Raw genomic sequence first — 43,424 nt, 5'->3', positions numbered from 1 at the left:
CGCGCGGGTAGGTCCTCGTTTCTTTCCGCTGGGCCGTTTCTTCCCCATCCAAGCCTCCTCGCGTGTGCACACGGCACCGTCCGGCGCCGCCCCCAGACAGCACGCCGCGACGAGGCGGACCCGAGCCAGCACCCCGACGTGCCAGTTGCCGGCAGGCCGCGCTGGAGGACACGACCGGCCAACCGGTGTCGGACAACCTATGCCCGGCGATCACCCGCCGCAAGCAGGGTCGGTAACGATTCATCTTTGCCTGCAGTATTCCGCCGAAAAGATGGGAAAAAATCGTAAATTCCGGCAATGCTGGCAGTGGATTCACTGTCTGGCGTGCTGGGAGGCAGATCGTGGAGCATCTCGAAACAGTCTGCGGGTCACTACATGGGGTGGATCCAGTCGGCGAACTCCGCGTCCGGGCGCGGGGGTGCTTCTCGAAGGGGAATGACTACGGCGGGCGGCATCGGCCATTCCTTGGGCGATGTCTCGCGATGCACCACGGTGCACGGTCGAGTCCCGCGTGCTGAAACCTTGCGCATGCGCTGGTCCTCGCTGTCGGAGTCCAACGGGTGGCCGGGGCGCGACCGTCATCCTTTGTCATTCTCGACACGGTCTCTGTCAGGGCGGGACGGGACTCTTCGCGGTCGTGCACTTGCTCTGGCTGCAAACCGGGTGACCGCCCGGGCTGGTCCGGAAGCGAAAACCTTTTATGTGCAAGTGTCGGAGATCGACGCAAGCTTTACCCGCGGGTACCCCAAGCGGGCGATTAAGCTGCGGCAGGTTTGCCGATGCAGATCAGGTGCGGTAAGAACCTCTTGGTCCGAAGAAGTGTTGTCAGTCACACTAATGCGTGTTCCGACCTTCTGTGCGCAGGGTCGCATGTTGCGGCGCGTGCGAGAGGTCGTAAAAGCTATCTTGTTGTCCGACAGTAATTCCCGGAGGGTCAGCGCGGTTACGCATCCTTGGCGAACCACGGCGTGCGAACGTGCGCGCCAACGTTGTCGGCGGCGAGTGGCCCGCCTCGATGGAATCGCTTGAATAGTCTCGAAAAAGGGGTGATGTGCATGCCTGGAAGGCATGTCTGGAAACCGATCCGCGCGGCCGGAAGCTTCTTCGGCGCACGTCGATGCCGGTCTTCCGGTTCTGGGGGAGTTCTGCGTCTCGCCGCGATCGCCGCTTCGGTCTTGGCGGCCTCGTCGGCCTTGGCTGCGCCGGGTGCGAGTGCTGAGCCGGGTTCTCCCGGAGTGCCCGGTAATCCCAAGGTTCTGTATCAGGAGGGATTTCAGAACGGTGCCGGAATCACGGAGCTGACAGATTACGCCTCGGATGCAGCTGCCAAGTACACGGCCGACTCGTACTGGTTGAACAACCACCGGTGCAACGGCTTTATTCTCGCGGGCAACACCCCGCGGCCCGACCTTTCCCAGTACTGCAACAACATTGCCTCCAACTTCGACCATGTGCGTCAGAAAGCCTATGCGCTGGGGCTGCTCAACAATCCCCAGAACCCGGACTCTAACCGGGCGGTGTCCAGCAAATCCTCGGGAGCGGCCGACAACAACGCCCCCCCAGGAACCGGACGGAACGATCGTCCCGGCGAATCAGATCCAGTTCGCCACGCAGGGGCAGTTGACCCTGCCGGCGGCCAACCGGTTCGTCACCCTTTCCGTTGACGCCGCAGCAACCTCCTGCGATGAGGCCCATCCCCTGCTTCGGTTCTACCTGCGGAACAACGCGGGCACTGAGACGTCCTTGTCCAATACCGCGATCGATCCCTGCAGCGATCCGAGAAGCGTGACCACCGCGGTCGAGGGCACGCAAGTGTCCTACGGCCGGTTCCCGGCTGATGGCTCACTGCTGCTGGAAGGTAACCAACTCGGCGTCGTCATGCGCAACGAACAGCCTGCGAGCCACGGCAATGACGGCGCTTTCGACAACATCCGGGTACTGGACGTTACCCCGCAGTTGGACAAAAGCTTCAGCCCGCCGCAGGTCCACGCGGGTGGAACCTCGACCTTGACCTTCACCGTCACCAACACGAGCGAAAAAGCCGAGAAGAAGGGCTGGTCTTTCACCGACACCCTCCCTGCTGGGTTGGCTGTGGCCGCCCCCGCAAACACCAGCACCACGTGCCCCGGTGGCAAGGTCACGGCCGGCGCTGGTGCTACTTCTGTTGGAGTGACTGGCAACCTCGACGCGGGCATGGCTACCTGCACCGCCACCGTCGACGTCACTTCCCCTAAAGCCAGCAGCTTCGAAAACGGCCCGAAGAACATCGACTGCACCGGCTGCAACCCGCCGGCCACGTCGACCGTGATATTCGATGACACCCACTACAAGGTCACGAAAACCTCGTCGGCACAGGCCGCCAAACCAGGGGATACCGTCACCTACCGCATCGCGATCACCAATACCGGCACTACGGACTACACCACCGACCAGCCAGCCGGCTTCACCGACGATCTCACCTCCGTGCTGGACGACGCCACCTACAACAAGGACGCGAAAGCCAGCCTCGGCCTCGCCCCCACCTATCAGGCCCCCACTCTGTCGTGGTCAGGCCCGCTCAAAGCCGGAGCTACCATGACTGTCAGCTACTCCGCTACAGTCAACAATCCCGATAAAGGCGACAGGAAGTTGACCAATGCGGTGGTCACCCTCCCCAACAGCGGCGGCAATTGCGCACCACGCTCCGTCGACCCCGCATGCAACGCTGTTACCAACGTTGTTTTGTCGGCTCCACCGAACGGGCCGACACCGCCTCCTGGGCCGAAACCTCCGGTGCAGCCCCTGGGTCACATCAACACCGGTCTCGCCGACCCCTCTGCCACGGCAGACATCCTGGGCAAGGGGCGCACCTGGGTCGCTCTGGGCGGTATCGGTTTGCTAGCCCTGGGAACCGGAGCGGCGTTCACGCTCTGGTATCGCCGCAAGTTCCGCAAGGACGGATGATCGCTCACCGCTGATTGCTTCCGGACGCGGTGCCGAGTTCCAATGAGGCAAGGCACCGCGTCCGGTCGGAGGGAAACCGATGTCTCAGTGCTCACGACCCCTGCTGACCGCTGTCGCCGTTCGTCATTTTACGCGGTGGATCGGGCTGGCGATCGTTACAGCCATGATCGTCGGCGGTGCGATACTCCTTGGCTCGGGAACCGGGGACATCCCGCCACAAGCAGCACCGGACATCAGCGCTGTCGTTCCGCACTCTGGCATGCCCTCGACGGGTACCGCTGCAGCGCCCGAGACGGTTTCCCGCAGCGGCCGTTACTCCAGCATCACTGGTGCCGCCAGCGCGCGGCTGACCATCCGCGCGCTGGATGTCGACGCGCCTCTGGTCCCGGTGGCAGCGACTGGCAACAGTCTTGACATTCCCCGAGATGTTCACACCGTCGGTTGGTACATCGGCACGACGCGGGCCAGCGACCACCCGACCGCGCCAGCCCCAGGGCAGCCTGGCGTCGCAGTGCTCGCCGGCCACGTTAACTGGGCCGGACAAGGCCCAGGTGCCTTTCACGACCTCCGTGCGCTGCGCCCTGGCGACGTGATCGACATCCGCGGTGCCAACAAAACCACCACTCACTGGACAGTCAGTGAAGCACCGCTCGACCTCCGCAAGAACCAGTTACCTTCGAATCTCTTCAGCAACGTCGGGCCGCCGCGCATCGCGCTGGTCACCTGTGGCGGACCCTATGATTCCCGCACCGGCAACTACCGCGACAACGTCATCGTCTGGGGACAGCTCGCATCTTGACTGGATTCCATCCCTCGATCGGTGTCTCCGGCGCTGAAGATCAGGCACCGCACGTGCTGTACTACACGCAGGTTGTCGGCGCTCCGTCTGCGACGATGCTTCGCCGCCGCCCTGCTGCCCGACGCTGCCGCAGCGATCGCTGAACTGCGCTTATTCGGGCTGCGCACCGTCATTCTCGCCGGGGACAACACTGCGGACGTGGCTAGCCTCGACGTGATGATCGCGGAGTCCTGCCTGTCGACAAAGCTGCGGTACTGGCTCGCTTGAGCAGGGAGGCGAGGACAGCCGCGATAGTCGGCGACGACGTCGACCACGACCCGGTACCGATATCGGGATGGTGCCGGTGTCGGTACCGACGTCGCGGCAGACGCGGTGATTTAGCTCACCCTGAATTTGCGTAGGCAAAAAACACCATCAACCATGTCGTTTGGAAGTGTGGTTCAGTTCCTGCGTTTCCCTGGATTTTTTCGTGCCAGGTGGGATGCGATCATCGGTGCTCTCGCGTTCCCTGTCGGTGAAAGGACGGCTTCGGCTGATGACGAAGAAAAACCGCAATCCGGTGACCACTCGGAAAGGCCTGTCCGCCAATGTCTGGACCACCATTGCGGTCGTGACGTCCGCGGTGGCGGTCACCGGCGGGGTGCTGGTTGTCAACCGGCACGACGACTTGTCCGGGCCGCGGCCGGGAACGATCGGCGCGAACGTGCTGAACCCGTCCGGCAGCAACGCTCTTACCGCCGCGCCCGCTGCTGTGGTGACTGTTGTCGAGTTCATCGACTACCAGTGCCCGGTGTGTGAGGCGTACTACCAGAACGTGACCAAGAGCGTCGAACGCGACTACGCCGGGAAAATCACCTTCGTCGCCCGGAATTTCCCGTTGCCGATGCACCCGCTCGCGGTGCCCGCGGCCAAGGCCGCCGAAGCCGCGGGGATGCAGGGCAAGTACCGCGGGATGTTCGACAAACTCTACGGGGATTACCCGACGTGGGCGCTGACCGCGGACGGGCAGAACGTCAGCGAGGACGCGGGTCGAGCGCAGGCCCGGTTCGACACCTATGCCAAAGAGCTCGGCCTTGATCTGGTCCGGTTCCACGCCGACGCCGAGTCGCCGATGGTGGGGAACCGCATCGACCGGGACAAAGCCGACGGCAGCGAGGCCGGGGTGACCGGAACTCCGACTATCTTCGTCAACGGCACCAGGTTCGAGCCCTCGGGGAACACCTATGCCGCGCTCGCAAAGCAACTGCGCGGGCTGCTCGACCAGGCGCTCGCGCAGTGAACCGGTCGGCTCACTGCGGGCTGGCGTGGCTCTGCCTGATCGGCGGGGCGTTGGGCCTGGCCGCTTCGGTCACGCTCACGCTGGAGAAGATCGCCCGGCTGGCCGATCCGTCCTATGTGCCGAGCTGTTCGATCAATCCGGTGCTGTCGTGCGGTTCGGTGATGGACAGCGCGCAGGCGGCGGTGTTCGGGTTCCCGAATCCGGTGTTCGGGGTCGCCGCGTACCCGGTGGTCGTCATGTTCGGAGCGGCTCTGCTGACCGGCTACGACCCGCCGCGGTGGGTGTGGGCTGGCATGCAGTTCGCCACGGTGCTCGGGCAGAGCCTCTACAGCATCCACGCGCTGTGCCCGTACTGCATGGTCGTGTGGGTCGTGACGATCGCGCTGTTCTGGTACACGACGCTGCACAATCTGGCCGAAACCAGGCTCGGGGCCGTACTCCACAGGGTGCACAGCGGCCTGCTCGCGTTGTGGTACGTGGCGATCGCGGTGCTGATTCTCCTGGAGTTCTGGGATTACTGGTCGACCTTGTTCTGACCCGTGCGCCGGGGGTGCCGCGGCGGGACCAACTTTCCTGTTCTCGCCGCTGAGGCGGGAAACCTGGGTGGTCCCGGACGCTCGGCTTCCCTGGCAGATGACCGACGCGGATAAGACGATGGGAGAAGAGCCGTGCTTGCATGACCTGTGCTGTCGTGGTCGTTCACCGCGGTGTTCACGCTGAGCGGAGACGTATTCGCTGTACCGGTTCGCGAGCCTGGTATCGGGCTCAGGGCGGGCCGGCTGCAGGGCGGCCGAACTGGCGCATCTGCAGGCTCGCGGTGATGGCCGCACTGATAGCGGGCTCGGCTGGCGCGGTGACCTTCGTGCTGCTGACCGGGGCGGTCGGCTGGTGGCTGGTCTGAGCGGCCCGCTCCGGCCGGCCGCCGGGCATCGCGGCGACATGGCCTGCCACGTGCTGATGAGCCTCGGGATAGGCGGGATGCTGCCGGCCATGCTCTGAGGTTCGTCCCCTGTTCCGTTAGCTTGTCTTTTAGGTGGTGCGACGGGTTTTGGCACCTTTCCTGTGGTGTGCCGGACGAGTGTATGCCTTGCCGGTCGTCAGGACTCATCCCACCTCAAAGCGTCGCGTAGCAACGTGATTGAGCGCTTCTCGTGGTCGCCCCGGACCCGGCCGGGTGGGTTTCGTTGCGGCCGCTCGACGAACGGCCTTCGCGTGGATGTTGCGGAATCCGTGCCGGCTTGTTCACCCCCCCCCGGAGGGTAAGCTGCTCGGCCGCCAACCGGATGACCGTGCCTTCGATGACGGGCAGCGACTCGGTGTGGTCAAACCACGCGGCCCGGCTGGTCAGCCGGGGATGCAGCCGATTTCACGCCTGTGCGGTCGCGTTGCCGTAGAGCCGGGTGTCGGTGCTGGTCACCACGTGCTCGGTGTCCCAGCTGGCCGGGTCGCCGAATGCGAACTCGCCGCCGTGTTTGGGCGGGCGGCCTCCGGCGGGGCTCGCCCGCGCGAACTCCTCGGGGGAGGGCGCCGGTCGGCGCAGAACCCGGTTCGAACGCAACCGTCCAAGAATCTGCACCGCCAGATCGGCGAGCAGATGGGCGATGCGCGGCGCGTCGTAGTCGGCGTCCGGAACCACCAAGACCTCCGGGTCGCCCGTGCACCACTGACCAGTGGCGATCAACCGCTTCACCCAGCTATGCAGTGGTGACCGCAGCGACATCGGCACCCGGTGGCAGCCGCATCGCGTCCAGCAGTGCCGTCCACGAGGTCCGCCTAGTCTCCAGAGTCGCGACGAATCGAGTACGGTCAACCTGGATTCATGCGGTGTTCGTCCTCCTTGCCACGCCGAGTCATGTCCAGGTTATTCGCACCCATCAGCCAGCCCTCGAGTTGACTTTCTCGCTGCTGCGAAAGGACGATCAACTACAGGCTGAACACAACATCAACCGGCGTGCACTTCACCGGCCAACCCCTTAAAAAGACAAGCTTAGTCATCGCTGGCCACCGCCAGCGCCAGCGCCCCGGTGTCGCGATCGATGAGGACCAGTTCATGGAACCCGCTGAAGCCCACCACTGACCCGTACTCGTGGTAGGCGTTCTCGTCAAGGTCAGCCAGGCGGTAGAGGCTCGTGGCACTGTGCAGGCGCGGGTAGAGTTCACGTTCCATCTGCGCCTGGACTGCGGCGGGCAGCCGATCGTATTGCTCGGCCCAGGTCCGCAGGACTTGCTCCTCGACGGTGGGATCGGCTGGAGTGAACGAGTCGAGGGTGATCAGATCGAGTCTGTAGCGGGCGTGCACCAGAGCGGTCAGGTTGTCCCCGCCGCCGGCGTAGTCGTCGCGGTAACGGCCGTGTCGCAACAGCAGCCTCAGCACCGTCCGGTCATCGACAGGAATTGGCGGCAACGCGAACAGCTTGATGCTGACCCATCGATAACTCCGGTCTTGGAAGTTGATGAACACTTCGCCCGCGCAGGCGAGCAGTTCCTCCGCAGACAGCGCGTCCGCAGCCTCCTCGGTGGGCGGCTGGCTCATGACGTGCTGGTCTCCGTGCTGGATCGGGGCAGATGATGACGCCCTCAGAGATGGGCCAAGCGCACTCGCTGAAATACCCCAGCTGAGGAGTGCAGTATAGCTGGTGTCAACGGCGGGGCGGGATCACTCCGTCGGGTGCGGCGATGAGCATCTGCGGCCGGGCCGCTTCGGGGGTGCCGAGGATCCGGAGCCGCGCCGACTACGGACGACGGATCTGTCCGGGCTGCTGACGTACCTCGATGCACTTCGGGATTGAGGCGTGATCCCGCAGATCTTCACTCGCGTTCCCCTATTCTTCGCTTGGTGACGACAAGCCGGGACGCGGTCGGTGCCGACGGGAACGAGCTCAGCTCTGGCGAGCAGTACCGGTGTGATCGCGAGATCGTCCGTCGCAGCGCGTGTTCGATTTGCATTACCCATGCCGGGCATGGCGCTTGGTTTGAAAGACGGTGTCGGATCACGCTGGCGACCGCGCGGCGACGCCACGTTCCGAACCAACGGCCGGCCAGGGTCCTTCCCGCTCACCGTCCGAACGGACTGCACGTGCTGAGTGAAGTCGAGCAACTCCGGCCGCATTTTCCGGGCCGCCTGCCGACCTTGCAGCACCATTGCCCGCGCCGACTATGCCCGGTCGTTCATAACCGGCGGTCGGCACGCCGGCTCTTCCAAGCTCAACGATGAGTCCCACGCCGCCCTGATCTCGAAGCTGCTGACCTGCTTGATCGCTGGGTCACGTCAGAGTGCCCACGGTCAGCCTTAAACCGGTGGACAAGCGACCCGTGCCGGGACTGCCGCAGTGCAACCAGCGGATCTTTGTGCTACCCAGCGTGCACCGGCGATGCCTCCGTTAGGAGGCACTGCTTTTCTGATACTCGCTGCGACCGCCTGTAAATGCATGCGAGTCGCGACCCGCGCAGGAATTGGCTGCGAGAAGAGAGAATCGCTCGATTATGCCAGGAACAGTGCCGGCCGCGGCGCTCGCCGGACTGGCGCGCGCCGCGCGGCTGCGGGTCCGCGATCCCGCAACCTGCCAGCGGATAGGCCGGATCACGTTCGCGCCGGAACAGGAAGAACCGGTGGTCGCGTTCGGGCCGGAGTCGCCCCGGCACCGGCGTTCGCGGTGAGAGGTGCTCTTCCCCGGAAAGGGGCCTGCGCGCCGATGCCGTACAGAATGCTGGCCAGACGGATGTTTCTGATTCTGCACGACTCGTTCATGGGCAAGCCGGAAGTAAACCCGGAACTGTTGCGCAGCGGGGTGTCGGTGGCCGCTCGCCGATCTGGTCTTCGCCCGCCGCCTCGTGGTCGAACACGGCCGCGTGCTTGCATTCGTGGTTCACCGCGCGAGCCCGGGAGCCGCTGGCTCCTGCGCTGCAATCCTGATCGGTTTCCCGCGGCCGATCGGAGGCGGTCGACCGCCCTCGGCTGTGGATCGAGCGAATATTGCGGATCGCGGGCGAGCCAGAGGCCGGAACAGTTGCTTTCGCTGCGATCCTCTGTGCTCTCGGCATCGAACGGGCGCTCGGGAGCGAGAACGGGCAGGGGGAGCCATCGCGGTTCCGTTGCGTTGGCCGAGCAGTCTGTGCCCGACGAGCTGCGCTGCCTCGTGGCCGGGGTCGAAGCTGCGGGCGGCTCTTTGCTCAAGGTTCGTCGCTGACCGAGCCTTTCGGAAGGCCTGCTGCTGTCACTGCGCGGTCAGAACGTCAGCGGGTGCGGTGTCGGACAAGGCCGCTGCCGCCGGCGCTTCATGCTCGCGGGTCCGCCTGGGCGAGATCGGCGAGTTTGCCCAGGCGGACCCGCGAGCCGCAATAGCGGAGCCGACGGTGCAAGTCCGCAGTGCTTGCGTGGGAGCTGGGAGCTTCAAACGATGCGAGCGGCGTCGCGATCTTGGTGCGCCGGTACACCATGCCGTGCAGGCTTTCTGGCAGAGCGCCGGGAACGTGTGTGGTGTCGGCTGAACCCGGGAGCCCGATGTCGACAGCGACGAAACCGGGCGCGCAGTGTTCCGGAGCTGCGGCGGCGAGCGGCCTTCCGGTAGCGCAGGACCTGGATGGGCCCGATCGCGACGCCTGACCTGAGATTGGTGCGGTACTTCATCGCAGTGGCAGAAACCGGTTCGCTGGCCGGAGGTGCGCGCTCCGGAACACGAACTCGGCGTCAAGCTGCTCCTAGACGGGAGAGATGCTCTCTTGCTGACGGGTGCCAGCCGACACTCTCGATCTCGGACGCTACCCGCTTCGCCAGGAACAGAGGCCCGGCAGTCGCTCGGGTTCGGCGACGTCCGCAAGATCCGGATGACCTCGGTCGCGTCAACGCGATGGTTCGCGGTGTGCTGGCTCCGTCCATCGCCGAGCACGGAGCGGCGCATCTGGTCGTCGACGCGGTGAAATGCTAACCGGTGCTGTTGTCCGACCGAATCGTGGGGCTCCGGTTCCGACCTCCAACAGCTCGACGGTGTCGCCTCCGAGTTGCTGGAAGTCGCAGATCTTGGCCGAAATCGGGATCGGCGCGTTGGTCGGACCTGATCATGCCCACACGACACATGACGACATCGAAGTCGCGGAGCCGGCCCGGCACCGGCTGATCTTGACGGAACGCGCCAAGGTCGTTCGTCTCGCGTTCGACGAAGCTGTGGCCGCGGGAGGATCGGGATGAAGTCGTTCTCGATGGCGCTGGGCCTGGCGGCGTACGGTCACGGTGCGGCGGTCGTGGCCGATGCGCCCGAGTCTGGCTTGCGAAGCCTTGAGCTTCATGAGGCGCGGCTCGCGCTGTATGCCGGTTGGGATTTTCCACTACGCTGCGAAGGTCATTTGCCTGCTGCGCGGCAGACCTTTACGAGCGGCTGCAGGCGTTGCCCGATGTCCGCCAGGTCGGCGATTCGTCAGAAGGTCCGTCGCCGAATCCGTAGCAACGGAGGCAAGCTGTGCTGAACCAGGAGGTGCGCGGCCGCGCCATGTGAGCAGGTGCCTTCGTTGCCCGGCGGGGCCTCTAGTCGCTTGAAGTGTAGGTACTGTCGGAAGTTCGGCATTGGTGTTCAAGGGATTCAGACAAGAGCATCGCCGGGGCGAGACTGCCGTCCGGCCGGTTCGCGGTTGCCGGGCGGGATCGAGACGGCGTTGAACGAATTCGGGCCCGGAGTCTTCTTCTGAGGTCAGCCCGAATCAGCGCGCCGACCTGGTTCGCGCATGGTGTCAGGATCGGGTCTGGGACGCCAGACCCGATCAGGAGAAGGGACCGTGGACGGGGACTGGTATGCGGCCAACGCCGGGCCGAGCGGGGCCCTGCCTGCGCGTAGGCCGTGCATGTCCCGACCCCGGCTGGATCCGGCGGCTAGTCCAGCAACGCGCATACCAGAAGGGTGATTACTGCGACCCGGAAGGTACCGGTATGCCGCGGCCGCGCAAGAACCTGCAGGACCGCGTTGATCATCAGGAGGTTGAGGATCACCCGCCGGTCGACAGTGAGCTGCGCGGTCGCGCAGGCGAGCAGCAAGACACCAACGAAATACGCCGACCCTGCCCCGGAACCGCCGGCGCACGCGGACGCAGCGAGGTCGCGTGCGGTCGACGGCATCGTCCTGTTCCTCGGGCTGCTGGTTACTGGGCATTCCTCTTCGGCTGCGAGTTCCTCTGGACCGCTCATGACCTGTGATCTCCAGTGCTTCAGGAGTCAGCCGACGGGCGGACGCTGAGCCGTCGTGCGGACAAGTGCCCGCTTCGTGCTTCACGGTGACCGGGTATCCGGATTTGCGGGTCGTCTCGACGCGGAGACCTTGCACCGTTGCGGATCCGGAGCAAGTACATTCGACCCGCTACGTCGCTCGGCCCTGGGGTTGACGGGCTGAACGAGCGAATCGCCATATCGAAGACGATGTCGTCGGGAATGACGTTGGACGCCGTGCCTGCATGCAACGCCTCGACGACCACCACGACCGGTTCGAAGCCGGGCACCCTGTCTCCGATTACGTGCGCGGTGCCGTCGAAGCCTTCTTCGCCTGGCTGGGACATGAACACGACGTCGCCTGTGAGGTCGGCATGCCAGGCACCGAGGGAAGAGGCCGGCCGTGTGCGAACCGTGTCCGCGGGCGCGCATGACGCCGTCTTTGCCGGAGGCGAAAGCAAGTCTGGTGCGTTCAGAGATCGGAAGCATGTCCATGCCGCCGGGCAACAGGACGACTGGGCCGGGTGCGCAGCTGCGGTCACCGAGCCGAGCGTCGTTCCCCGGGCGGTCTCCAACGTCAGGTCGCCCACCGCGTTCAGCACCGTGCCTTGGGCGCGAGTGATGCGCGGCCCGGCCTTCGGGAAACGGCGCAGGTCGCGGCGGATCCCGGCCTGGTCGCCCTGCGTCGCCGACGCGTTTGCGCGAAAACTCATCTGCCGCACTCCTGTTGGTCGGGCCTCAAGGAAAAAAGCAATGCTCACCTGAGCTTTCCTGCTGGCACCTGCAAGTAGCCGAAATTGCTGGAATCAGGCCAAGTCATGCCGGAAAATCGAGTAATCCGCTGATGCGGTAATTTTCCCTCGGCCGTTCGGGGAATTGTTCCGCCGGTTCTGGCACGAAGGGGGCTCGCCTCTCAGCCCTTCTGGTGAAGGGCTGAGAGGTCTGACCGCATGCGGCGGCGATGCGGTCAGAAGCGGCTCTTGGACGTATCTGCTCCCGAGGGAGGTGCAGATACGTCCGGCGACGTCGCAGTTGAGCGGTTGCCTTCACGAGGGGAACGCCAGCGGCACGTACTTCACTGGCCGTCCCTCACCGTCGAGCAGATGGCCCATCAGCTTGACCGGACGCAGCGTGATCGCCCTGTCGGCGACCGAGAGCCAGGGTTGTGCGGTGGCGAGGACGTTCTCCAGGGTGACGAGCTGATACTCCGACGACAGCCATACCACGAGGAGAAGGTTGGCAATGCCGTTCACTGCCGCGCACATCCGGGTCTCTGGCAGTGCGGTGAGCGCTCGGCCTGCATCGTCGATCCGGCCGGGTGGTACTTGTATCCACAATATCGCGGTCACCGGTGCCGGGGACAGGGAGCGGGCGATCTCGCAGCGCAAGACAAGTTCTCCGGAATCGAGGAGAGCTGTCAGCCTGCGCCGGACCGTGGTCTCGCCGACGTTGAGCTGCGCCGCGAGTGTGGACGCGGCGGCCCTCCCGTCCGCGCCGAGTGCGTGCAGAAGAGCCCGGTCCAGCGGGTCGAACCTGACCGGTGCGGAGAATTGAGGGGTGGGTGGTCCAGGTGCCCCGCTTCGCCCGCTCCGGACCCGCCAGGTGCTGCCGTCGGACAGGATGCGCGGCGAGACGAGTGTCCGGATCGCGGTCACGCTGGACAGCGCCGCGACCCGGTGCTCGAGGTAGGTTTCCAGGCCGTGCGAAGTTGACGCGAGCACGTGCACAAGCAAATCGCACCTCCCTGCGGTGTGGTCGATGCTGGCTACGTTCGGGTCGTCGGCCAGTTCTTGGGCGGTCGCCAGTGCCTTGCCGGGCACGCAGTCGACTTCTATGAAGGCTGGCGTCATCCACTTGCGCACGCCGCCGCCCGGGTAGGCCGCGAACCACGCGTCGCGTCGCTCAGCCAAGCGCTGCCAGCGTCGAGCGGCCGTCACCGCGCTCATCCCGGTGGCCGTGCTAATCGCCGACCACGGAGCGCGCGGGCCCGCCTGCAAGGCGTCAACGAGTTTCAGGTCGTTCTCTGTAAGCATCCGGAGGATTCCTCGATATTCCGGTCTTGAATCGGCCGATATTCGCTATTGTTGCGGCGGTGGATCCGGGGGTTTCGGTCGCCGGTTCGGCCTGATTTATCTCGCGTGCCGATCGGACCGCGAGGATTTGTTTCTTTCGGCGAGGTTGTCGTCCGGTTCCGGCAGTGTAGCTGTTCAAAACATCTTTGTCGTCGCTTATTCGTGACTGCGAGGCTTCGGTTAGCGCCGGCTCGAACCCGCGAATTACCGGGGTGAGTGCGGCGCGGCCGCACCGGGTGCGCGGTTCGTCCGGCCCGGCGTTCCTCGTCGGGTTGAGTGGCAGGCATCTGGCTCTGCTTGATCGTCTCGTCCCGTTCGGGACCGGGTGCCGACGGAACGAGTCTCGGCGGTCCGTTCGGGTGCCGAACCGCATTACGCGACCGAGAGACTCACTGCGTGGTCCCCGGCCGGCGGTCGCGAACGAATCCGCAGGACGGCTGCGCCGCCGGCGGCTTGCGGTTGGTTTCCTCGCCGGAGGCCGTTCCGGCGGCGCGGTCTCCCGAGGCTTCCGGTCGCGGCCGTCCGCTCGCCGCGACCGCTTGCCCTAGTTCGCGCCGCGAACCTGCGATCAGCTGCTCTGCAACCGGTTCGGCACCAGGGACAGCTTGACCGGTTGCGCGGCCCGAAGAGAACCGCTCGCCTGTACGACCTCTCGGTAAGACCCGGGTCGAGCACGACGACGCGTTCGGCCCGGAGCCGGAGTGGCGGGACTGCGCTCGGCTATCGGCCGTCGTCCCACACGGTGTTGCCGCTCGCAGTACGGGCCGGATAGCTCTGGACGGCATCCCAGTGCTCGGCGATCTTGTTGTTCTGATCGAAACGGAAGATGTCGATGGACCCGCTGCCGGTGTTGTCCGGGTTCCGCCCGTAGGTGTGCACCGCGACCAGGTTGCCGTCGACGATCGTCCGGGGGAAGACGCGCTTGGCGTCTCCGGTCAGCCGCTCCGCACCGGCGAACGCAGATACGAACGCCGCGCCGCCGTCGGCCAGGCGAGGGTTGTGCTGTGTGTACTGGTCCGCGACGTAGAGTTCGACGGCAGTTTTCGCGTTGGCCCGGTTGAACGCGAGATCCAGGAATTCCAGGGCAGCCTCGCGGTTCTGCTCACGCGTCTGCGGGGAGGGGCTGGGCCGGGTGCCGACCGGGCCGTCGAACATGGTGTGGCCGTTGGTGGATTTGCCGGGCACCGGCTGAACCGCGTCCCAATGCTCGACGATTTTCCCGGTGCTGTCGACGCGGAAGAGGTCCATGATCGCGATAACCGGGGAGGCCGGATCTCCGCGTTGTTCAGCGTGCACCAGAACGAGGTCTTTCTCGGCGAGAACGCGGTGAACAGTGTACGACACTGCGGGAGCCGAAGAAAAGTAACCGGTGAACGCATCCTTGAATGCCTTCGGCCCGTCGGCGACTCCCGGGTTGTGCTGAACGTATGTTCCACCGAGATACCGGTCAGCAGCGTCTGCGACCTTCTTCTCCACGAAAGCCAACTGGTAGAACGAACGCACCGTCGCCGTGCGGTCTGCTTCGGACACCGCGGACTCTTCCGCCCGCGAGACTTCCGGGGGTACTTGTTGACATGCGGTGAGCGCGAACGCTACGGCCATGAGCAGACCGGCGAGGCGAACCAGTTCGCGACGGGGCAACGGCGAAAAACGGTAAATGCTGCGAGTCACCTGTTCTCCTGAAATAAAGGTGCGAGAGCCGACCGGACAACGGGGAAACCGGTGGGCGAGACGGATATGTCCTCCTGCGGAGGTTACCCTGAAAGGCGGTCAATACATCGATCCCCGCCGCGCTTCGACAGGAGATCGACAGGTTCGCGGCGAGCCGCAGGCGATCTCGCGACGGGTAAGGAAGCGTGGTCGGACCGAAACGGTCTCGGCACCGGTTTCGACCTAGAATCCTAGCTAGGCGGAAATCTCCGCAATGGCTGACTATCTCGCGCATCTGCTGGATTCCGTGGGTGCGGCAGTCGGCCAGGAGTGCGCATTCTCCGGAAAAAGAACGGTCTCGCTGCTAGCCCTCGGGCGGGTGCCGGCTCCGTCCTTGAACCGGTCGATCCGGCCGCCGTCGCGGATGCCGCCCGGACGCGGTCGGAGCAAGAGCACCGGTCCAGAACCCGGACGCTGTCGTCTTGGCCGGGGCGAGGATCATGTCGGCGGTCACGTTCCAACGCAACCGCTTCCGGGGCCGACCCTCAGCGACCTTTCGGCGGTCGCGCTTCCACGGGACCACCCAGACTGCTCTGAATCGGATGCCTATGAATACTCCCGCATATGCGGACGTGCTGTCGCGAGTTCTGCGCCGGTCAGGTTCCCCGTCGTGCTCGTCGGCTGGCGAGCACGCTCACGCGAGGTCATTCGCTTTCGGCTCTCGTCGGGAATTGGGTGGCGAGCAGCGGCACTTGGCCGATGGCGCGTCCTTCTTCGTCGAGCAGCCTGCCCATTAGCTTGACCTGGCGCAGGGTGATCGTCCGGTCGAGAACTGAAAGCCGCGGGAATCGTGCCGCGAGCATGTGTTCCAGCCCGGCGATCTGCTGCTGGGACGTCAGCCAGGCGATGAGCAGGACGTTCGCTTCGCCGCTGACCGCCGCGCACATCCGCGTTTCCGGCAGGGCAGCGAGGGAGCGCGCGGTGGCTTCGAGGCGGTCCGGCGGAATCCGGATCCACAGCATCGCGGTGACGGGAGCGGGGGAGAGCGAACGTGCGATCTCGCAGCGGAGAATCAGCGTTCCCGAGTCGAGAAGCATGGCCAGCCGCCGGCGCACAGTTGTCTCGCCCGTTCCGACTCGGGCGGCGATCTCCGGCGCGGGAGCTCGGCCGTTTTCGCTGAGAACCTGCAGAAGTGCGTGGTCGAGCGAATCGAATCGAGTTACGGGCGGCACACGGCGCGTCGAGGGCATGGCGAGGGCTTCGCGGCGGCTCGCGGGGATCGCGCGTACCCGCCAGGTACTGCCCTCGCAGAACAGTCTGGTCAGGACGTGCGTGCGGCTGGAGACCGCATCGGGCAGCGCGGAGAGCTGGTGCGTCAGATAGTCCGCGAGATCCGGCAGCGACCGGGTTACCACGTGAACCAGCAGATCGCATTGCCCGGCGGTGTATTCGACACTGGTCACGCGGGAGTCGGCCGCCAGCGTTTGCGCCACGGTCAGCGCTCGGCCGGGTGCACAGCGGATCTCGACGAAGCACAACACGATCCGGCCGCGCAGCTCGCCGCCGCGGTAGGCGCTGATCCAGGCTTCTCCCCGTTCGGTCAAGCGCTGCCACCGACGGGCGGAGGTGACCGCGCTCATCCCGGCCGCTTTGGCGACTGACGACCAGGGCGCACGGGGCCTGGCCTGAAGCGCGTCGACTAGCTTGAGATCGTCCTCGCTCAACATCTGGCGGATTCCTTCGGCAAAGTCGATATCTGTGGCTGATCTGTGAACAGCGAAAAGCTAGGTCGCAATGCGCGGCCTGGAACGGCAGCACACTGTGTCAGCTGTTCCGGCAGGGCACGGGCTGCTCGTTTCCCGTCGCGCGCGGCCGGCCGGATCGCCGGCGCGTGGAATAGATTCTGCTCGTGCGAGCACGGATCCGTTTCGTCGAACGGACAATGGGCACCTGTGCTGAATCAAGGCGAACCGTTTCTATGCCTGGTTCCGTGTATTTACACACTTCTTCGAAATGTGCATTCCCGACGTCTTGGGGTTTGTCGAAGTCAGCTGCTTTCCGCGAGGATCGGAACAGTGGGTTCTCGTCCGCAGCACGCTGGAGAGCGTGTCGTCGGGCCGTGACGGTACGGGGTTTGACCGTGTGCGTCGGCGCACAGTCCGGAAGCGGCCTGCCGAGCGGGACAGTGAGCCCGGAGCACCTCGCTGCGCTCGACTTCGCTTGTTCGGCTATCTCGAGTCTCGCGTACGGCTGGAACACGTAATCGGTGTCTGACTACGTGCTGATCGGTCGTGTCGAACACGTTCATCGTGGTGTTTCTCCGGGTTGCTGACTGGTCAGGTCCTGCCGATGTGTGGTCGTGTCGGTGGGGAGGCATTGCCCGGGCGGGCGTCGCTGGTGGGCAGCGGGCGGAAAGGGGCCGCGAGGGTAGGCAGGACATGGCGGCGGTTGCGGATCAGCGCGGCGAGCGCGAGGGCGGCGTAGACGCCGCAAAGGACGTAGCGGGCGGCCTGGCCTGGCAGGGCGAATTGCGCGGCGAACAGTCCGAGCAGGGTCCAGGCGGCCCAGCGTGGGAACCGCAACGCCAGCAGCGCGGCGACGCCGAGCAGGGTTTGGACGGCGGTGAGCAGGAACTCTTCGATCTGGCGGCCGTCCAGGCGCAGGGCGGTGCCTCCGCCGCCGATCAGGTAGGCGACGGGGAGACTGCCCACGAGCAGGGTCCATTGGTTGACCTTGCTGGAGATCAGCGTGCCGATGGCGTCGTCGGCCTTGCCTCGGACAGCGAAGAGGATCGCCACGATGAACTCCGGCGCTTCGGAGGCCAGCGGAGCCAGCCACTGCACGAGCAGGAACCGGTCGATCCCGAGCTGAGTGCCGGCGGCGATGAGATTGTCGGCGAAGGGCTCGGCGCAGAAGAGGATCACCACGGCGGCGAACACGAACAGAGCGACGACCAGGATCCGCCGTCGCCGCGTGGGGAGCGCGCCGATGGCGGCGGCGGGGCCGACCAGGTGCGGTTCCCCGGTTTCGGCGCGAGAGACTTTCCACAGGTAGAAGACGAAGAACCCGAGCAGCGCGAACCCGAGGATCAGGGAGATCTGCCCGGTTGCCGGGACGATAAACGCGACGACCGAGGCAATCGCAAGGAACCCCAGCTCGACCCGGTACGGCGAGTCCAGGATCAGTTCGCGCACCGCTTTGCCGGTGCGTTTGCGGGCGATCGCGAGGCCGAGCAGCACGACCGCCGACCAGCCCAGTCCGAGCAGCAGCCGGTTCGAGCCGGTCATGTTGGCCGCGGCGTAGGCGACGTATTCGGGGTTCGAGCCCGCGGTGTAGGCGAAGTACAGGTCGACCGCGTACTCGGGCAGGACCGCGATCACTGCGAGGATCGCGATCGCGAGGCCGCCGGAGATGTCAACCTGGGCCGTCTCCGCGGCCCAGGCCAGGACGAACGACGCGGCGACCACGGCCATGCCGAACAGCGCCAGCCCCGCTGCCGGGCTCGGTGCCGCGCCGGACAGGCGCAGCACGAGCGCGGGCACTGTCAACGCGACGCATAGGCCGATCGGGCGCAGCAGTTTGGTGAACACGAGAACCGGGTCCTTTCGTGGCATGATCCGGCCTCGCCGCGACGTCCAAGGGGGTCTCGGCCAGGCGCATCTGGGCCGGCCGAAGGGTCTCACCCACCCGTGGTTGCCCACGGGTCCGGTGGCCGGAGAGCACGTGGGCTCTCAGCATGTCGACCACAGGCTTGCGGGTTACTCCCCTTCGGAACGAGCCTGACAATTCCAGGCAAGTCGGAGTTTTCGCAACCGTTTCCCGCATTGCCGCTGCCCCGAGAAACGGAATCATACCCGCCGGAAAACGTTTTTTCGGGGCACCGAAGACGCAAGGCAGGCACGCCTCATTCCCGCGCTCGTGCTGCAAGCCGGTTACCCGGAAGCATCCTTCGCGCAGTTCGTGCTAAGCGGCGGCGGCTCGCGGTCCGGTGTTGGCCGTGCCGAGCCGGGGTGTTGCTGTTCATACCTGTTCCGGTGATTGTCAGGGCGGGAACGGGAGGAACGCCGAACCGTCCGGTCAAGCCGGCGCGGGCCAGTGCAGGCCGGATCAAGATTGGGAGGATCTGCTTACGAATCGTTAGCGTGCCTGGGTTCTCGACGGCACAGAGGCGACGATGGCGCTCGTAGCGAACAGTTCTGGCCAACAGCACTCGATTTGCCCGGAAACGTCAAGTTCCCTGCCGTGGCCGCGGCTGCGAGATCGTCAGCTCCGAGCATTCCTCACATGTGATCCGCAATGCGCCGCAGCGGCCAGCTCTCTCATCGGCGGACTGCGGAGCGAAACCGGCTTCCACGCGGCGACAGTGCACTTTCGGGACATGCCGCATTGGCTACTCGTCCTCCATTTCCTGTTTCCGGCTGAGTCCCCGGCGTACCAGCGGCCAGAAAGCCGCGATCACGGCCAGCGACACGATGCTGGTCCACACCTGGGTGCGGGCGGAGTCGTCGGTCAGCAGCATGACGACGATGATCGCCACGACGCCGAGGACGGTCAGGATGCCGAGCCACGGGTGCAGCCACATCTTGAGCTTCAGTCCGGCGCGTTCCTGCGGCGTCATCTTGTGCCGCGTCCGCATCTGGGTGAACGCGATGAACGAGTACACGAACAGCGCGACCAGGCCCGCGGAGTTCATGATGAAGTCGAAGATGCCGGAGTCGGGCGCGACGAAGTTGACGAAGACCGCGATGTACCCGCCGATCGTGCAGGCCACCACCGCGACGGCCGGCACGCCGGCTTTGCTCTTCCTGGCCACCACACGCGGCGCGAGCCGTTTCTCGGCGAGCGCGGAGAACATCCGTCCGGCGGAGTAAAGCCCGGAGTTGAGCACCGAACAGGCGGCGGTGAGCACGACCGCGTTCATCACCAGACCGGCGCCGGGGAGCCCGAACAGCGTGAAGGCGTGCGCGAACGGCCCTTCCTGTTTGGGATTCGGCAGCTGGTTCCAGGGGACGATGGTGACGATCAGCAGCACCCCGCCGACGAAGAACAGCAGGATCCGCCAGATCACCGTGCTGACCGCCTGCCGCACGCCCTTGGCCGGGTCCTCGGACTCGGCCGCGGCCATCACGGCGATCTCGGTGCCGAAGTAGGAGAAGATCACGATCGCGACGCCGCTGAGGATCGGCCACCAGCCGTGGGGCGCGAACCCGCCGTGCTGCCAGAGGTTCGGGACGGAGAAGCTCGCCTTCGGCCAGAGCCCGAACGCGAACAGGGTGCCGACCGCGAGGAACACGATGATCGCGGCGACCTTGATGCTCGCCAGCCAGTACTCGACCTCGCCGAACGACCGCGCGGACACCAGGTTCGTGGTGGTGAAGAACAGCAGCAGCACGACGGAGAACACCCACTGCGGCACCGCCGGGAACCACCCGCCGAGCACCGACCCGCCGACGACCGCCTCGAACGCGATCACGCCGATCCAGTAGTACCAGTACAGCCAGCCGACGAGGTACCCCGCCCACTCGCCGAGCCCCACCCGGGCGTACTCCATGAACGACCCGATCGCCGGCCGCGCCGCGGCCATCTCGCCGAGCATCCGCATCGCGAGGAACACGAGGAGCCCGCCGATGAGATAGGAGAGGACGGCGGCTGGTCCGACGGCGCGCACGACGTTCCCGGAACCGACGAAGAGGCTGGCTCCGATGATGCCGCCGAGCGCGATCATGGTGATGTGGCGGGAACGGAGCTTCTGGGGCCCGCCCGCGGCCGCCTCGTCCGGGCCGCCCTGGCCCTGCTCGGTGATCCGATCAGCCATTGATCGACCTTCCTCTCAAGATTATTGTGCGCCCAGGACGGTGCAGAACACCGTGCCAACGGAAATCTGGATTTGCTGGGCCAGCACATGGTCGCGTACCTGTTTCAGGAGACGATCGTTGCTGCCGCCCGTGCACTGCACCTGCATCCGAACTCGTTGCGCTACCGGCTGGACAGACTCGTCACACTGCTCGGAGCACCCATTCGCCGGCTCAGCACGCTCGCCAGCCTGTATTTTTGTCTCAACCGTCGAGGAATTATCTGAAAATGAACGAGATCAGCACCCGGTCTGGTCGGCGGAGCCAGTTCGACCGGCTGCCGTTCCGTGCGGGATGCGGTTCGTCGTCGGTGGTCTGTTCTGCGGCCCGAGTCCTTCATGGCCGATCAGGCAGGACACCGACGCTTAAGAATTGGCCTGGCTTCGTCAAGGTCCGCCCGCCGAGTTGCCGAAGAATTACGCCGTCTCGCCGCCGTGCCGACCTAGCGAGTGAAACAGCGCGGTGGCGAGGACGATGCCTTCACGCGCGATGGGCTTGAGCAGGTGTTCGTCGGGCGCGTGCTGCAGGCATCCGGGATAGGAGTGCGGCAGCCACAGCGTCGAGAGGCCGAGGAGGTCGGTGAACACATGGTTCGGCAGAGCCCCTCCGAAGCTCGGCAGGATCGCCACCTGACGATCGGAAACCTCGTCGAGAACGCCTTTGGCCCAGTCGACCCACGGGTCGTCGACCGGGGTGCGGCTGGGGAGGAAACCGTCTTCGGCGGCAACTTTGACCATTGAGAACCCTCGTTCGGCAAGGTGTTGAGCGATCGCCCGGTGCACTCCGTCGGCGCAGGTTCCCTCGGCGTAGCGAAGTTGCAGCATCGCGCGCGCACGGCTGGGAATGGCGTTGACCGGCCGATTGATGTCGGCCGCGCCGATGGCGAGGACTTCGAGGGTGTTCCAGCCGGACAGTCGCTCGGCCGCGGTCAGCCCGGTGTCGCCCCAGCCTTCGTCCAGTGACGGATCCCCTGGGTTGCTACCGATCGTGAGCTCGGCAAGCGCTGCGCGGACGCTGCCCGAGAGCTCGGGTGGCAGGAGATGCGGCACTTGGATGCGGCCGTGTCCGTCGACGAGACAGGCGATCGCCCCGGCGAGGGTGGTGGCGGGGTTGCGCAGGACGCCGCCCCAGTTCCCGGAGTGGTGGGCGTCGGGACGGAGGTCCGCGTCGAGCGAGATCCGGACACTGCCTCGCGTTCCCAGGAACAGCGTCGGAGTCTCCGCGTCCAGGCGCGGGCCGTCGGACGCGATGAGGACGTCGGCGCTCAAGGTCGCGCGGTGCGCCGCGACAAACTCGTCGAGCCCGGGCGAGCCGATCTCCTCGCCCGTTTCGAAGAGGAACTTGAGGTTGAACCCGAGCGAACCCGTCTCGGCCAGGAGCAGCCTGAGCGCGGTGAGGTTGATCAGGTGCTGTCCCTTGCTGTCCGCTGATCCGCGGCCGTACCAGCGGTCGCCGTCGGCGGTCAGCGTCCACGGGTCTCGGCCTTCGCTCCATCGGCCCTCGTGCCCGTCGACGACGTCGGCGTGGCCGTAGCACAGGAGCGTCGGCAGCTCCGGGGACTCGATGCGGGTGCCGATCAGGAACGGGCCGCCGGCCGGGTCCGGGTTCGGATGCATCGCCACTGAACAGCCGAGCGCGGTCAGCGCCGGTGCCAGGACCTCGTACAGGTACTCGTTGATGGCGACGTGGCCGAACGGATGATCGCTTACGGTCGGATACCGGACAAGTTCGGCGAGTTCGGTGAAGAACGCTCCCGAGTCGAAATGTTTCCGCGCCTTCAAGACCAGTTCTGGGGGGATCACCGCGTTGTCTCCCGATTCGTGTCGAGTGCAGCTCAGCAATGCCGCAACGAAGCCCGTGGTTCGTGCCGGCCGATCTTGCGGTCGCCGGCCCGGCAGGACGTGGACCCCGGACCCGCTCTCGCGCCGGTCGTCTTGAATGGGCTGAACGCGATCCGCGCGGAAGGCGGGAGCGGGTCAGAGCGCGGGGAGGAGTTGGACGTCGTCCGCCTTGACGAAGGCGATGCGGTGTCCGAACTGGATCTGCACATAGCGTGTCTTGCCCGTAACCACCACGTGTTTTGCCGGGTCGAACGTCGTTGCCCAGTAGTATTCGGAGCCGAGCACGTTCCCGAGTGAGTACCGCTGTCCGGCTGAGAACGTGTACGGCAGCGGGACGACCTGCTGCACTGGCACGTTCGCTGGGTAGGCCTCCGCTTCGGGAAACGCGCGCCCGAAGACCGGTACGGTCGCCAGGCCGGGTCTCGGCGTGACGGCCAGGCCGAACGCCGGGCTCGTCGCATGAGTGTCGCGGAACCAGCCCTTCTGGCCGAGGTACCAGATCGCTGTCCAGTCGTCACGCCGTTCGGCGACCACGTACTGCTGGCCGGTTTCCGCCCGGCTGCCGATGTCGGAAACGTCCAGCGTGCTCGCCGAACCGTCCGGGCGCAGGCCGATGTCCTGGAGCAGGGGCGCCGAGTCGTTCGGCTCGCTGCGCAGCACGACCGAACCGGATCCTCGTGCCGGACAGGGTTGGCCGGCGGTTTCGCAGCCGGTGAACGGGGGCTGGTTCGCGGCGTAGTCAGGGGTGATGGTCACCAGCGGCGAACCGGGACGGCCGGAGCCGGACAGGGACACGCCCATCAGGCCGAAGTAGTGCGCCCAGTCCCAGTACGGACCGGGATCCCAGTGCATGCCCTTGATCGTCGCGGGTGTCGTGCCTGGAACGTTGTCGTGGCCGAGAATATGCGCGCGGTCGAGCGGGATGTCGTACTTCCGGGCGAGGTGGCCGACGAGCTTCGCGGAGCTGCGGTACATCGCCTCCGTGTACCAGGCGCCTTTCGCGGCGAAGCCCTCGTGCTCGATGCCGACGGACTTCGCGTTGACGTACCAGTTTCCCGCGTGCCAGGCGACGTCCTTGGTCGGCACGTGCTGCGCGATCCGGCCGTCTGCCGACCGGATCGTGTAGTGCCAGCTCACGTACGTCGGATCCTGGACCAGACGCAACGCCTCGTCCCACCCGACCTCGGTGTCGTGGATAACGATGTATTCGACCTCCTGGCTCTTCGGCCGGTCCGCCTTGTCGTGGTTGCCGTAGTCGTTGTTCGGCAACTCCTGGTACGGCGCCGGCACCGGCAGACATGAGGTGGTGTTCGGACATTCTGTCTTTGGGCTGTCGGACCGGGAGCGCAGAGGACTCACTGGCGTGGCGGTAAGCCTGACGCTCTGACCTTCATCGGTTCTGCGGCTGATGCCCTGGGAAATAGTGTCGAAGACTTCGTCGACGAAAGCCTGCGCTTCCGCTGAGTCTTTCGCGCCGCTGTAGCGCGCGACGGCAGCGTTCCAACTGCCGGATTCACGCCGATACTTCGCCAGCAAAGCGGCACCCGCGCGGATGTTCTGGGCAGTGTTCGTTCGCAACGTCGCGGCGTCCTCGCCGATCAGCGCGGCTGCCTCATCGATGGTCTGCAGGCTCGGCGGGGGAGACTGCGATGCCGGGACCGACAGGAGTTTTACCTGGCGGGCATCGTCTCCGCGCGGGTCCTCGTGGCCTTTGTCATGATGCGTGCCGGAGCCTGCTTCGCGGAGGTCGGTCAGGTGCATCGGGCCGTATCCGGCGGAAGTGCTCGGGGTTCCGCCGTTGAAGTCCCAGCGCGACTCCATGTAGGACACCCCGAGCAGAACGTTCTCGGGGACGCCGAACTCTCTGGCAGCGGCCGCGAAGTCCCGCTGACGCTGCTGATCCGCCGGGGCAGCGTCAGCGGGGACCGCGGCCAGGAGACCGGCGACGCTGAGGATCGCGAGTCCGACGGTCCGGGTGGACCGGTGCCGGGGCGGTTCGAGAGTGACGGGACGGCAAGAACGCGGCATGAGCGAATACCCCCAATATCGAGGTCTGGTAGGTCGGAAGGCAGGAATGCCTGTCGGCGGTCCGGTGTGAGCCGCCGTGCGGGGACCAGCGTCTTCGTCAACCAGTTGGATGTGTCGTGTTCGCCAGTCTGATGGTCGCGTAGTTCGCAGTGCCCGCGGGCGCCTCGATCGTCACATCCGGGACCGAGACGAGGCTCGACGCGATGCCCGCCAACGGGACGACGTCCTGGCGGGACAGCACAGACCTCTGTGCGATCTTGAATTGCCTGCACTGTTCTCTCGGATCGGTAGCCGATTGGCTTGCGGCGACAGCCGCTTCGCCGTCCGGGTTCTTCGACGCGGTCACGTTGCGGCCGCCCGTCTGGTAGCTGGGGCCGATCACTCTGGTCAGCGACGGGCTCATGAGGTTCAGCGCGTTGACGTCCGACATCAGGGTCATGTCCCAGTCCGCCTGGGCGTTCTGGATCGTGGCGACCCAGGACGCGTTGTCGTGCTTGGTCAGTTCGACGGCGGCACCCGCACCGGTGAGCGCCTTCTGCAGGTAGTCAGCGCCCTTTCCCCGGTCGCCGAATCCCATCGAGGCAGGGAACTTGACGGTGGCTCCCCGAAGCACCGCCGCGGCCGCGGCCGGGTCCGGTGCCGGGACCAGGGAAGGGTCTTCGAGCGCGCACTTGTAGTCCCTCGGAATCACCGAATTGAAGATAGGGCTGAGATCGTTGGAAAAGATCATGGTGAAGGCCGCGCGGTCGATCGCCTGCGCGACTGCTTTGCGCGCCTCCGGCTTGCCTGCGAAGTAGCGGCCGGGTGTCTCGTTGAAAGCCACATACACGCTTGCGATGATCAGATTGACTCGGTTGTAGTCGCTGCGGCCCGCGAACCGGCGGATGGTGTCGCCGGTGGCGGAACCGATGTCGAGACCGCCGGAGAGGAGTTTGCTCGCGGTGGTCGACGGATCGGCACGGATGCCGAAAACGATTCTGCCGGGCGGCACGCCCGGCAGAATCCTGGCGTACTTGACCCACTGTGTGAAGCTTGGGCGCAGGTCGTAGGAGTATTCGACTCCCGGCTTTGCTGAGCCGAGAGTGTACGGACCGGAGAACGCGCCTTTCACCGAGCCTGCTGCCAGCCCTGCCTTGTCGGCGAGACCGGCGGGGCAGATGATCCCGGCCTGGGGCACGGACAGCGCGGCGAGAAACTCGCTGTTGGGCTGGCCGAGCGTGATCGAGACGGTTCTGGCCGCATCATCTGCGGTGATCGTCGTCTTCCCCAAGCCGAACACTGGAGCGGCGGAAGGATGCGCATCGTTGTCGTTGTCTGCGTAGTAGGCCAGCGAGGCCGCGACGACCGCCGGTGTGATCTTTGCGCCGTCGGCGCAGGCAGCGTCGTCGCGAATGGTCAGGGAGTACTCGGACGCTGACCGCACGTTCCAGCCGGAAGCGAGATTCGGGATGATCGTGCCGTCGAAGTCGCGCGCCGTGAGCGTGGAAAACAGAAGGTTCGCTCCGATGTAGTCGTCGAGCGCTCTGCCCGCGGCGGGATCGAAGGTCGACGGCGCGACAAAGTACTCCAGATTTACCGCTCGGCCCGGCGGGGTGCCGCCGGACGGGGAGCGGTCGCACGCGGCCAGAACCAGCATCGCGACCGCGGTGATGCACGTGCGGACGCGTCGCGCCCGGGACCTGGGCGAGAACAGCATTGCTCAGTTCCTCCCGGAACCAGTGAATCCTGACGAAGGCAGGTGTGCGAGAACGAGAAAATCAGGGTGGTGCGAAGTCACGCGAAAGCACGGCAGAGATGCCAGTGGCAGTTCCCGGCCCGGAGTTCCCATGGTTTCCTCGCCTGCAGTGCAGCGGATCGGGCCCTGGAACAGGCAAGCGGATGTGACGCTGCGCGGAAGCCGGCAGCGCGGTCAGGCCGATCCGATGCGTAACTGACGGCAAGAATGTGTCGCGGTGCAAGATCTTTGCCGACGCTCTTTCGTTCTCGGCGGACTCGGCATGCTAGAGGTCTCGCGGAGAACGGCTTCAGCGGGGCGGTCGAGTCACGCGGCACAAGCAGTTCGCGTTCGGACATGGCCGTGCTGGGAAAAAGACGCATCGAGTGGCTCCCGGGGTATCCAGCGTGATGTGATGATGTTCCATGCTGCGGCATTGCGGCCCGGATCTTCACGGATCAGCCGCGAAAATCCCGCTTGATAAAGGAATCCGCCAGATGTTGAGCGAGGACGATCTCAAGCTAGTCGACGCGCTTCAGTCCGGGCCCCGCGCGCCCTGGTCGGCGGTCGCGAAAGCGGCCGGAATGAGCGCCTTCACCGCCGCGCGCCGATGGCAGCGGCTGGTCGAACGAGGAGATGCTTGGATCACCGCCTACCGCGGCGGTGATCTGCGCGGCCGGATGGTGCTGAGCTTCGTCGAGATCGGCTGCGCGCCCGGCTGCGCGCTGGACATTGCGCGGAGGCTGGCCGCAGACTCCCGCGTCACCAGCGTCGAATGCACCGACGGTCAGCACGACCTTCTGGTGCACGTCGTCGCCCGGTCGCTGCAGGACCTCGCGGAGTACCTGACGCACCAGCTCTCCGCGGTGTCCGGCGCGGTCTCCAGCCGCACACACGTCCTGCCCCGCCTGTTCCGAGAGGGCGACACCTGGCGGGTGCGCGCGATTCCGCCGGGCCGCCGCGACACCCTTCTCCGGTCCTCGGTACGGCGCGCGTCTCTGCCGAACCGGTTCGATCCGCTTGACCACGCACTCCTGGAAGTTCTCGGCGAGGACGGTCGAGCCCCGGCATCGGAGATCGCCGCCCGCATCGGAACAGGGGAGACGACGGTACGCTGGCGGCTCGCCGTGCTCCTCGCCTCAGGGACGCTGATCCTGTGTTGCGAGATCGCCCGTTCGCTCTCGCCCGCGCCGGTCACCGCGATGCTGCGGATCCGGGTGCAGCCGGATCCGCTCGCGGTGGCCGCGCAAGCGCTCGCGGCCCTGCCGGAGACCCGGATATGCGCCGCCGTCAGCGGCGAGGCGAACGTGCTGCTCATCGCCTGGCTGACGTCCCAACGCCAGATTGTTGCTTTGGAAGACACGCTCGCGGCGAGGTTCCCCCCCCCCCACCACCTGGAGATAGTCGACCGCGCCGTCATGGCGCGCCCGGTAAAACTGATGGGCAGGATGCTCGACGCGGAAGGACGCTCCGTCGGGCAAGTGCCGCTGTTCAGCATCCAGTTCCCGCTGAAGACAGAAGACTGACGGCGTCAGCAGAAAGCCCGCGTCGAGCCGATTGATCAAGCGACCTGCCAGGCGAACACGACGAGACGCGGGGCGGATGACGGCCGTCCTCCGTGCGCATCGGGACTGAGCCGAGCACGCACCCCCGCAGCCTGTCACCTGAATCCTCACTCCGAAGCCGAAAAGGCGTCTCCCGCCGCCCCGGCTCGTCTTGACGTCTGGTTATCGCCAGGCCATGTACGGAGGCTGCCCTTGTCTTCGACTGTCGGGAGCGGACCGTCGAAGAGGCCGGATCGAACTGTGATCGCGTCGTGCTGCTCGGCGGGCGAGGCAGGGAACGCAGGCGAGCATGCGGCTGCTCATCCGGTGCGCCGTCCGCTCGACGAACCCGGCGCGACTTCGTGTACCCGGCAGAGCGACGGCTTCCGAACCGATTTGGCGGGAACACGCCAGCGCCGCACGCTCCATCGCTGATCGCAACGCTCGCTGTGGCCGATCTGGGGCTGTTCGGCAAGCACAGCACCTCGAACGACGCTGCTGGCCAACACCGGCGCTCGCACGGTGTCGATGCTCGGCATTTTTCTTGTCTCGCAACATGGTGACCGTCGTTGACGAGATTCCAAACGCAGCGGGTGCTGTGGCGGCTGCCCGGGCTGTCGGCATCTCGATTCCGGCGCTGGCCGGTGCGCGGGACGGCGCAGCCTGCCGAGCCGGCGGGCGCAGCCATTCGCACCATGAAGCCGAAACGCCGCCAGTCTTACACTTGCGCAAGTCATTGAATGTGACTTAGTGTGGCTTCGCTGAGGTCGGAGGACCGGGGGAGGTGAGGGCTAATGTCTAGCAGTAGCAGGGGCCGACAATGGCCCTGCCGAACTCCGCGATGCGGACTGCGCGCGCTCTGATTCGCGTTCGACGGCTGCGGATGCTGACCGGGCTGGTTGCCGCGAGCGCCTGATGCGGCTCGCTGCACTAACCTGGGCTCCTGTTCCGGCCTGTTCGGAAGCGGCTTGCCGTGATTTCCGGGCGTCAGCTCGACTCGCCGCTTCTTTTTGTCCGGGGTGGGACGTCGGGCGCACCAGAACGCCTCATCGGCTGAGCGCACTGGACAGCGCGCAGCGCCATAAAAATCCATTCCAGTAGGTTGCCGCGTGTCTCGGTGCTGCCTTCAGGCCAGTGTTGCTCTGACGGATCACGGCTGCGATTGGCGGGCCACGAGGAAAAGAAGGAAACATGACCGAGAACAAGACCGTGCCCGGCGCTGAAGGCGCCGGCCCTGGTTCGGCGGCATCGCGCACCGCGGTCCTCGACGACCTGCATGTCGGGGACATTCGCGGTGCAATGGGCACCATTCGCCAAGAGGACACCGGTCCGCGCCGCACCCTGCGACGCCGACTGACGACTCTGCTGGCTATTGTCGGCCCGGGTCTGATCGTGATGGTCGGAGACAACGATGCGGGCGCGTTCGGCACCTATACCGAAGCCGGGCAGAACTACGGCACCACGCTGCTGTGGACGCTGCTGATGCTGGTCCCTGTGATATTCGTCAACCAAGAGATGGTGCTGCGCCTGGGCGCGGTGACCGGAGTAGGGCACGCGCGGCTCATCCTGGAGAGATTCGGGAAATTCTGGGGCGCGTTCAGCGTCATCGACCTGTTCGTCCTCAACGCGCTGACCATCGTCACCGAGTTCGTCGGGGTGAGTCTGGCCTGCTCCTACCTCGGGCTGCCGAAAATCCCGACCGTGATCGTGGCCGCGGTGCTGGTCGTCGCCGCGGTGAGCACCGGAAGCTTCCGGCGTTTCGAACGGTTGTCGCTGGTATTGGTAGGTTTTTCGCTGGTCATCATCCCGATTGTGCTCATGGTCCATCCGCCGGTCGGGCAGATTGCCCATGACTTTGTCGTTCCCGCTATTCCTGGAGGTTCGGGACAGCTCTCCGACGTAATGCTGTTGATCATTGCTATTGTCGGCACCACGGTCGCGCCGTGGCAGCTATTCTTTCAGCAGTCCTACGTCATCGACAAGCGGATCACTCCGCGGTTCATCCGCTACGGGCGGGCTGACCTGATTATCGGGATCGTGATCGTCGTGGCCGGCGCGGCAGCGATGATGATTTTCTGTGCCGGAACATTCGCCGGACGCCCGGAGTTCGGGAACTACACTGATGCCGCGGGCACTGCCGCCGGTCTGGGGCAGTATGTCTCCCACACTGCGGGCGTGCTGTTCGCGATCGGACTGTTGGACGCGTCGATCCTGGGCGCGGCCGCGGTCGGGCTGTCCACTTCTTACGCTCTCAGCGACGTGCTCTCGATCAACCACTCGCTGCACCGGCCGGTGACCAAGGCCAAAGGCTTCTATGTCTGTTACGCCGGGCTGATGGCAGTGGCAGCGGTGCTGGTGCTCACTCCCGGGGTGCCGCTTGGCGCTCTCACCAGCGGTGTCCAGACTCTCGCTGGTGTTTTGCTGCCGTCGGCGTCGGTGTTTCTGCTGCTGCTGTGCAATGACAAGGCCGTTCTCGGCCCGTGGGTGAACGGTCGCGGGGTAAACGTGTTCACCGGAATTGTCGTATGGGTGCTGGTGCTGCTGTCTGTGATCCTCACGGCCAGTGTCTTGTTCCCTGACATCGGCTCCGGAGTGATCCTCGCCATCCTCGGCGGCGGCGGCGGTCTCGGGGCGCTGCTCGGCGTCTACTTGCTTCTCGCGTCTCGCCGCGCTCGCATGAAAGCGTTGGTCGGCAAGGCAGCTGAGGTTCGCGCCGGCGACACCCACGACGAAGAATCCGCTGGCTCTGCACCGGAAGCAGATCGTGACACCTGGCGGATGCCGCCGTTGTCTGAACTTGCCCGCCCTGTCCTGTCGACTCAGCACAAACTGGGTTTGATGGTGTTACGAGGCTATCTGCTCGTGGCATTCGCCCTGGTCGTCGTCAAGATCGTGCAGATCAGTATCGGTAGTTAACTCGCGACAACGGCAGGGCTGTACAGCAAACAGTCGGCCGGAAACTGGATTTCGGAGCGCCGCCACCGATCGGTCCCGCCTGTCGGTGGCTGCGCCGCCGCTCCTTCGAGGAAGGCCGACCAATGCGCGCATTCCGCTTTTTCATCTGCTGGTGTCGTCTCAAGCGGCGCAAGGCGGGCGGACCCGCGCCTGCGGCGGCAGCCCCGGCCGCCGGGCGAACGTCCTTCGATTTCTCTTCGCCGTACCTGCTTGGCGGCCGCGTTCCTCCGCCTGTCGTTGACAGCCGTCGGGCGGCGGCCGTGCCCGACGGGACAGTATCGCCGAAGGAACGCCGCGGCCCAGACGGTCGCGCCAGCTACCGCGTCTTGCTGGCTTCAGCCCTCCTGCGACGGGGCAGAGATCTGTCGTATGTAGCTGTGACGACAGGCGTGCCGCTGGCTTTGGTCGAGTTGATCGCCGACGAGCTTGCCGAGGAGAGCGGCGATGACGCAGTCGGGGAACAGGGTTCCCCGCAGCGATCAATGCACCGACGGAGACGGCGAAAGACGTTCATCGCGGCAGTCATTGCCGTCAATGCCGCCGCATCAGGCAGTATCTGCACTGCCGTCACGGCGACGTTGCATCACGTTCCGTCACTCACTGTGCTGAGCGGCGCGAGTTCAGCCCTGCTGATCGCTGGCATTTGGGGGTTGGCCCGCAGCGTCAAACCTGTGCGCGCCGCACGTCGAAGCGCTGGCCCAGGATCGCTATGGCTCGTGCTGAGCGGTCAGCGGTCGCCGAGAGGCCGAGCCGGGCTCAGTCACGAGCGGAGCTGAAGCTGGGACGGAGCGACTGACGCCGGGGGCCGGGGAGCGGGTCGGGGGCGAGGGTGCCGTCGGGAGCAATGTGGCTGAACATTTGTTCGATCACGGAGATGATGTGCGGGTCTTCGACCTGGTAGAGCTGTCGACGCCCGTCGCGACGAGCGGCGACGATGCCAGCCGCTCGCAGCTTCGCGAGCTGCTGGCTGGTGGCCGGGACACTGGTGCCGGTGAGTTCGGCGAGCGTGGTGACATCGTGTTCGTCCGCGGCGAGCAGCCACACCAGGTGGAGCCGGCCTGGCACTGAGAGCATGTCGAAGGTGGCCGCCGAGGCGTTGAGCTGGGCAGTGGTGACAGGACGAGGGGTCAGCGACTGCGGTGCTGGTGTCGTCGGTTCTTCCGCTTCTTTCATCGTGTTCACCACTGTCTACTCGATCGAATGGTTGCGCAACTCGTTGACTATTGGCTGGGTTCAGCCGAGGTTCTTCGAATGACCGAGGCAGCGACGTTCCAGCGCGTCTGGCAGTAAGAGCGGCGGACGGCCGCACCTTCCAGATCCTGGCTTGGTTCCGCGGGCGTGAGACCAGACCGGACGCACTCTCCGCCGAACAGTGTGGTCGAGTTGTCAACCTGGAGCGAACGCGACCGGCCACGCTGTTCCTGCCGCTCCGCGCAGGCAGGTCGAGCAAGCGGTATTCGGTTACCGGTTCGGCGCGGCAGCGTGCACGCCGGTTTTCCTCACGAGGCCGAACAGGGGGAGAGTCCACCGCCGTCGTCTCTGTAGTGCCGGTCGGCGGCTTCAAGCGGCTGTGTTGGCATCGGTTTTTGTCCGGCGGTGGACGGGACTGTTGTGCCGGTTCTGCTCTGGTGGCCGGGTGGGTTTTGCGAAGCGGGCGGTCGGCGGTGAGGAGCGGGTAGGGGTGTAGGTGCGTCATCGTTCCTCGACGAGGAGCTGCCCCATCCGGACCCTTGTTTCAGCTGGGGCAAGGCTGACGTATAAAAATGACGGAGATGCTTGACACCCGGGCCTCTTGATCACTAGTGAGTCCTGGGTGAGTGAACCTCAGCCGGACCGTCAGGCGTGTCATCGCCTGGCGGTCCTTCGTCACGTCGAGGAAGTCAGCGGGAACGCGGCCATGACCTGCCGGTATTTCGGGATCACCCGGCAGACCTACTACAACTGGCTGCGCCGGTACGAGGCCGAGGGCCGACAGGGGTTTCCGCCGCCCACGTCGATCCCCGCTGGCCGAGCCCGCCGTGCCTCGATTGGTGTAACACGCAACGTTCCGCGCGCTGTCTCATGCGCGCGTGCAACGGACCACGGCTGGCGTGAACGGGGTCATGAACATGCGGGCTGAGGTTCCCCCTGGATAGTGGACACCGATTTAGCAGGACTGCGGTCCTGTTGAAAGGATGTCCGTTATGCCTGCTCGAAAGCGTCGGTCGTACACGGCCGAGTACAAGGTCGAGGCTGCGCATCGCGTGATCGATACCGGCCGCACCATCGCCGAGGTCGCCCGCGAGCTGGGCATCGACCCGGGCATGTTGAGCGTCTGGGTCAAAGACGAACGCCGCCGGGCGGAGGCGGCGGCAGCGGTCGGGGACGAGCCGCTGTCGGCCTCGGAACGGGCCGAGCTGCAGGCGTTGCGGAAACGAGTGGCCGAGCAGGACAAGGACATCACGTTCCTGAAAAAAGGTGTGCCACGAACACGGGAGGCTGCGTGAGGTAGGTCAGGCAGAAGAACGTGGTGCTGTGCGAATGATGAAGGGGTAGTGGCCCTTCGGAGTCGCTCGTCGGGTGAGAGGCTTCAAATCACCTCATGCTGCGTTGGCTGAAGACCGTCGTGGTGAGCGATGAGGAAAAGGCGCTGATCACGGCGTCAGATGGGGATTAGGAAGACGAACGCGAGTGAATCGCTGACGACGTGTCGAAATTGAATGAGACGACATCAGAAACCGGGGCTTACTTTTTGGCGCCGGGAGGAGTCTGGCGGGTGTCCCGATTTCTGGCCAGGCGGTGTCCGGCATGGAGGCGACGTGATCCTGATCTGCGGCTTTCGCATGGAACGTGGGAAGGCATGTCCCGACACTGAACCCGCTTCGGCGGGGTCGAGAGGGAGCGCGCCGGGCAGCAGAAACTGTGAGGCGTTGAGTACCGATGCGGGGTGTGCCGGCGGACCGGCTCGTAGTAGTGGTGAAGCGGCTGTAATGGTCGTGGAGCGAAGGGGTCGGACCATTCAGGGTGGCGAAGCAGTCAACCGGCGTGAGTCGGGAGGAGCTGTATGAGTCAGCCGAGGTCGTCGATGAAGCCGTTCGAGATTTCGAAATGGGCTGTGCAAGAGGCGTATAGCAGAGTGCGGGCCAACAAGGGTGCCGTCGGGGTCGACGGGCAGTCGATCGCCGAGTTCGAGTCCGACCTGAAGAACAACCTTTACAAGGTCTGGAATCGGATGTCGTCGGGAACGTATTTCCCGCCGCCCGTGCGGGCGGTGGAGATCCCGAAAACCGGTGGCGGAGTTCGTGTTCTGGGTGTGCCGACGGTCGCGGACAGGGTCGCGCAGACGGTGGTGGCCATGGAGCTGGAAAAGCGGGTGGAGCCGATGTTCCATCCGGACTCTTATGGGTATCGGCCGAATCGTTCGGCATTGGATGCGGTCGGGGCGTGCCGTGAGCGGTGTTTCAAGTCCGGAGGATGGGTCCTGGACCTGGACATCCGGAAGTTCTTCGACACCGTGGACCATGAACTGATGGTCAAAGCGGTCCGGTCCAACACCGACCAGGATTGGGTGGTGTTGTATGTGCGGCGGTGGCTTTCGGCTCCGTTGCAACGCCCGGATGGGCTGCTGGAGCAGCGAGACCAGGGAACCCCTCAAGGGTCTGCGGTGTCGCCGATCCTGGCGAATCTGTTCATGCACTACGCGTTCGACATGTGGATGGCTCGGAAGTTTCCGAACGTCTGGTTCGAACGGTATGTGGATGACGCCGTGGTGCACTGTGCCAGCGAGAAGCAGGCGCTGATGTTGAAGGCCGCGATCGCGGAACGTTTCACCGAGGTCGGCTTGGAGTTGCATCCAGACAAGACGAAAGTCGTGTATTGCAGGGACGAGAACAAACGTACGGATTACCACGAGAATACGGCGTTCACGTTCCTGGGATACGAATTCAGGATGCGGGTCGCACGAAACAAGAACGGGGAGATGTTCACCTCGTTCCTGCCCGCGATCAGCAAGGACGCGGAGAAGCGGATCAACCGCGAGGTCCGGCGCTGGCGCCTGCACCGGCATACGGATTGGACGCTGGGCCAGTTGGCCCAGTGGATCAATCCGATCGTTCGGGGCTGGTTGCAATACTACGGCCGGTTCTACCGGTCGAAACTGTATGCGCTGTGCAAACGCATCAATACCTATCTGGTGCGGTGGGCTCGGAAGAAGTATCGGCGGTTATTCGGGTTCAAGAAGGTGAACGCCTGGTGGAAAGCGGTAGGGGAACGATATCCTCGACTGTTCGCGCACTGGGCGTATACCCGCGGATTCATGGCGACTGGATGGTAGGAGCCGTGTGACGGGAGACTGTCACGCACGGTTCTGTGAGAGCCCGGGGGTGTGATTCCCCCGGGCCACTCGACCTTCGGCGTACTTTGCCGCGATGCAGAACAAACCGAACGGTTCGAACTGATGGCCAAGTACGCCGCCTCCGACGCTGATGCCATCGCCGGCGTTCCCGGCTTCATCGCCGCATCGCAGAGGTGGGGCATCGCCCGCATGGCCCGGCTGCTGGAAGTGTCCACGTCGGGCTACTACGCCTGGAGAACACGCAGGGCGGCAACGACATTGACTCCGCGGCGGCAGCGCCGCGCGGATCTGGCGGTGAAGATCCTTGACGTCCACGCCGGCTCGGACGGCGCCTACGGGTCCCCGCGGATCACCAGCGAGCTGCGGGACCGCGGCGAGACGGTGAATGAGAAAACGGTTGCGGCGATCATGGCCGAGATCAGGATCGAAGGCATCAGCCCGCGCACGTTCAAGGTGCGCACCACTGTGGCCGATCCGGCAGCGTCGTTCCCGCCGGACCGCGTGCGACGCCGCTTCGACCAAGGCCGGCTCGACGCGGTCTGGCTGACTGACATCGAGCGCCACGAGGCGCTGTTCAACCGTGAGGAGGTGCAAGACCTTCTCTGCTCTGCTGTCGCAGCAGTGGGGTGAAGCAGGGGGCAGCCTGAACCGGGAGGCGCCGGTGAGGGCGGGAAGCAGCCCTGTCAACGACGAGGCGGATCAGGACTGCCAGATGGTCCGTGCTCGGCAAGCGAGACGGAAAGGCGTACGTGAGGAACCAGCGGCTGAACGCCTCTCAAGAGAGCCACCAGCTCGAACCTGGCGGATCGGGGCTGGGCAGCAGCGCGCACCCGAATCACGGTGTGGTGCGGGGAACTTCTGGGCTGGGTGATGTCGCCGGTCGGGAGGCCATGGTGAACGTCTGCGGCGTAGCCGTGGCGATGCTGCAGGGGCATAGCTGGGCGCCGACCCCGTTAAACGGTTGGACAGTGAACGTGGGAACCATCCTGGTGGCCCCCGACCCGGGTCGCGGCCAGCGATCCGGTGGGAAGGCCCGCCGTCGGCTGATGCCGCCGGGGTGGGGCGGAGGATCCGTAGTAGTCCGAGATCGGGAAAGCCGGTCACATGGCGAAGGGGTCCAGCGTGTTCGCGGCATCCGTGCTGATCCGGGAGGTCGCTGGTGAATATCGGCGCTCCGTGGCCCGGCCTCGATGAGGCCGAGATGCGGGTACGGGTGATGCAGAGGAAGCTGCACCGATGGGCGGCGGCCGATTCTGGTCGTCGGTTTGATGATCTCCGGAACCTTGTTTATGACCCGGCCTTTCTGGTTGTGGCCTGGAACCGGGTGCGGGGCAACAAAGGCGCACGAACGGCCGGAGTCGACGGCATCGCACCCCGCGATGTCGGCTTCGCCGCGTGGGAACTGCTCGACGAGCTGCGGGCTGAGCTCAAAGCGAACCGGTTTGTTCCTCGGCGGACGAGGGAGAAGGCGATCCCGAAAGCGTCGGGCAAACTCCGACGCTTGGGGATTCCGACGACCGCGGACCGCATCGTGCAGGCTGCGTTGAAACTGGTGCTCGAGCCGATCTTCGAGGCGGATTTCCAACCGTGCTCCTACGGTTTCCGCCCGAGACGCCGGGCCCAGGACGCCATCGCCGAGATCCACTACCTCGCCTCACCCACACGCAACTACGAGTGGGTGTTCGAGGCAGACATCGAAGCGTGCTTCGATGAGATCTCACACTCAGCCTTGATGGACCGGGTGCGGGATCGGATCGCGGACAAACGAGTCCTGGCCTGGATCACGGCGTTCCTGCGGGCAGGCGTCCTCACCGAGGACGGCCGCAACCGCGAGACGATCACCGGTACACCCCAGGGCGGGATCCTGTCACCGCTGCTGGCCAACATCGCATTGTCCGTGCTGGACGAGCACTTCGCGCGCAAGTGGGATGCGCTCGGCCCGCAGTGGACACGCTCGAAGCACCGACGCGCCGGCGGCGCGGTCATGAAGCTCGTCCGCTTCGCGGACGACTTTGTGGTCATGCTGGCCGGGCAACGCGCCGATGCCGAAGCGCTCCGGGATGAGGTCGCCGCAGTGCTCGCGCCGATGGGCCTGCGCCTGTCGGTCGAGAAGACCAGGGTTTGCCACATCGATGAGGGGTTCGATTTCCTTGGCTGGCGCATCCAGCGCCGGGACCGGCGGAACCGAACCGGCAAACGAGCTGTCTATACCTATCCGTCGAAGAAGGCCCTTGCCTCGATCGTGGACAAGATACGGGCGCTCACCCGCCGACGGAATCACCGGACACTTGCCGACCTGCTGCACCGGCTCAACCCGGTGCTGCGGGGATGGTGCAACTACTTCCGTCACGGGGTGTCGTCCCGGACGTTCGGCTATATCGACCATTTCGCCTTCTGGCGAATCGTCGGCTGGCTCCGGAAACGACACCTCGGGCTGAACATGCACACCCTTGTCCGGCGCTTCCTGCCAGGCTGGCAGATTCGAGCCGGAAGTATCGAGCTGTTCCGGCCGGAAACCGTCACAATCACGCGTTACCGGTATCGGGGCACTCGCATCCCCACACCATGGTCGCAAACAGACACATCAGGTTCACCCGTGCCAGCGGCATGAACACGTGGAGAGCCGGATGCGGCGACGAGTCGCACGTCCGGTTCGGAGGGCGGGCGCGGGAAACGGACCAGCGGAAACGCTAGAACCGCGCCCGCGTCCGACCCTACACTTATCTCACCTGCGGCGAGGGCGACATGTTCTTGTGCGCGATCCGGGACGGGCATTCCCGCCGTGTGCTCGGGCATGTCGTCGCCGACCATATCGGCGCCGACATGGTCTGCGAGGCGATCGACGCCGCGGTGGCCTGCCGTGGCCGCAGCGTCGCCGGCACGGTGCTGCATTCCGATCGTGGCGGGGAGTTCACCGCAGGGCTGACCGCGGACGCCTGTGCCGGGCACCGGCTGAAACGGTCGATGAGCGCCACCGGGATCTGCTGGGACAACAGCCCGGCGGAATCGTTCTGGTCGACGTTCAAACACGAGCACTACTACCGGCATGTCTACGCTACCAAGGCGGAACTCGTTGCCGCGATTGACAATTGGATCGAGCGGTACAACAATCACCGGCGTCACTCCGCTATCGGGATGCTCAGTCCGATCTGTTACGAGCGCTCCCTGACAGGTGCAGCGAAAGCTGCTTAACCCCCTGTCCACCGTTCGGGGGGAACCTCAGCCGTCGAGATGGAAGGCTATGGATTCCTGCACGGTGCCTACGCCAACGATGCTGTCGATGCTCTCGTCGTGCGTGGGATCTCTGACCTGCTCTCCGGAAAAACCGAGACTGCCGACCAAGAGTGGCAGCCCGCCGCCTCTCAGCACGCCGCCGCGTTCGCGTTCGAACTCCTTGCCCGTACCACCACAAAGCCGCCGAATGACGCGCCCGCCGCGCCGGAGATTCAGAACACGGTCGCTGGAAATCTGTTCGGCCCCGTGCTGCAGGCAGGTCACATCGGCGGATCGGCCGTGCTTGCCGGTCCTGTCACTGTCAACTACCACGGGCAACTCCCGGAGTCCGTGCCCTTGCTGAGTTCCCTGGCCGTTCCCGGTCGTCGGCCTGGTCATCGGACGCGGGGTCGGAGTGGCGTCATCGAGACAGTCGCCGGTGTGGTGCGCAGCGACGAAGCCGCTGTCGTGGTGCTGCACGGCGCGGGTGGATACGGCAAGACGACAGTAGCCGCCGAGGTGGCTCGTGCCGTCGCGGGCGAGGTGGACGTCTGGTGGGTTGATGCAAGCAGCGAGGAAACCCTGATCACGGGCCTGCGTACGGTCGCAATACGAGCCAGCGTAGATCGGGAACGCGTGCACAACGCCTGGTCGTCCGGCACAGAGTCGGCACCTGACCTCCTGTGGGAAGCGCTAGGCGCAGCGACGAAAAAGTGGCTGCTGGTGCTCGACAACGCCGATGATCCCCGGATCCTGGCCCCAGGCGACGGCAGGGTCAGCCGACAGCGTGGCTGGCTTCGAACGCCGCCCGCCGGCACGGGAACGGTACTCGTCACCAGCCGGACGGCCAGCGCGGAGGTTTGGGGCAATGCCCGGCTGCTCCGGGTCGATGCGCTGTCGGCCGACGACGGCGCCCGGGTGCTTCTCGACCGGGTGCCGGACGCGGGTTCCGCGGCAGAGGCGATCACGCTTGCCGACCGTCTGGGCGGGCTGCCGTTGGCGCTGTGGCTGGCGGGCTCGTACCTGGCCTCGGCACGAACCGCGCCGCCTATTCCCGGGCTGGACCTGGCAACGACATTCGAATCGTACCGCACGGCGTGGGAACAGCGGTTCGCTGACGTAACGGACCTGTCCTGGTCAACCGAGCATCCGGACGACCGCGAACTGCTGTCGCGCACCTGGGAACTGTCGCTCGATCTGCTCGAACAGCGAGGTCACCGTCTCGCCCGCCCCTTATTGCGCACGCTCTCCTGTCTGGGACCGTCTCCCGTACCCCACGCGCTCCTCGACGCTGACGTCCTTACCCGTTCACCGCTCTTTCCCGAGCTGACGGCGCCACTGCTGCGAACGTTGCTGGTCGCGCTGGACGACCTCGGCCTTATCCAACCGGGTCAGCATTGTGAAGACGAGGTGGTCAGCATACCAACAGTTGGCATGCATCCTGTTATCCGCGATGCGAACCGGCAACATGTCCAACGCGGCGATCGTCCTAGTTCCTTTGTCGAGATCGCTCTGTACGCACTGTTGCAGTCGATCGAGCCCCTTGATGCGACCCAGCCGGCTACATGGCCGCTGTGGCGCACGTTGATCCCGCACTGTGTACTCGCGCGAACTGTCGCTCGGGACGAGAACGAGTTACGCCGAGTGCGCCTTGGTGCTGCGCTCGTATGCCACCTGGCCGCGTTCTTTTGTCAACGAGCGGGTCTCGACGATGAGGCCGTCGAATTGAACCGAACCGCAGTGGCCTGTCGCGCTGCCATCTTGGGGCCGGACGCGCCGGAGACTCTCGCCGTCGAACACAACCTGGCTAATAACCTGGAATCACTCGGCCGTCTCGTCGAAGCTGAAGCTGGCTACCGCAGGGTGTTGGCGGTCGAACGGGCCGTTCGGGGCGATGAAGATATCGAGACGCTCGTCACGCGCAATGCCTTGGCGGGAGTCCTGCGGGAGCGCGGCGAGCTAAAGGCGGCAGAAGATGAATTCCGGCAAGTCCTCGACATTGTCAACCGTACAAAGATTCCGTACGACCCCAGCGTGTTGAATGTGCACGATGGTTTAGCGGCAACGCTCCGAGACCGCGGAGACCTCGTTGCCGCCGAGGACCTTCTTCGGCAGCTGCTGTCCCATGCGCAACAGCGGCTCGGCGCCGACCATCAGTACACGCTCGGCGTGGCCTTAAACCTTGCCAGCGTTCTCCATGACCGTGCCCGGCTGGATGAAGCAGAACATCTATGCCGACAGATCCTTCCCGTCGCCGAGCGAGTACTTGAGTCGCATCACCAGCAAGTTCTTCAAATTCAGAACCTGCTCGCAACACTGTATTTCGAGCGAGGCGAACTGGCTGAAGCGGAAAACCTGTTTCAGGAAGTTCTGCAGAAGTTTACGGACACCAAGGGAGCGGAGCATTACATGACAATTGCAGTGCGAAGCAACCTTGCTGAAATCTTGGTTCGTCGCGGCCTGCTTGCGGAGGCGGAGACGGAGTTCCGCGCCATTCTTGAAACAAATATCAGGAACCAGGGTCGCGAACACCCTCAAACGCGAGGGTCCTTGCGGGCGCTTGCCCAGGTGTTGACGATGCGTGGCGACGTTTCCTCTGCGGAAGGTATATACCGCGATGCTCTCATTGGACGGCCAGAATCAAGTGCCGGCGGACTTGAAGTGCTGGAGTTGCGAGCGGGGCGCGCCGACGCTCTTCGCGTCCGCGGTGATTATGTGGCGGCCGAGCGTGAATACCGAGATATCGCCGAAATTTCCACGCGGATACATGGCTCTGACCACGTCTTTACGCTAACAATCCTCAATAATCTGTCCACGATATTGCTCGCGCGAGGTTCTGTCACCGAGGCCGAGACTCTGCTTCGGCAAATCCTGGCCAGCCGAGAGCATCTCGGCGACATGAACCCATCTGTTGTCGCGACACGATCGAACCTTGCAGGGGTGCTCCATGCTCGCGGGCATTTGCGGCAATCCGAGCGGGAATATCGTGCGATCTTGCCTATCGCCAAGCATGTGCAGGGCGAAGAACATCCCGATACGCTTGCCATACAATGCAGTCTCGGAACAGTGCTCCGAAATCAGGATAAACTCACGGAAGCCGAGGAGCTGTTTCGAAAAACTGCTACATCTGCTGAGAAGGTGCTTGGATCCAATCATCCAAACACCCTGAAAACTCGAAGCTGCATCGCTGATGTCCTGCGTGAACGTGGAAAGAACGCCGAAGCGGAGCGCGAGTACAGGAGGGTGCTTGACGGACTCGCCAGCGCGGGGCAGGAGGAGTCTGAAACGGCCAGGATGATTCGGTTCAACCTGGCTCTGGCCGTTCGCGACCTAGGCAAGCTTGTCGACGCGGAGGAAATACTCCGCAAGCTCCTCGTCGTCGAGCAACGATTGTTGGGGTCAAAAACTGAGTCGACACTCGTCACGCAGTTGGAGCTGGCGGCCACGCTCTTCCAGCAGCAAAGGCTCATCGAGTGTGAAACCGTGCTGCGCGACCTAATTCTCAAAGCGCAACAGAGCCTTGGGACGCAGCATCAACTGACACAGCATGCGCGCGGCGTGCTGGCACTGTTTTTCAACGGTCATTGAAGTTCTGGTCGTCGGCCTCGAACGTGGTGCGAATCCCGGCGATCACGTGCGCATGACTCGCCCGCCAGCGCAGCAACAGAACCTCGATCAGCAACTGGGTTCCGGCTCGGTCGCCGTGCTTCGCTCTGGCGGTCCGGCGTCGAGCAACGCCAGAACGGTCGCGTGATAGATCGCCTGAACTGTGGGAATGGTGTCCAGCCGGATCCTCTCGTTGGCCCCGTGCAATCCGACGTAGTCCACGCCGAAACCCGCAGTGGCCGGGACTCCCAAGCCCGCGAGGTAATTGCCGATGTTGCTCGGCCCAGCCACCTTGTCCGCGACCTCAACGCCAAATGCCGCGGCGGCGTTCAGGATCGCCGAGCGAATCCGCGAGTCGGCACCCAGCGTGTACGCAGGCCAGTGCGTGTCGACCTGGATCAGCGTCGGACGTGTCTCCGGCCACTCGTCATCTACCTGTGCGACCAGCTGCTGCAGCAGTTCGTCTGCGACGTCGCCGGTGAAACGCGGAGTAGTGCGGACATCGACGTTGAGAATGCACAGGTCGGGCGTGACCGAGAAACCCTGCCCGCCTTCGATGGCTGTCACAGTGAGCTTGCCGGGCAGCGGGAACCCTGCCGCGGTGCCCTCGGGCAGTTGCGCGGACGAGAGACGCTGCACCAGGTACGCGGCCTTCTCGATGGCGCTGGGACTGCTCTTGCTCCCGCCGGAGTGCGATGCCAATCCGTGCACGTGGAGCCGGGCGCGGTGCACTCCGCGGCCGCCGACGACCAGCTTGTCCATGCCTGGGTAGCCGATCATGACTCCGGCGACGTCATCCGGAGCGTCCGGGCCCTCGAAATACCTCTTGGCACCGCCGAAGCCCCCGGTGTGCTCGTCGACATCGATGAGCAGGACCAGCGTGCCGTGCAGGTGTTCCGTCACCGCTGCTACGCGTGCCGCGATGTGGCTGAAGATCGCCGCGCCGGATTTGGAGTCGGCGCTGCCCCGGCCATGAAGCCACCCGTCCTGCACGACCGCGGAGGTCGGTGGATGAGTCCAGGCGTTCTCGTCGCCAAAGCCTGCGGTGTCCAGACAGGCGTCGAGCACCCATCGAGGGCCGGGGTGAGCGCCTGCGATCTCGCATACCAGTCCGACGACAGCACCGGTCTTGTCTGTGAGGACGGAGACCGGCAGTCCTCGCTCGCGCAGCCATGCGCTGAGCCGGTTCAGCGCCGGGTCGTACGGGTCGATGCCGCCCCGGCTGGGAATGGCGACCAGCTCACGGGTGAGGGCCACCACCGACTCGAAGTCTTCTCTCGCTGCGGCCTGCACATCGCGCTTATCGCCGACGTCGATCGAGTCCACGGTCGGCACCTCCCCTCAGCCACGGTCGGACGCCGCTGTCGACGTCTAGCTTGGCACGGCCGGGAGGCTGCGCAGAGCG

The 43,424-nt window shown here is 65.1% G+C and carries 32 protein-coding genes and 1 pseudogene (1 of these 33 only partly in view); 18 read left to right on the top strand and 15 right to left on the bottom strand.

Features of this window, described 5'->3' with window-relative positions:
• The first annotated feature begins 1,055 nt into the window (after positions 1-1,055).
• From ABD156_RS43980 to ABD156_RS43955, 6 genes are all read left to right on the top strand, one after another.
• A complete protein-coding gene (locus tag ABD156_RS43980) occupies positions 1,056-1,664 on the top strand; it encodes a hypothetical protein (protein ID WP_344287474.1) in 609 nt (202 codons plus the stop codon).
• Complete coding sequence (locus ABD156_RS43975; protein ID WP_344287472.1) at positions 1,621-2,943, top strand: DUF7933 domain-containing protein; 1,323 nt, start codon at positions 1,621-1,623, stop codon at positions 2,941-2,943. Before ABD156_RS43980 ends, ABD156_RS43975 begins: the two co-directional genes overlap by 44 nt.
• A 163-nt stretch (positions 2,944-3,106) precedes the next feature.
• The gene (locus tag ABD156_RS43970) at positions 3,107-3,742 is read left to right on the top strand and encodes a class F sortase (protein WP_344287470.1); all 636 of its coding nucleotides are present in this window, start codon (positions 3,107-3,109) and stop codon (positions 3,740-3,742) included.
• 72 nt (positions 3,743-3,814) lie between these two features.
• A complete protein-coding gene (locus ABD156_RS43965; RefSeq protein ID WP_344287468.1) occupies positions 3,815-4,009 on the top strand; it encodes a hypothetical protein in 195 nt (64 codons plus the stop codon).
• Between the two features lie 268 nt (positions 4,010-4,277).
• Positions 4,278-5,021, top strand: coding sequence for a DsbA family protein (locus tag ABD156_RS43960; protein WP_344287466.1), 744 nt, complete (start codon positions 4,278-4,280; stop codon positions 5,019-5,021).
• Positions 5,018-5,557, top strand: a complete 540-nt coding sequence (locus ABD156_RS43955; RefSeq protein WP_344287464.1) for a vitamin K epoxide reductase family protein — start codon at positions 5,018-5,020, stop codon at positions 5,555-5,557. Before ABD156_RS43960 ends, ABD156_RS43955 begins: the two co-directional genes overlap by 4 nt.
• 830 nt (positions 5,558-6,387) lie before the next feature.
• On the opposite strand, the gene ABD156_RS43950 is transcribed toward ABD156_RS43955, so the two are convergent.
• Together ABD156_RS43950 and ABD156_RS43945 are read right to left on the bottom strand one after the other, a co-directional pair.
• Positions 6,388-6,741 (bottom strand): transposase, encoded by a 354-nt coding sequence (locus ABD156_RS43950; RefSeq protein ID WP_344287462.1) that lies wholly within the window; start codon positions 6,739-6,741, stop codon positions 6,388-6,390.
• Positions 6,742-7,008: 267 nt separating this feature from the next.
• Complete coding sequence (locus ABD156_RS43945; RefSeq protein WP_344287460.1) at positions 7,009-7,554, bottom strand: hypothetical protein; 546 nt, start codon at positions 7,552-7,554, stop codon at positions 7,009-7,011.
• Positions 7,555-8,504: 950 nt separating this feature from the next.
• On the opposite strand from ABD156_RS43945, the gene ABD156_RS43940 reads away from it, so the two are divergent.
• Both ABD156_RS43940 and ABD156_RS43935 read left to right on the top strand, forming a co-directional pair.
• Positions 8,505-8,678, top strand: coding sequence for a hypothetical protein (locus ABD156_RS43940; protein ID WP_344287458.1), 174 nt, complete (start codon positions 8,505-8,507; stop codon positions 8,676-8,678).
• Positions 8,679-10,202: 1,524 nt separating this feature from the next.
• The gene (locus ABD156_RS43935; RefSeq protein ID WP_344287456.1) at positions 10,203-10,481 is read left to right on the top strand and encodes a hypothetical protein; all 279 of its coding nucleotides are present in this window, start codon (positions 10,203-10,205) and stop codon (positions 10,479-10,481) included.
• 400 nt (positions 10,482-10,881) lie between these two features.
• Here the strand turns inward: ABD156_RS43935 and ABD156_RS43930 are convergent, their stop codons facing one another.
• From ABD156_RS43930 to ABD156_RS43900, 7 genes are all read right to left on the bottom strand, one after another.
• Entirely contained in the window at positions 10,882-11,124 is a 243-nt protein-coding gene (locus ABD156_RS43930; RefSeq protein WP_344287454.1) for a hypothetical protein, read from the bottom strand.
• 89 nt (positions 11,125-11,213) lie between these two features.
• Positions 11,214-11,972: a hypothetical protein gene (locus ABD156_RS43925; protein WP_344287452.1), complete on the bottom strand. Its 759-nt coding sequence runs from the start codon at positions 11,970-11,972 to the stop codon at positions 11,214-11,216.
• A gap of 285 nt (positions 11,973-12,257) precedes the next feature.
• Entirely contained in the window at positions 12,258-13,244 is a 987-nt protein-coding gene (locus ABD156_RS43920) for an Lrp/AsnC family transcriptional regulator (RefSeq protein WP_344287450.1), read from the bottom strand.
• A 759-nt stretch (positions 13,245-14,003) separates the two neighbouring features.
• On the bottom strand, positions 14,004-14,954 hold the full coding sequence (locus ABD156_RS43915) for a nuclear transport factor 2 family protein (RefSeq protein WP_344287448.1): 951 nt from the start codon (positions 14,952-14,954) through the stop codon (positions 14,004-14,006).
• 683 nt (positions 14,955-15,637) lie between these two features.
• Positions 15,638-16,660: an Lrp/AsnC family transcriptional regulator gene (locus ABD156_RS43910; protein WP_344287446.1), complete on the bottom strand. Its 1,023-nt coding sequence runs from the start codon at positions 16,658-16,660 to the stop codon at positions 15,638-15,640.
• 609 nt (positions 16,661-17,269) lie between these two features.
• Positions 17,270-18,547, bottom strand: a complete 1,278-nt coding sequence (locus ABD156_RS43905; protein ID WP_344287444.1) for a sodium:proton exchanger — start codon at positions 18,545-18,547, stop codon at positions 17,270-17,272.
• A 776-nt stretch (positions 18,548-19,323) separates the two neighbouring features.
• Positions 19,324-20,748: an amino acid permease gene (locus ABD156_RS43900; RefSeq protein WP_344287442.1), complete on the bottom strand. Its 1,425-nt coding sequence runs from the start codon at positions 20,746-20,748 to the stop codon at positions 19,324-19,326.
• An 87-nt stretch (positions 20,749-20,835) separates the two neighbouring features.
• On the opposite strand from ABD156_RS43900, the gene ABD156_RS43895 reads away from it, so the two are divergent.
• On the top strand, positions 20,836-21,012 hold the full coding sequence (locus ABD156_RS43895) for a helix-turn-helix domain-containing protein (protein WP_344287440.1): 177 nt from the start codon (positions 20,836-20,838) through the stop codon (positions 21,010-21,012).
• Positions 21,013-21,201: 189 nt separating this feature from the next.
• Here ABD156_RS43895 and ABD156_RS43890 read toward each other — a convergent pair whose 3' ends face one another.
• From ABD156_RS43890 to ABD156_RS43880, 3 genes are all read right to left on the bottom strand, one after another.
• Positions 21,202-22,587, bottom strand: coding sequence for a M20 family metallopeptidase (locus ABD156_RS43890; protein WP_344287438.1), 1,386 nt, complete (start codon positions 22,585-22,587; stop codon positions 21,202-21,204).
• A 174-nt stretch (positions 22,588-22,761) separates the two neighbouring features.
• Positions 22,762-24,654, bottom strand: a complete 1,893-nt coding sequence (locus ABD156_RS43885) for an N-acetylmuramoyl-L-alanine amidase (RefSeq protein WP_344287436.1) — start codon at positions 24,652-24,654, stop codon at positions 22,762-22,764.
• Between the two features lie 97 nt (positions 24,655-24,751).
• On the bottom strand, positions 24,752-26,350 hold the full coding sequence (locus ABD156_RS43880; RefSeq protein WP_344287434.1) for an ABC transporter substrate-binding protein: 1,599 nt from the start codon (positions 26,348-26,350) through the stop codon (positions 24,752-24,754).
• A gap of 515 nt (positions 26,351-26,865) precedes the next feature.
• Between ABD156_RS43880 and ABD156_RS43875 the strand changes: the two genes are divergently transcribed.
• Together ABD156_RS43875 and ABD156_RS43870 are read left to right on the top strand one after the other, a co-directional pair.
• Positions 26,866-27,894, top strand: a complete 1,029-nt coding sequence (locus ABD156_RS43875) for an Lrp/AsnC family transcriptional regulator (protein WP_344287432.1) — start codon at positions 26,866-26,868, stop codon at positions 27,892-27,894.
• A 1,209-nt stretch (positions 27,895-29,103) separates the two neighbouring features.
• On the top strand, positions 29,104-30,828 hold the full coding sequence (locus ABD156_RS43870; RefSeq protein ID WP_344287430.1) for an NRAMP family divalent metal transporter: 1,725 nt from the start codon (positions 29,104-29,106) through the stop codon (positions 30,826-30,828).
• A 795-nt stretch (positions 30,829-31,623) separates the two neighbouring features.
• Here ABD156_RS43870 and ABD156_RS43865 read toward each other — a convergent pair.
• Positions 31,624-32,040, bottom strand: a complete 417-nt coding sequence (locus tag ABD156_RS43865) for an ArsR/SmtB family transcription factor (protein WP_344287429.1) — start codon at positions 32,038-32,040, stop codon at positions 31,624-31,626.
• Positions 32,041-32,680: 640 nt separating this feature from the next.
• Here ABD156_RS43865 and ABD156_RS47950 point away from each other — a divergent pair.
• From ABD156_RS47950 to ABD156_RS43835, 7 genes and pseudogenes are all read left to right on the top strand, one after another.
• Entirely contained in the window at positions 32,681-32,986 is a 306-nt protein-coding gene (locus ABD156_RS47950; RefSeq protein WP_350539782.1) for a helix-turn-helix domain-containing protein, read from the top strand.
• A 64-nt stretch (positions 32,987-33,050) separates the two neighbouring features.
• Positions 33,051-33,353: a transposase gene (locus ABD156_RS43860; RefSeq protein WP_344287428.1), complete on the top strand. Its 303-nt coding sequence runs from the start codon at positions 33,051-33,053 to the stop codon at positions 33,351-33,353.
• A gap of 578 nt (positions 33,354-33,931) precedes the next feature.
• On the top strand, positions 33,932-35,179 hold the full coding sequence (gene ltrA / locus ABD156_RS43855; RefSeq protein ID WP_344287426.1) for a group II intron reverse transcriptase/maturase: 1,248 nt from the start codon (positions 33,932-33,934) through the stop codon (positions 35,177-35,179).
• A 123-nt stretch (positions 35,180-35,302) separates the two neighbouring features.
• Positions 35,303-35,830, top strand: a complete 528-nt coding sequence (locus ABD156_RS43850; protein ID WP_344287424.1) for an IS3 family transposase — start codon at positions 35,303-35,305, stop codon at positions 35,828-35,830.
• A 529-nt stretch (positions 35,831-36,359) separates the two neighbouring features.
• Entirely contained in the window at positions 36,360-37,811 is a 1,452-nt protein-coding gene (gene ltrA, locus ABD156_RS43845) for a group II intron reverse transcriptase/maturase (RefSeq protein WP_344287422.1), read from the top strand.
• A gap of 122 nt (positions 37,812-37,933) precedes the next feature.
• Positions 37,934-38,392: pseudogene (locus ABD156_RS43840) on the top strand (transposase); the annotation flags it as partial.
• A gap of 39 nt (positions 38,393-38,431) precedes the next feature.
• Positions 38,432-42,001 carry a tetratricopeptide repeat protein gene (locus ABD156_RS43835; RefSeq protein ID WP_344287419.1) on the top strand — a complete coding sequence of 1,190 codons (3,570 nt, stop codon included), beginning with the start codon at positions 38,432-38,434 and terminating at the stop codon, positions 41,999-42,001.
• Positions 42,002-42,088: 87 nt separating this feature from the next.
• Here ABD156_RS43835 and ABD156_RS43830 read toward each other — a convergent pair whose 3' ends face one another.
• Complete coding sequence (locus tag ABD156_RS43830) at positions 42,089-43,345, bottom strand: M20 family metallopeptidase (protein WP_344287418.1); 1,257 nt, start codon at positions 43,343-43,345, stop codon at positions 42,089-42,091.
• 45 nt (positions 43,346-43,390) lie between these two features.
• Positions 43,391-43,424, bottom strand: the 3' end of a protein-coding gene (locus ABD156_RS43825; RefSeq protein ID WP_344287416.1) for a hypothetical protein. 605 nt of this gene lie beyond the right edge of the window; 34 of the gene's 639 nt are visible here — the last part of the coding sequence; its start codon lies off the right edge, out of view — the gene reads right to left on this strand; the stop codon is at positions 43,391-43,393.

This window comes from Amycolatopsis albidoflavus (genome assembly GCF_039525725.1).
Classification (GTDB): Bacteria; Actinomycetota; Actinomycetes; order Mycobacteriales; family Pseudonocardiaceae; genus Amycolatopsis; species Amycolatopsis albidoflava.
The sequence above is the reverse complement of the archived record's forward strand: the minus strand, read 5'-3'. Positions and strand labels throughout refer to the sequence as shown.

Excerpts from the sequence above, each read along its gene's own strand:
- ltrA (WP_344287426.1), top strand. The coding sequence starts at position 33,932 with ATGAAGCCGTTCGAGATTTCGAAATGGGCTGTGCAAGAGGCGTATAGC.
- ABD156_RS43850 (WP_344287424.1), top strand. The coding sequence starts at position 35,303 with ATGGCCAAGTACGCCGCCTCCGACGCTGATGCCATCGCCGGCGTTCCC.
- ABD156_RS43940 (WP_344287458.1), top strand. The coding sequence starts at position 8,505 with ATGCCAGGAACAGTGCCGGCCGCGGCGCTCGCCGGACTGGCGCGCGCC.
- ABD156_RS43960 (WP_344287466.1), top strand. The coding sequence starts at position 4,278 with ATGACGAAGAAAAACCGCAATCCGGTGACCACTCGGAAAGGCCTGTCC.
- ABD156_RS43880 (WP_344287434.1), bottom strand. The coding sequence starts at position 26,350 with ATGCTGTTCTCGCCCAGGTCCCGGGCGCGACGCGTCCGCACGTGCATC.
- ABD156_RS43910 (WP_344287446.1), bottom strand. The coding sequence starts at position 16,660 with ATGTTGAGCGAGGACGATCTCAAGCTAGTCGACGCGCTTCAGGCCAGG.
- ABD156_RS43900 (WP_344287442.1), bottom strand. The coding sequence starts at position 20,748 with ATGGCTGATCGGATCACCGAGCAGGGCCAGGGCGGCCCGGACGAGGCG.
- ABD156_RS43945 (WP_344287460.1), bottom strand. The coding sequence starts at position 7,554 with ATGAGCCAGCCGCCCACCGAGGAGGCTGCGGACGCGCTGTCTGCGGAG.
- ABD156_RS43920 (WP_344287450.1), bottom strand. The coding sequence starts at position 13,244 with ATGCTTACAGAGAACGACCTGAAACTCGTTGACGCCTTGCAGGCGGGC.
- ABD156_RS43885 (WP_344287436.1), bottom strand. The coding sequence starts at position 24,654 with ATGCCGCGTTCTTGCCGTCCCGTCACTCTCGAACCGCCCCGGCACCGG.
- ABD156_RS43875 (WP_344287432.1), top strand. The coding sequence starts at position 26,866 with ATGTTGAGCGAGGACGATCTCAAGCTAGTCGACGCGCTTCAGTCCGGG.
- ABD156_RS43860 (WP_344287428.1), top strand. The coding sequence starts at position 33,051 with ATGCCTGCTCGAAAGCGTCGGTCGTACACGGCCGAGTACAAGGTCGAG.
- ABD156_RS43865 (WP_344287429.1), bottom strand. The coding sequence starts at position 32,040 with ATGAAAGAAGCGGAAGAACCGACGACACCAGCACCGCAGTCGCTGACC.
- ABD156_RS43870 (WP_344287430.1), top strand. The coding sequence starts at position 29,104 with ATGACCGAGAACAAGACCGTGCCCGGCGCTGAAGGCGCCGGCCCTGGT.
- ABD156_RS43935 (WP_344287456.1), top strand. The coding sequence starts at position 10,203 with ATGAAGTCGTTCTCGATGGCGCTGGGCCTGGCGGCGTACGGTCACGGT.
- ABD156_RS43895 (WP_344287440.1), top strand. The coding sequence starts at position 20,836 with ATGGTCGCGTACCTGTTTCAGGAGACGATCGTTGCTGCCGCCCGTGCA.
- ABD156_RS43980 (WP_344287474.1), top strand. The coding sequence starts at position 1,056 with ATGCCTGGAAGGCATGTCTGGAAACCGATCCGCGCGGCCGGAAGCTTC.
- ABD156_RS43930 (WP_344287454.1), bottom strand. The coding sequence starts at position 11,124 with ATGCCGTCGACCGCACGCGACCTCGCTGCGTCCGCGTGCGCCGGCGGT.
- ABD156_RS43835 (WP_344287419.1), top strand. The coding sequence starts at position 38,432 with ATGGAAGGCTATGGATTCCTGCACGGTGCCTACGCCAACGATGCTGTC.
- ABD156_RS43905 (WP_344287444.1), bottom strand. The coding sequence starts at position 18,547 with ATGCCACGAAAGGACCCGGTTCTCGTGTTCACCAAACTGCTGCGCCCG.
- ABD156_RS43970 (WP_344287470.1), top strand. The coding sequence starts at position 3,107 with ATGATCGTCGGCGGTGCGATACTCCTTGGCTCGGGAACCGGGGACATC.
- ABD156_RS43950 (WP_344287462.1), bottom strand. The coding sequence starts at position 6,741 with ATGTCGCTGCGGTCACCACTGCATAGCTGGGTGAAGCGGTTGATCGCC.